Origin of the sequence: Streptomyces sp. NPDC093568, assembly GCF_044764945.1 — a bacterium.
Lineage (GTDB): Bacteria > Actinomycetota > Actinomycetes > Streptomycetales > Streptomycetaceae > Streptomyces.
This window is the reverse complement of sequence record NZ_JBIWJD010000004.1, coordinates 227150-282524: the sequence shown is the minus strand read 5'-3', so window position 1 is coordinate 282524 and position 55375 is coordinate 227150. Positions and strand designations below refer to the sequence as shown.

Annotated in this window: 56 protein-coding genes (2 of these 56 cut by a window edge); 22 read left to right on the top strand and 34 right to left on the bottom strand. The window is 70.4% G+C overall.

Going from position 1 to position 55375, the window contains the following annotated elements:
* Positions 1 to 1138: the 5' portion of a cytochrome P450 gene (locus tag ACIRD7_RS18755; protein WP_403454343.1), read on the bottom strand. 140 nt of this gene lie to the left of the window's left edge; only the first 1138 of its 1278 coding nucleotides appear in the window; it begins with the start codon at positions 1136 to 1138; its stop codon lies off the left edge, out of view.
* 145 nt (positions 1139 to 1283) lie between these two features.
* Here ACIRD7_RS18755 and ACIRD7_RS18750 point away from each other — a divergent pair, with 145 nt between their 5' ends.
* Together ACIRD7_RS18750 and ACIRD7_RS18745 are read left to right on the top strand one after the other, a co-directional pair.
* Positions 1284 to 2915, top strand: a complete 1632-nt coding sequence (locus tag ACIRD7_RS18750) for an FAD-dependent oxidoreductase (protein WP_403454342.1) — start codon at positions 1284 to 1286, stop codon at positions 2913 to 2915.
* A 42-nt stretch (positions 2916 to 2957) separates the two neighbouring features.
* Positions 2958 to 3923 carry an amidohydrolase family protein gene (locus ACIRD7_RS18745; RefSeq protein WP_403454340.1) on the top strand — a complete coding sequence of 322 codons (966 nt, stop codon included), beginning with the start codon at positions 2958 to 2960 and terminating at the stop codon, positions 3921 to 3923.
* A 66-nt stretch (positions 3924 to 3989) separates the two neighbouring features.
* Here ACIRD7_RS18745 and ACIRD7_RS18740 read toward each other — a convergent pair whose 3' ends face one another.
* The 9 genes from ACIRD7_RS18740 to ACIRD7_RS18700 all read right to left on the bottom strand — a co-directional run bounded on the left by ACIRD7_RS18740 (position 3990) and on the right by ACIRD7_RS18700 (position 10094).
* Positions 3990 to 4313, bottom strand: a complete 324-nt coding sequence (locus tag ACIRD7_RS18740; protein WP_403454339.1) for a TcmI family type II polyketide cyclase — start codon at positions 4311 to 4313, stop codon at positions 3990 to 3992.
* Positions 4298 to 4753 (bottom strand): SRPBCC family protein, encoded by a 456-nt coding sequence (locus ACIRD7_RS18735; protein WP_328873888.1) that lies wholly within the window; start codon positions 4751 to 4753, stop codon positions 4298 to 4300. The genes ACIRD7_RS18740 and ACIRD7_RS18735 overlap by 16 nt, the downstream gene beginning before the upstream one ends.
* A 1-nt stretch (position 4754) precedes the next feature.
* Complete coding sequence (locus tag ACIRD7_RS18730) at positions 4755 to 5021, bottom strand: acyl carrier protein (protein WP_403454338.1); 267 nt, start codon at positions 5019 to 5021, stop codon at positions 4755 to 4757.
* Between the two features lie 19 nt (positions 5022 to 5040).
* On the bottom strand, positions 5041 to 6291 hold the full coding sequence (locus ACIRD7_RS18725; RefSeq protein WP_403454336.1) for a beta-ketoacyl synthase N-terminal-like domain-containing protein: 1251 nt from the start codon (positions 6289 to 6291) through the stop codon (positions 5041 to 5043).
* Entirely contained in the window at positions 6288 to 7559 is a 1272-nt protein-coding gene (locus ACIRD7_RS18720) for a beta-ketoacyl-[acyl-carrier-protein] synthase family protein (RefSeq protein WP_403454334.1), read from the bottom strand. Before ACIRD7_RS18720 ends, ACIRD7_RS18725 begins: the two co-directional genes overlap by 4 nt.
* A complete protein-coding gene (locus ACIRD7_RS18715; protein WP_403454333.1) occupies positions 7556 to 8008 on the bottom strand; it encodes a cupin domain-containing protein in 453 nt (150 codons plus the stop codon). The genes ACIRD7_RS18720 and ACIRD7_RS18715 overlap by 4 nt, the downstream gene beginning before the upstream one ends.
* A gap of 43 nt (positions 8009 to 8051) precedes the next feature.
* Positions 8052 to 9161: a SchA/CurD-like domain-containing protein gene (locus ACIRD7_RS18710; protein WP_403454331.1), complete on the bottom strand. Its 1110-nt coding sequence runs from the start codon at positions 9159 to 9161 to the stop codon at positions 8052 to 8054.
* Between the two features lie 298 nt (positions 9162 to 9459).
* Positions 9460 to 9753: an MTH1187 family thiamine-binding protein gene (locus ACIRD7_RS18705; RefSeq protein ID WP_403454330.1), complete on the bottom strand. Its 294-nt coding sequence runs from the start codon at positions 9751 to 9753 to the stop codon at positions 9460 to 9462.
* Positions 9750 to 10094: a DUF3817 domain-containing protein gene (locus tag ACIRD7_RS18700; protein ID WP_403454329.1), complete on the bottom strand. Its 345-nt coding sequence runs from the start codon at positions 10092 to 10094 to the stop codon at positions 9750 to 9752. The genes ACIRD7_RS18705 and ACIRD7_RS18700 overlap by 4 nt, the downstream gene beginning before the upstream one ends.
* A 446-nt stretch (positions 10095 to 10540) precedes the next feature.
* On the opposite strand from ACIRD7_RS18700, the gene ACIRD7_RS18695 reads away from it, so the two are divergent.
* The 4 genes from ACIRD7_RS18695 (at position 10541) to ACIRD7_RS18680 (ending at position 13198) form a co-directional block, all read left to right on the top strand.
* Positions 10541 to 11173 carry an AIM24 family protein gene (locus tag ACIRD7_RS18695; protein ID WP_403455091.1) on the top strand — a complete coding sequence of 211 codons (633 nt, stop codon included), beginning with the start codon at positions 10541 to 10543 and terminating at the stop codon, positions 11171 to 11173.
* A gap of 1 nt (position 11174) precedes the next feature.
* A complete protein-coding gene (locus ACIRD7_RS18690) occupies positions 11175 to 11825 on the top strand; it encodes an AIM24 family protein (protein ID WP_403454328.1) in 651 nt (216 codons plus the stop codon).
* A complete protein-coding gene (locus ACIRD7_RS18685; protein ID WP_403454326.1) occupies positions 11822 to 12619 on the top strand; it encodes an AIM24 family protein in 798 nt (265 codons plus the stop codon). The genes ACIRD7_RS18690 and ACIRD7_RS18685 overlap by 4 nt, the downstream gene beginning before the upstream one ends.
* A 102-nt stretch (positions 12620 to 12721) precedes the next feature.
* Entirely contained in the window at positions 12722 to 13198 is a 477-nt protein-coding gene (locus tag ACIRD7_RS18680; RefSeq protein WP_403454324.1) for a MarR family winged helix-turn-helix transcriptional regulator, read from the top strand.
* A gap of 37 nt (positions 13199 to 13235) precedes the next feature.
* Here ACIRD7_RS18680 and ACIRD7_RS18675 read toward each other — a convergent pair whose 3' ends face one another.
* Positions 13236 to 14663: an ATP-binding protein gene (locus ACIRD7_RS18675; RefSeq protein ID WP_403454323.1), complete on the bottom strand. Its 1428-nt coding sequence runs from the start codon at positions 14661 to 14663 to the stop codon at positions 13236 to 13238.
* Positions 14664 to 14673: 10 nt separating this feature from the next.
* Entirely contained in the window at positions 14674 to 15342 is a 669-nt protein-coding gene (locus ACIRD7_RS18670; RefSeq protein ID WP_403454321.1) for a response regulator transcription factor, read from the bottom strand.
* Between the two features lie 131 nt (positions 15343 to 15473).
* Between ACIRD7_RS18670 and ACIRD7_RS18665 the strand changes: the two genes are divergently transcribed.
* Complete coding sequence (locus ACIRD7_RS18665) at positions 15474 to 16088, top strand: PepSY domain-containing protein (RefSeq protein ID WP_403454319.1); 615 nt, start codon at positions 15474 to 15476, stop codon at positions 16086 to 16088.
* Between the two features lie 9 nt (positions 16089 to 16097).
* On the opposite strand, the gene ACIRD7_RS18660 is transcribed toward ACIRD7_RS18665, so the two are convergent.
* The 3 genes from ACIRD7_RS18660 to ACIRD7_RS18650 all read right to left on the bottom strand — a co-directional run bounded on the left by ACIRD7_RS18660 (position 16098) and on the right by ACIRD7_RS18650 (position 19694).
* Positions 16098 to 17324: an MFS transporter gene (locus ACIRD7_RS18660; RefSeq protein ID WP_403454318.1), complete on the bottom strand. Its 1227-nt coding sequence runs from the start codon at positions 17322 to 17324 to the stop codon at positions 16098 to 16100.
* Between the two features lie 169 nt (positions 17325 to 17493).
* On the bottom strand, positions 17494 to 18450 hold the full coding sequence (gene meaB, locus ACIRD7_RS18655; RefSeq protein WP_403454316.1) for a methylmalonyl Co-A mutase-associated GTPase MeaB: 957 nt from the start codon (positions 18448 to 18450) through the stop codon (positions 17494 to 17496).
* A gap of 41 nt (positions 18451 to 18491) precedes the next feature.
* Entirely contained in the window at positions 18492 to 19694 is a 1203-nt protein-coding gene (locus tag ACIRD7_RS18650; RefSeq protein ID WP_403454315.1) for an acetyl-CoA C-acetyltransferase, read from the bottom strand.
* A 149-nt stretch (positions 19695 to 19843) separates the two neighbouring features.
* Between ACIRD7_RS18650 and mce the strand changes: the two genes are divergently transcribed.
* The 7 genes from mce (at position 19844) to ACIRD7_RS18615 (ending at position 29535) form a co-directional block, all read left to right on the top strand.
* Positions 19844 to 20284 (top strand): methylmalonyl-CoA epimerase, encoded by a 441-nt coding sequence (mce, locus tag ACIRD7_RS18645; protein WP_403454312.1) that lies wholly within the window; start codon positions 19844 to 19846, stop codon positions 20282 to 20284.
* A gap of 210 nt (positions 20285 to 20494) precedes the next feature.
* Positions 20495 to 24343, top strand: a complete 3849-nt coding sequence (scy, locus tag ACIRD7_RS18640; RefSeq protein WP_403454311.1) for a polarized growth protein Scy — start codon at positions 20495 to 20497, stop codon at positions 24341 to 24343.
* A 183-nt stretch (positions 24344 to 24526) separates the two neighbouring features.
* Complete coding sequence (locus ACIRD7_RS18635) at positions 24527 to 25465, top strand: cellulose-binding protein (protein ID WP_403454310.1); 939 nt, start codon at positions 24527 to 24529, stop codon at positions 25463 to 25465.
* Between the two features lie 86 nt (positions 25466 to 25551).
* Positions 25552 to 26514 (top strand): ABC transporter ATP-binding protein, encoded by a 963-nt coding sequence (locus tag ACIRD7_RS18630; RefSeq protein WP_403454308.1) that lies wholly within the window; start codon positions 25552 to 25554, stop codon positions 26512 to 26514.
* Between the two features lie 2 nt (positions 26515 to 26516).
* Positions 26517 to 27287, top strand: a complete 771-nt coding sequence (locus tag ACIRD7_RS18625; RefSeq protein ID WP_403454306.1) for an ABC transporter permease — start codon at positions 26517 to 26519, stop codon at positions 27285 to 27287.
* 110 nt (positions 27288 to 27397) lie between these two features.
* Complete coding sequence (locus ACIRD7_RS18620; RefSeq protein WP_403454304.1) at positions 27398 to 28663, top strand: ABC transporter ATP-binding protein; 1266 nt, start codon at positions 27398 to 27400, stop codon at positions 28661 to 28663.
* Complete coding sequence (locus tag ACIRD7_RS18615) at positions 28660 to 29535, top strand: ABC transporter permease subunit (protein ID WP_403454303.1); 876 nt, start codon at positions 28660 to 28662, stop codon at positions 29533 to 29535. The genes ACIRD7_RS18620 and ACIRD7_RS18615 overlap by 4 nt, the downstream gene beginning before the upstream one ends.
* 52 nt (positions 29536 to 29587) lie before the next feature.
* On the opposite strand, the gene ACIRD7_RS18610 is transcribed toward ACIRD7_RS18615, so the two are convergent.
* Positions 29588 to 29920, bottom strand: coding sequence for an ATP/GTP-binding protein (locus tag ACIRD7_RS18610; protein ID WP_403454301.1), 333 nt, complete (start codon positions 29918 to 29920; stop codon positions 29588 to 29590).
* Between the two features lie 223 nt (positions 29921 to 30143).
* On the opposite strand from ACIRD7_RS18610, the gene ACIRD7_RS18605 reads away from it, so the two are divergent.
* Positions 30144 to 31172, top strand: a complete 1029-nt coding sequence (locus tag ACIRD7_RS18605) for an LLM class flavin-dependent oxidoreductase (RefSeq protein ID WP_403454299.1) — start codon at positions 30144 to 30146, stop codon at positions 31170 to 31172.
* A 102-nt stretch (positions 31173 to 31274) separates the two neighbouring features.
* On the opposite strand, the gene ACIRD7_RS18600 is transcribed toward ACIRD7_RS18605, so the two are convergent.
* Positions 31275 to 31667 carry an SCO5389 family protein gene (locus ACIRD7_RS18600; RefSeq protein ID WP_383414831.1) on the bottom strand — a complete coding sequence of 131 codons (393 nt, stop codon included), beginning with the start codon at positions 31665 to 31667 and terminating at the stop codon, positions 31275 to 31277.
* 265 nt (positions 31668 to 31932) lie between these two features.
* Here ACIRD7_RS18600 and nucS point away from each other — a divergent pair, with 265 nt between their 5' ends.
* Positions 31933 to 32604, top strand: coding sequence for an endonuclease NucS (nucS, locus tag ACIRD7_RS18595; RefSeq protein WP_403454297.1), 672 nt, complete (start codon positions 31933 to 31935; stop codon positions 32602 to 32604).
* A gap of 80 nt (positions 32605 to 32684) precedes the next feature.
* Here nucS and ACIRD7_RS18590 read toward each other — a convergent pair whose 3' ends face one another.
* The 4 genes from ACIRD7_RS18590 to ACIRD7_RS18575 form a co-directional block, all read right to left on the bottom strand.
* Positions 32685 to 35225 (bottom strand): ATP-binding protein, encoded by a 2541-nt coding sequence (locus ACIRD7_RS18590; protein WP_403454295.1) that lies wholly within the window; start codon positions 35223 to 35225, stop codon positions 32685 to 32687.
* A 258-nt stretch (positions 35226 to 35483) separates the two neighbouring features.
* Positions 35484 to 35807 carry an STAS domain-containing protein gene (locus tag ACIRD7_RS18585; RefSeq protein ID WP_019760944.1) on the bottom strand — a complete coding sequence of 108 codons (324 nt, stop codon included), beginning with the start codon at positions 35805 to 35807 and terminating at the stop codon, positions 35484 to 35486.
* Positions 35808 to 36014: 207 nt separating this feature from the next.
* Positions 36015 to 36863 carry a 3-hydroxyacyl-CoA dehydrogenase family protein gene (locus ACIRD7_RS18580; protein ID WP_403454293.1) on the bottom strand — a complete coding sequence of 283 codons (849 nt, stop codon included), beginning with the start codon at positions 36861 to 36863 and terminating at the stop codon, positions 36015 to 36017.
* A gap of 136 nt (positions 36864 to 36999) precedes the next feature.
* Positions 37000 to 37641 carry a TetR/AcrR family transcriptional regulator gene (locus ACIRD7_RS18575; protein ID WP_403454290.1) on the bottom strand — a complete coding sequence of 214 codons (642 nt, stop codon included), beginning with the start codon at positions 37639 to 37641 and terminating at the stop codon, positions 37000 to 37002.
* An 80-nt stretch (positions 37642 to 37721) separates the two neighbouring features.
* On the opposite strand from ACIRD7_RS18575, the gene ACIRD7_RS18570 reads away from it, so the two are divergent.
* From ACIRD7_RS18570 to ACIRD7_RS18560, 3 genes are read left to right on the top strand one after another with little or no spacing between them, the layout of a single operon-like run.
* Positions 37722 to 38504 (top strand): ABC transporter ATP-binding protein, encoded by a 783-nt coding sequence (locus tag ACIRD7_RS18570; RefSeq protein ID WP_403454288.1) that lies wholly within the window; start codon positions 37722 to 37724, stop codon positions 38502 to 38504.
* A 7-nt stretch (positions 38505 to 38511) separates the two neighbouring features.
* Positions 38512 to 39261: an ABC transporter permease gene (locus ACIRD7_RS18565; RefSeq protein ID WP_403454286.1), complete on the top strand. Its 750-nt coding sequence runs from the start codon at positions 38512 to 38514 to the stop codon at positions 39259 to 39261.
* Between the two features lie 13 nt (positions 39262 to 39274).
* Positions 39275 to 39847: a cob(I)yrinic acid a,c-diamide adenosyltransferase gene (locus ACIRD7_RS18560; protein ID WP_403454284.1), complete on the top strand. Its 573-nt coding sequence runs from the start codon at positions 39275 to 39277 to the stop codon at positions 39845 to 39847.
* 4 nt (positions 39848 to 39851) lie between these two features.
* Here the strand turns inward: ACIRD7_RS18560 and ACIRD7_RS18555 are convergent, their stop codons facing one another.
* Complete coding sequence (locus ACIRD7_RS18555; protein ID WP_403454282.1) at positions 39852 to 40442, bottom strand: hypothetical protein; 591 nt, start codon at positions 40440 to 40442, stop codon at positions 39852 to 39854.
* A 152-nt stretch (positions 40443 to 40594) separates the two neighbouring features.
* Here ACIRD7_RS18555 and ACIRD7_RS18550 point away from each other — a divergent pair, with 152 nt between their 5' ends.
* The 3 genes from ACIRD7_RS18550 to ACIRD7_RS18540 all read left to right on the top strand — a co-directional run bounded on the left by ACIRD7_RS18550 (position 40595) and on the right by ACIRD7_RS18540 (position 44367).
* Entirely contained in the window at positions 40595 to 41773 is a 1179-nt protein-coding gene (locus ACIRD7_RS18550) for a sensor histidine kinase (protein WP_403454280.1), read from the top strand.
* Positions 41770 to 42411, top strand: coding sequence for a response regulator (locus tag ACIRD7_RS18545; RefSeq protein ID WP_403454278.1), 642 nt, complete (start codon positions 41770 to 41772; stop codon positions 42409 to 42411). Before ACIRD7_RS18550 ends, ACIRD7_RS18545 begins: the two co-directional genes overlap by 4 nt.
* Before the next feature lie 135 nt (positions 42412 to 42546).
* Positions 42547 to 44367: a glycosyl hydrolase family 18 protein gene (locus ACIRD7_RS18540; protein ID WP_403454275.1), complete on the top strand. Its 1821-nt coding sequence runs from the start codon at positions 42547 to 42549 to the stop codon at positions 44365 to 44367.
* Positions 44368 to 44375: 8 nt separating this feature from the next.
* On the opposite strand, the gene ACIRD7_RS18535 is transcribed toward ACIRD7_RS18540, so the two are convergent.
* The 12 genes from ACIRD7_RS18535 to glyA all read right to left on the bottom strand — a co-directional run.
* Positions 44376 to 44822, bottom strand: coding sequence for a DUF2550 domain-containing protein (locus ACIRD7_RS18535; RefSeq protein ID WP_403454273.1), 447 nt, complete (start codon positions 44820 to 44822; stop codon positions 44376 to 44378).
* A 162-nt stretch (positions 44823 to 44984) separates the two neighbouring features.
* Complete coding sequence (locus tag ACIRD7_RS18530; RefSeq protein ID WP_194040551.1) at positions 44985 to 45359, bottom strand: F0F1 ATP synthase subunit epsilon; 375 nt, start codon at positions 45357 to 45359, stop codon at positions 44985 to 44987.
* Between the two features lie 130 nt (positions 45360 to 45489).
* Positions 45490 to 46926 carry a F0F1 ATP synthase subunit beta gene (gene atpD, locus ACIRD7_RS18525; protein WP_403454271.1) on the bottom strand — a complete coding sequence of 479 codons (1437 nt, stop codon included), beginning with the start codon at positions 46924 to 46926 and terminating at the stop codon, positions 45490 to 45492.
* Entirely contained in the window at positions 46927 to 47844 is a 918-nt protein-coding gene (locus tag ACIRD7_RS18520) for a F0F1 ATP synthase subunit gamma (RefSeq protein WP_403454269.1), read from the bottom strand. It lies immediately after the preceding gene.
* Positions 47845 to 47865: 21 nt separating this feature from the next.
* Positions 47866 to 49473 (bottom strand): F0F1 ATP synthase subunit alpha, encoded by a 1608-nt coding sequence (gene atpA / locus ACIRD7_RS18515; RefSeq protein WP_403454268.1) that lies wholly within the window; start codon positions 49471 to 49473, stop codon positions 47866 to 47868.
* A 132-nt stretch (positions 49474 to 49605) separates the two neighbouring features.
* A complete protein-coding gene (locus ACIRD7_RS18510; protein ID WP_403454266.1) occupies positions 49606 to 50421 on the bottom strand; it encodes a F0F1 ATP synthase subunit delta in 816 nt (271 codons plus the stop codon).
* Entirely contained in the window at positions 50418 to 50960 is a 543-nt protein-coding gene (locus tag ACIRD7_RS18505) for a F0F1 ATP synthase subunit B (RefSeq protein WP_403454264.1), read from the bottom strand. The genes ACIRD7_RS18510 and ACIRD7_RS18505 overlap by 4 nt, the downstream gene beginning before the upstream one ends.
* A gap of 41 nt (positions 50961 to 51001) precedes the next feature.
* Positions 51002 to 51232: an ATP synthase F0 subunit C gene (gene atpE, locus ACIRD7_RS18500; protein WP_009321656.1), complete on the bottom strand. Its 231-nt coding sequence runs from the start codon at positions 51230 to 51232 to the stop codon at positions 51002 to 51004.
* A gap of 78 nt (positions 51233 to 51310) precedes the next feature.
* A complete protein-coding gene (gene atpB, locus ACIRD7_RS18495) occupies positions 51311 to 52138 on the bottom strand; it encodes a F0F1 ATP synthase subunit A (protein ID WP_380844604.1) in 828 nt (275 codons plus the stop codon).
* A gap of 225 nt (positions 52139 to 52363) precedes the next feature.
* A complete protein-coding gene (locus ACIRD7_RS18490) occupies positions 52364 to 52810 on the bottom strand; it encodes a hypothetical protein (protein WP_403454261.1) in 447 nt (148 codons plus the stop codon).
* Positions 52811 to 53127: 317 nt separating this feature from the next.
* Positions 53128 to 54462 (bottom strand): MraY family glycosyltransferase, encoded by a 1335-nt coding sequence (locus ACIRD7_RS18485; RefSeq protein WP_403454258.1) that lies wholly within the window; start codon positions 54460 to 54462, stop codon positions 53128 to 53130.
* A gap of 140 nt (positions 54463 to 54602) precedes the next feature.
* Positions 54603 to 55375, bottom strand: partial view of a serine hydroxymethyltransferase gene (glyA, locus tag ACIRD7_RS18480; RefSeq protein ID WP_403454256.1) — the 3' portion only. 466 nt of this gene lie beyond the right edge of the window; 773 of the gene's 1239 nt are visible here — the last part of the coding sequence; the start codon falls outside the window, past its right edge — the gene reads right to left on this strand; its stop codon occupies positions 54603 to 54605.

Genomic DNA, 55375 nt, shown 5'->3' with positions numbered 1-55375 from the left:
GCATCTCCAGGCGGGCCAGCGGGGCGCCGACGCAGTAGTGCGGTCCGTAGCCGAAGGCGAGATGCGTGGCCTGGACGTTCGGACGCTGGACGTCCATCTCGTTCGGCGCGGTGAACATCTCCGGGTCGCGGTTGGCGCCGGTGATCGAGATCTGGACGAGCGCGCCCTTGGGGATGAGCGTGTCCCGGATGACGATGTCCTCCTTGGCGTGACGGAACGTGGAGTTCTCCACGGAGGTCTCGAACCGGAAGATCTCCTCGATCGCCGCGTTCATCGCGCTCTCGTCCCGCAGGGCCAGCGCCTTCTGCTCCGGCCGGCTGAGCAGGTGGTAGACGGCGTTGCCGATCTGATACGCCGTCGACTTGTGGCCCGCGAAGAGCAGCACCCACGCCGTCGAGACGAGTTCGTGGTCGGTGAGCGAGCCCTCCTGGTCCTGGGCGGTGACGAGCGCGCTGAGCAGACCGGCGTCCGGCTCCCTGCGCTTTCTCGCGCACAGGTCCACCAGATAGTCGCGCAGATTTCCCTCGGCGATCTCCAGCTTCTTTCTCGCCTCCGGTCCGAAACCGGTCTGGGCGACGGTGGCGGACCATTCCTGGGCCTGTTTGCGCTCGTTCTCCGGAACACCCAGGAGTTCACAGATCACATGGAGGGGCAGCGGGAAGCAGAATTCCGGGAGCAGATTCACCGGACCGGTCGTCTGGCACTCGTCGAGCAGTTCGTCGGTGATCTGCTGCACGCGCGTCCGCAGCGATTCCACCCGCTTCGGGGTGAAGGTGTTTCCGACGATCCGGCGGAGCCTGGTGTGCTTCGGCGGGTCCGAGAAGAGCATGTTGTCGTCGAGCGCGATCGAGGAGTCACCGAAGATGCGGTGGTAGGCGTCGATGGCGCCGTACATGTCCTTGCTCAGCCGGGGGTCGGCCAGCGCGGCGCGCGCGTCGTCATACCGCGTGATCAGGTACGTCTCCACGCCGTGGGGCGGCGAGAGCGGGCACACGGGCGCCGACTCGCGCAGCGCGGCGTAGACGGGATGCGGGTTGGCGCGGAACTCCCGGCTGCACGACGAGGCCGCGGCCGCGGCCTCCTCGGGCGACAGTGCCTCGGATTCCGAGGATTCCTCGGATGCGAACGCTTGCGTCATGACTGGTCCCCGGGTCGGCGTGAATTTCCTTGGCTCGAAGCCACCGTTTCCCGGGCCGTGGGGCGCCGCAAACGGCGCTGCGCCATATGGGTCGGCTCGCCGTACGACGTGTGTGTGGCAGTCGGACTTGGTAAACATCGACGACGTGAGCGGACACGAACAGGAATCTGTACCAGTTCTCGTCGTCGGCGGCTCCCTGGTGGGTCTTTCCACTTCGGTTTTCCTGGGGCGCCTCGGAATCGAGCACATGCTCGTGGAGCGTCATGCCGCGACATCGACCCATCCGCGTGGCCGCGGCAACAACGTGCGCACCATGGAGATCTACCGGACCGCCGGGCTGGAGTCACGCATCCGTGACGCGGCCAGCGTGCTGTCCGGGAACGACGGCATTCTCCAGGTGGACACCCTCACCGGGGAGCAGCGCCGCTGGATCATCGGGGACATCTCCGGCGGCATGGACATCACCCGGGTCAGTTCCTCGGACTGGTGTCTGTGCAGCCAGAACGACCTCGAACCGGTGCTGCTGGAGTACGCGCGCGAGCAGGGTGCCGACATCCGCTTCAGCTCGGAGCTGCTCTCCTTCACGGAGCACGCGGACGGCGTGACGGCCCGGGTCAGGAACCGGGACACCGGTGAGGAACGCACCGTGAACGCCGCGTACCTGGTGGCCGCCGACGGACCCCGCAGTCCCATCCGCAGGCACCTGGGGATCGGTCAGTCGGGGCCGGGCGAGCTGTTCCACAACGTCAGCGTGACGTTCCGCAGCCGGACCCTGAAGAACCATGTCGGGGAGAAACGATTCGTCGTCTGCTATGTCACCGACCCCGACGGGGAGGGCGCCCTGCTGCCGGTGGACAACGAGGAGCGCTGGGTGATCCACGTGCCCTGGTATCCCGACCGGGGTGAGGAGTTGGAGGACTTCACCGACGAGCGGCTTGCCGCGCACATCCGCGCCGCCGCCGGAGTGCCCGGCATCGACGTCGAGATCACCGGCAAGGCGCCCTGGCACGCCTCGAAGCGGGTCGCCGACAGCTACGGCGCGGGCCGGGTCTTCCTGGCCGGCGACTCGGCCCACGAGATGCCGCCCACCGGGGCGTTCGGCTCCAACACCGGCATCCAGGACGCCCACAACCTCGCCTGGAAGCTGGCGGCGGTGCTGCGCGGCTGGGCCTGCCCGTCGCTGCTCGACAGCTACGAGCTCGAACGCCGGCCCGTCGCCCTCGCCACCGGCACACGCGCGTGCGTGCAGGCGGCCGACGAACAGCACCCGGGTTTCAGCCCCGCCGCCGGACGCAACAACGACCCGTCGGACCTGATGACCGTCGCCCTGTGCTACGGCTACGCCTCGAACGCCGTGGTGGGCGCCCCACCGGAGCGGCCGGTCGTCCCCGACACCTTCCAGCTGGGCGGCGAGCCGGGCACCCGGGCCCCGCACATGTGGGTCGTGCGAGAGGGCACCAGGATCTCCACGCTCGACCTCTACGAGCGTTCCTTCGTGCTGCTCGCCGGGTCCGGGGGCCAGAAGTGGCGGGCCGCGGTGGAGAAGGCCGCCGGCCACCTGGGCGTCCCCGTCGAGGCCTATCTCGTGGGCACGGGCCCCGACCACGACCTCGTCCCCGACGCGGACGCCGACTGGGCGGAGCTGCACGGCACGGCCGAGGACGGCGCCGTGCTCGTACGCCCCGACGGCTTCGTCGCCTGGCGGGCCGACGCCGCGATGCCGGACGCCGACCGCGTCCTGACGAACGTGCTGCAGAGCGTGCTCTGCCGCGACTGAGCCCCCTCTGTCCCATCCCCACCCGAACGACGAGGACGCCCCATGACCCTTGCCGGACGCATCGACGTCCACCACCACTTCACCGCCCCGGCCTGGCTGGACTGGGCGGAGGAACGAGGTGTCGTCAACCGCGAGAAACTGCCCTGGTGGACCCGCTGGGACCTGACGGCGGCGCTGGAGATCATGGACAAGACGGGGATCGGCACCTCCGTCATGACGGTCGCGATGCTGGGCCGGCTCCGGGAGCGCGCCGAGCGTCAGGAGAGCGCGCGGGTCGCCCTGCGGGCTGCGGCCGACGTCGTGGAGGCCCACCCCGAGCGGTTCGCGTTCTTCACGCCCGTCTTCCTCGACGACCTGGAGCTCTCCTCGTGGAGCGTCCGGTACGGCCTCGACGAGCTCGGTGCCGTCGGGGTGAGCACGCGCACCAGCATGGACGGCGTCTTCCTCGGCGACCCCTCGCACGACCGGCTGCTCCAGGAGCTCAACGAGCGGTCCGCGGTCGTCAGCACGCACCCCATGGACGTACCGGCGGGCAAGGACGGCGCCGCGGGCATGCCGGGGATGCCGCCCTTCGTGTGCGACTTCCTGCTGGACACCACCCGCGCGGCCGTCAACCTCATCCGCAACGGCACCCTGGACCGCTATCCGAACCTCAGCTTCGTCCTGCCGCACGGCGGGGGCTTCCTGCCCTACATGGCCACCCGGCTCGACCTGTTCGGCAGCCGTATCGACCCGCCGATCGAGCCCGGCCGGGTCCGTGACCACCTGCACCGGTTCTACTTCGACACGGCGGGCCCCATGTCGCCGTCGGCCACGCCCACCCTGCTGGCGACGGTGGATCCCGACCGCATCCTGTTCGGCACGGACTGGCCGCCCACGCCCGCGCATGTCCTCATCGACAGTGTGACGCCGGCCCTGGACAGCGACCCCTTCCTCTCGGAGGCCCAGCTCCGGGGCATCAACCGGGAGAACGCGCTGCGCCTGATGCCGGGGCTCGCGCGCCGGTAGCCAAAGGCCGCGAAAGGCCGCCGCCCGCGCTCACGGGAGCGCGGGCGGCGGCCTTTTCGTGTGCGCTCAGTGCTTCTGCCAGTGGTAGAAGCACCGGGCCATCGCGTCCTTCGGACTCCGCCAGGTCTGCGGGTCGTACGGGCTGACGAAGGCTTCGAGCCGCTTGCTGATGCCGACGAACTCGGGGTGCCCCGCCACCTTCGCGATGGCCGGGCCCGGGTCCTGCTCGGCCTCGATGAAGTGCATGTACACATCGCCGAACTGGAACAGGGAGCGCTGGGTCACGCCGACGAGGTGCGGGAGTTCGCCGCGGTCGGAGTCGGCGAAGACGCCCGCGATGTCCTTGGCCGACTGCGGGGCCATCCTGGCGACGATCAGTGCGTGGTGCATGCCGCCTCCACTCGGTCGCGGATCAGGGCCATCTGGATGGGCGAGTTGCGGTTGATGATGTCCGTCATCCCGGCGTCGTCGACGGGGGCGTCGGGCTTCATGGCGAAGTCCTGCGTCCAGTGCATCCGGGTGCCGGCCGGGGTCTCCTCGTACTCCCACACGATGTTCATGTACTCGAAGGGGCCGGTCTCGACCCGGCGGGCGCGCACGACGAGCTTCTCGCGGTCGGCGACCCGCTCCGAGACCCAGCTCCACACCTTGCCGTTCTCGTCGGGATGCATGGTCAGGCGGAAGGTCACCGTGTCGCCCTCGCGGGAGAGCACCTCACAGGAGGCGTACTCGCTGAACAGCTGGGGCCAGCGCTCCAGGTCGTTCGTCATGTCCCAGACGAGGTCGACGGGGGCGGCGATGGTGATCTCGTTCTCGGTGTGTCCGGCCATGTCAGGCTCCCGTCGTGAGTGCGCCGTTGACCAGGTCGAGGAAGGCGCGGGGGCTCTTGCAGCGCTCCGCGTCGGTGGGCAGCGCCCGGCCGTGCCGGTTCTCCAGCTCGCCGACGATGCCGAGCAGACCGAGCGAGTCCAGGCCGAACTCGGCGAAGGGGGCGTCCGCACGGCGTTCGAGCTCGTGCGGGTCGACGGTCACGCCGGCGGCCTGCTTCATCAGTGCCGCCAGATCCGCGACGGTCAGTCGGGTCACTTCGGTGGTCATGAGAGTTCTCCTTGTCTTTCTATGCGACGGATCCGGGGCCCCGGCGCAGGACCAGCGCCGCGTTGGAGCCCATGAGTCCCCGGCTGAGGACCAGGGCCGTGCGCAGCTCGGCGGGGCGGGCGGTGGCGGTCACCAGGTCGATGTCGTGGCAGATGTCGAAGACGCCCGGTGTCGGCGGGATCTGACCGTGCTCCATGGCCTGCACGGCGGCCACGACGTCCAGCAGCGGCGCCCCGCAGTACGACCGTCCGATGCCGGCCTTGGGGGCCGTGACCGGCACGCGGGTGCCGTGCGGGCCGAGGGCGTCGGCGAGGGCGAGCGCCTCGGCGCGGTCGGCCTCGGGGACGCCCAGCGCGTCGGCGAAGACCACGTCGATCTCCTCCGGTGCGCAGCCGGCCTCGTCGAGGGCGCCGCGAATGGCCTGCGCGAGCCCCTCCCGCGAACGGTCCCAGCGCGAGGCGCCGGTGAAGGTGGCCGCGTGTCCGGCCACGGTGGCGCGGACCTCCGTGCCCCGGCGCCGGGCTCGCTCCAGGTCCTCCACGACCAGCACGGCACCGCCCTCGGCGGGCACGAAACCGCAGGCCGCCGAGGTGAAGGGGCGGTAGGCGCGGGCCGGGTCGGCCTCGGTGCTGAGCTCGGGGTAGCCGAGCTGACAGACCCCGGAGTAGGGGGCGAGCGGTGCCTCGGCCGCGCCGACCACGACCACGTCCGTTCCCCGGTGCACGGCCCGGGCGGCGTGCGCGACGGCGTCCAGGCCGCCCGCCTCGTCGCTGGCCACCACCGAGCAGGGGCCCTTGAAGCCCTTGCGGATGGATATCTGGCCGGTGCTGGCGGCGTAGAACCAGGCGATGGACTGGTAGGGGCCGACGAACCGGGAGCCCTGTCCCCACAGCTTCTGCAGCTCGCGCTGGCCGAACTCGCCGCCGCCGGACCCGGCCGCGGTGACGACGCCGACGGAGTACGGCGCCTCGGCCCAGGCGGACTTGCTCAGTCCGGCGTCGGTCAGGGCGGCGTCGGCGGCCGCCAGCGCGAAGTGGGTGAACTTGTCGGTCTGGACGAGGAAGGTCTCCTCGATCAGCGCCGACGGGTCGAAGCCGCGGACCTCGCCGGCGACGCGGAGCGGCAGGTGCTCGCAGCCCTCGCGGGTGACCCGGTCGAGGACGCTCGCGCCCTCCTTGACGTTCTTCCAGTACGTGTCGGCGTGCAGGCCGTTGGGCGCGACCACGCCGAGGCCCGTGACAGCGGTCTGCCGGGCGCGTGGACCACTCATCGTCGTCTCCTCCCGTTCGGCCCCGTCAGGAGCACCGCGGACTGGAACCCGCCGAAGCCGCTGCCCACGGAGAGCACGTTGTCGAGCCGGCGGGAGCGTGCGGTGCGCGGGACGTAGTCCAGGTCGCACTCGGGGTCCGGGGTGTCGTAGTTCGCCGTCGGCGGCACCACCTGCCGGGCGAGGGCGAGCACACAGGCCACGACCTCGATCGCGCCGATGGCGCCCAGCGAGTGGCCCACCATGGACTTGATGGAGCTCATGGGCGTCTCGTAGGCGTGCGAGCCCAGCGACCTCTTCACGGCGGCGGTCTCGTGCCGGTCGTTCTGGCGGGTGCCGGAGCCGTGCGCGTTGACGTAGTCGATCTCCGTGGGGTCGACGCGCGCGTGGTCGAGGGCGTCGTCGATGGCCCGTGCCATCTCCAGGCCCTCACTGGTCAGACCGGTCATGTGGTAGGCGTTGCCGAAGGTGGCGTAGCCGCCGATCTCGCAGTAGACGTGCGCGCCCCGCGCGCGGGCGTGCTCCAGTTCCTCCAGGACGAGGACGGCGGCGCCCTCGCCCATCACGAAGCCGTCGCGATGGGCGTCGAAGGGGCGGGAGGCGTGCTCCGGGTCGTCGTTGTTGGGCGACGTGGCCTTGATGGCGTCGAAGCAGGCCATGGTGATCGGGGAGATCGGGGAGTCCGACGCCCCGGCGATGCAGATGTCGGCGCGGCCCTCCTCGATGGTGTGGAAGGCGTAGCCCACGGCGTCGAGGCCGGAGGTGCAGCCGGTGGACACGGTCTGCACCGGGCCCCGGGCGCCGAACCGTTCGGCGACGTCGGCCGCGAGCGTGCTGGGCGAGAACGCCCGGTGCAGCTGAGGCTCGGCGGCGCGGTGGTCGACGTCCCAGCGGCTGCCGCGTTCGCTGACGAGGACGTAGTCGTGCTCCAGGCGGGTCGTGCCGCCCACCGCGCTGCCCAGGGACACGGCAACGCGCCAGGGGTTCTCGGCGCCGAAGTCGACGCCGCTGTCGGTCACGGCCTCCTGGGCGGCGGCCAGGGCGAACTGTATGTACCGGTCGGCGCGTTCGACGACCTCGGGGTCCAGGCCGTGCGCGAGCGGGTCGAAGTCGCACTCGGCGGCTATCCGCGAGCGCAGCCCCTCGGGGTCGAACAGGGTGATGCCTCGGGTCGCCGTACGGCCGTTGGAGAGGAGTTCCCAGAACGCGGTCACTCCTATCCCGCCGGGGGCGACCACGCCTATGCCGGTGACCGCCACTCGCCGGGTCATGACAGCACCCCTGGGCGTTCCTCCCCCTGGACGAGCGGGTACGCCTGGACGTCGTCGCTGATCTCCGGGGCCTCCGTGTCGACGTGACCGAGGCTCGGCTTGGGCGCGAGGGGGCCGAGATGGAAGACCATCCGGGCCTCCTCGTCACCGACGTTGCGGAAGCGGTGCCGCATGTCGATGGGGATCATGAGGCCCTGGTCGGCACGGAGAGGAAACGTTTCGCCGTCCAGGTCGACCTCCAGCCGGCCCTCGACGACGTAGATGAACTCCTCGGAGTACGGGTGGTAGTGCTCGCTGATGCGTTCGCCGGGCCGCATGATGGCCAGGCCCATGAAGCCGCTCGTGGCGCCCACCGTGACAGGGGTGAGCAGGGTGCGCAGGTCGCCGCCGCGCTTGCGGTTGGGCTCGATCTCGTTGACGTCCACGACGCGCGGGCGCATCTTGTCCATGGTTCTGTCTCCAGGTCGGTCGGTGGGGGTGGTCCCTGCGCGGTCAGGACTGCGCAGCCCTGCGGTCGGTGATCAGCGACATGCCGGCGTGCGCCAGGAGGCGGTGGGCGTCCCGTTCGCCGGTGAGCCGTCCGGTGACGCCGAGCGCCTCGCCGTCGAGCAGCCGGGCCAGCACGGCCGCCTTCCTGGGGCCGTGGATGCCGAGCGCCATGACCGGATCGGTCTCGGGATCGCCCTGTACGTCGATGAGGCGGACGACGATGTCCTCGCGGTTGAAGACGGTGCTGCGGTGCACGGGGGAGGCGGGGTCGGCCGCGGCCGCCTCGTCCTGCCGGGCGAGATGCCGGGCGAGCGCCATCCCGCAGCCCTCCTTGGCCGGGTAGTAGAGGGCGTGCCGCCTGATGCCGTCCGGCTCCGGGCCGCCGCGCGCCACGTGGTGGACGGGCGGCATGGCGGCACGGATGAAGAAGGTCCGCGCGGACTCGGGGTCGGCGAGGTCGCGGTCCTGCTCCAGGTACGGGTTGATGGCCTCCTCGACGGCCCGCACCTCGGGCTGGCGGGAGACATGGCGCAGGGCCGCCATCAGGTCGCCCTCCACCTCGACGGTGCGCACGACGCGGTTGCCGTGCATGAAGAGGGTGGTGCGGCGCAGCCGCGTGGTGTCGTCGACGCGGGCCTCGGGCGGGGCGTAGCCCGCGAGGATCTCGGCGACCTTGGACTCGGAGCCGGGCTTCACGGTGAAGGTCAGGGCGTGGCGGATCACGCCGTCGCCCACCCGCGCGCCCGACTGGAGCGCGCCGGACCGGGGGCGGTCGCCGCCGGTTTCGCGGACGACGCCGTAGCGCATCGAGCGGAGTTCACGGACGCATTCCTGCAGCGGCCGGACCGTCTCGAGATGCTCTTCGCTGTTCACCCAGGCGAGGTAGGGCGGGGCGGTCGCCCATTCGCTGGTGATGACCCACTGGGAGGGGTTCTCCACGGACTGGCACAACTGGTCACCGAGGTGGCCGGGGACCGAGGCGACCCGGTCCCGCATCTGCTCGTACGCGTCCAGGAACTGTTGCTGCGCGCCTTCATGGAGGTCGACGAGCAGGAGGACGCGCATCCTGGAGCCGTCGAACGCCGACTGCGACGTGTAGGGCGAAGCGGTCATCCTTCAGACCCTTCCTTCGCGGGAGCAAGCGGCGGCCGTCCCTGTTCCACCAGCGCGAACGCGGGTTTCGGCCCTTGAGCCTTCATCGTGGGTCAGGGCCCTGACCTCCGCGAGCCACGCGGGCCAATTGAGGGAACTGCCCGCCGGTCAGGCCGGGATGCGTTCGCGCGAGCACAGCCGGAGGAAACGCGGAAGGCGCCCTCGCGAGCGAGAGCGCCTTCGAACTCCCCGTTCGTCACGGGGACTTGAACACGTGTCCGGGACCGGCCGGCGGGGCGGGTCCCAGGCCGGACCCGGCCTAGCCGGCCAGATGCCGCTCCACCGTCTCCACCTTGGAGGTGAGACCGTCCGTCACGCCGGGGCGGATGTCCGCCTTGAGGACCAGGGACACCCGGGGCGCCCGCTCCTCGACGGCGGCGACGGCTCGCCTGACGACGTCCATGACCTCGTCCCAGTCGCCCTCGATCGAGGTGAACATCGCGTCGGTGCGGTGGGGCAGGCCCGACTCGCGGACCACCCGGACGGCGTCGGCGACGTACTCCCCCACGTCCTCGCCGACACCGAGCGGCGTCACGGAAAAGGCGACGATCATGCGCCCACGATTCCTTCCTTGCGGGCGCGGGAGGCGATCACCGCGTCCTCGGCCGCACGCTTGAGCTTGCGCTCGGCGAAGAAGCCGCCGGCCGGCAGGACGGAGAGGACGAAGTAGAGCGCGGCGGTCTTCAGCGGCCACTTGGCACGGTTCCAGGCGTCCGCCCAGAAGATCACGTACAGGATGAAGAGAACGCCGTGGATCATGCCCATCACGGGTACCGCGTTGAAGTCCGTGGTCCGCTTCAGCACCGAGCAGACGAGCAGGAGCAGGAACGACACCGCCTCGGGGGCCGAGACGAGACGGAGGCGGCGGAGGGCGGTGGCGGTCTTGATGTCCACGGGTCACCTTCGGTGGGTTCGGGGGGAAGCGTCGGTCGGCTCGGCTCAGCTTGTGAACGCAAGCACAAACGTTCGTCCATTGTGGCAAACCCAGCGGGGTGCTCCGGGCCCGGGGTCGGGCTCGGCGGCGAGGACGCCCGCCAGCGTGTGCGGTTCTTGCCTGCCGTTCGGATCAGCCCGCTGTGCGGCTCGGTTGCTCTCGGCCGAGCCGAGCGGGGTCTGGTGCGCGCAGATGCAAGGCGGAGGAGGGAGTCGACGCGGAGTGTGGCGAGTGACGACAACGCCTGGGGGGGTCCCCCCTGCTCGAAGAGCTTGGGGACTGCGCGTCAGGGGCCGCGAAGCCGGGACGATCCGCACGACAGGCCCTGAGGGTGGCATCAGGGGTGAAGTCCACCCACGGTATCTGTTGGTGGATGGCGGCGGCGGCTACCTTTCGCTGCGTGGCGATGTTCCGACTTCAGGGCAGCAAGGTGCTCGCCGTCGACATGACCGGGGACGCCGTGAAGGCGAAGAACGGCTCGATGGTCGCGTACGACGGGCAGATGGCCTTCAAGAAGATGAGCGGCGGCGGCGAGGGCATCCGGGGCATGGTGACCCGGCGCCTGACCGGCGAGCAGATGACGATGATGGAGGTGAAGGGGCACGGGACGTGCTGGTTCGCGGACCGCGCCTCCGAGATCAACCTCGTGAACCTCCAGGGCGACAAGCTCTACGTCGAGTCGAGCAACCTGCTCGCGACGGACGCGGGGCTGCGCACCGGCACCTCCTTCACGGGACTGCGCGGCGCCTCCCAGGGCAACGGCCTGTTCACCACCACCGTCGAGGGGCACGGGCAGGCGGCGATCATGTCGGACGGCCCGGCCGTGGTGCTGCGGGTCAGCGCGCAGTACCCGCTGACCGTCGACCCGGGGGCGTACGTGGCGCACCAGGGGAACCTGCGCCAGTCCTTCCAGTCCGGTGTGACGTTCCGCACCTTCATGGGCGAGGGCGGCGGCGAGGCCTTCCAGATCCGGTTCGAGGGGGACGGGCTGGTGTACGTACAGCCGAGCGAGCGGAACACGATCGCGGGGGACGTGTGACATGACCTTCCGCGAGATCAACTCCAAGATGGTCGAGGCGACGGTCATGCCCGGCCAGAAGCTGTTCAGTCAGCGCGGCGCGATGCTCGCCTACAAGGGCGAGGTGTCCTTCACCCCGAACACGGCAGGCGGCCAGGGCGGGATCATGTCGATGATCGGCCGCCGGGTGGCGAACGAGGACACCCCGCTGATGACGGTCGAGGGCAGCGGCACCGTGCTCTTCGGGCACGGCGGCCACCACATCCAGGTGATCAGCCTGGCCGGCGACACCCTCTGCGTCGAGGCCGACCGCCTCCTCGCCTTCGAGGGCACCCTCCAGCAGGGCACGATGTTCCTCGGCTCGCAGGGCGGGGTCATGGGCATGGTCCGCGGCCAGATCAGCGGGCAGGGGCTGTTCACGACCACCCTCAAGGGGCACGGGGCCGTCGCCGTCATGGCCCACGGCGGCGTCTTCGAGATCCCGATCACCCCGCAGCGCCCGGTCCACGTCGACCCGCAGGCCTACGTCGCCCACCACGGCGACGTACGCAACAAGCTGTCCACCGCGCTCGGCTGGCGCGACATGGTGGGCCGCGGCTCCGGCGAGGCCTTCCAGCTGGAGCTCAGCGGCAGCGGTGCGGTCTACGTCCAGGCGTCGGAGGAGAAGCTGTGAATTACTACCCGGGCGCGGGTCCCACCGTGTACGACCCCATGACGCTGCCCTCCGACGACAACGTCAACGCCTACACCTTCTGCGTGGAGCTCAAGGGCAGCCAGTGGTTCCTGCAGAAGGGGAAGATGATCGCCTACTACGGGCAGATGGACTTCAACGGCATCGGGCACGGCCGACTGGACCGACTTGTCCGTACGTCCTTCCATTCGCCTCTGCACGCGAGCGACTGGGTCGTCGCGGAGGGCTCGGGCAAGATGCTGCTGGCAGACCGGGCATTCGACGTGAACTCGTACGACCTGGAAGACGGCAATCTGACCATTCGCTCCGGCAACCTGCTCGCTTTTCAGCCAAGTCTTGCCCTCAAGCAGTCGATCGTGCCGGGTTTTCTGACCCTGATCGGAACCGGAAAGTTCGTGGCCGCATCTAACGGTCCGGTGGTGTTCATGGAACCCCCGATCCGGGTGGACCCTCAGGCGCTCGTCGGCTGGGCCGACTGCCCCTCCCCGTGCCACCACTACGACCATGGCTACATGACCGGCCTGATGGGCGGTCTACGTGCACTGACAGGCCTTGGCGGGGCCTCCGGAGAGGAGCACCAGTTCGAGTTCGTCGGGGCCGGCACCGTCCTGCTCCAGTCGACCGAGACCCTCATGGCGGAGCAGGCCACGGGGACGGTTCCGCCGGATGCCGGAGTGCCTGGTTCCGGGGGGTCGCACACAGGGCCTTCACAACAAGCCGGGGTACCGCGCCTTCCCGGACAGCTGGGGGACCTCCAGCGTCGCTTCGGGCTGTGAGCGGTAGTCTGCGGAGTGTGACATCGAACGTGTGCGCACACGGTGATGCCACAGAAAACCCCTCACTAGTTCGCCTTTCAACTTCTTAGGTAGACTTCATTCATGGAGACCGAGACGGCCACACGCTGGCTGACCGATGCGGAGCAGTGCGCCTGGCGCACCCACTTGGAGGTCAACAGGCTGTTGACGTACCAGCTCGAGAAGGACCTTCAGCCGTTCGGCCTGACGATGAACGACTACGAGATCCTGGTGAACCTCTCCGAGTCGGACGACGTACGGATGCGGATGAGCGACCTCGCGGCCGCCACGCTCCAGTCCAAGAGCCGCCTCTCCCACCAGATCACCCGGATGGAGAACGCGGACCTGGTCCGGCGTGAGAACTGCGAGTCCGACCGCCGCGGACTCTTCGCGGTCCTCACCGACCACGGCATGGAGACGATGAGGAAGGTCGCGCCGCATCATGTGGCGTCCGTGCGCAGACACTTCATCGACCTGCTGTCCCCCGAGGCCCTGAAGGAGCTCGACAAGGCCCTCAAGCCGATCGCGGACCACCTGCGCGGTCAGCGCGGCCGCCCGTGACCGAGGCGCACCCGGCGAACCCGGCGAACCCGGCAGGCTAGCGGGCCTGCGGCAGGCGGAGCTCGAACAGGGCTCCGCCCGCCGGCGCGCGGCCCACGGTGAGCGTGCCGCCGTGCCGTACGGCCACGTCACGGGCGATGGCCAGGCCCAGCCCGGCGCCGCCGTCGTCCCGGCTGCGGGCCTCGTCGAGCCGGACGAACCGCTCGAAGATCCGCTCCCGGTCCGCCTCGGCCACCCCGTCCCCGTCGTCGGCGACGGCCACCACGGCCCAGGCCCCCTCCTCCCGCACGGTCAGGGTGACCGCGGAACGGGCGTGCCGCTGGGCGTTGTCCAGCAGGTTGGTGAGCACCCGCCCGACCTGCCCGCGCGACCCGGCCACCTCGACGCCCCGCCCCCGAACCGTCACGTCCGCCCGCCCCTCGGCCTGCTCGCGGGCCAGTGCGCCGAGGTCGAACCGGCTCTCGCCGGGCCGCTCCCCCGCGTCGAGCCGGGCCAGCAGCAGCAGATCGGACGCCAGGTCCTGAAGCCGTACGGTGTCCTCCACCGCGCCGTCGAGGTCGAGCAGCTCGGGGTGCGCGGTGCCCACCTCCAGCTGGGTGCGCAGGGACGCGATCGGGCTGCGCAGTTCGTGCGAGGCGTCGGCGACGAACCGGCGCTGGCGTTCCACCGAGGTCTGCAGCGCGGCCAGCGTCTCGTTCGTGGTCAGCGCGAGGCGGGCCACCTCGTCGTGGGTGCCCGGCACCGGCACGCGGCGCGCGAGGTCCTCGGAGGCGGTGATCGCGGCCATCTCGGCACGGATGCCCTCGACCGGGCGCAGGGCGCGCCGGGTGACCAGCCAGGTGACGCCGGCGACGACGGCGAGCAGCAGCGGCAGGCCGATCAGCATGACGGTGAGGGCGGAGTTCACCGCGCTCTGCTCGGCGTCCAGCGAGGCTCCGGCGTAGACGGTGAGTTTCCCCCGGTCGCCGGCCTGCACCGGGACGGCGGCGAAGCGGTAGTCGCCCGTGTCGCCGTCGATCGTCGCGGAGCCGTCGGTGAACTCGGTCCCCTCCCCGATCTCACCGGGTTCGTCCTGGTCCTCCTGGGCGGTGTCGTCGTCCGCGTCGTCGTCCGGGACGGCCGAAGCACCCGCGCCGCCCGTGCCGTCCGACTGCGGCCGCACGGCGTCGGTGGCCGTGCCGCTGATCCGCTCCAGGTCCTCGCTCGCCGCGACCAGCGTGCCGCCGGCGTCGACGACCTGGACGGGGCTTTCGTCGTCCAGGTCCAGCCGGCCGTAGGCCTTCCCGGCGGCGAGCTGGGCGACGACGTTCTGCGCGGTGCGTTCCGCGTCGTTGCCCGCCTGGTCGAGCAGGTTGGACCGCAGCGACAGCAGCACCGCAGCCCCCGCCGCGACCAGCGCCACGGCGACGACGAGGGTCGCGCCGAGAGTGGCCCGGGACCGGACCGAGCCGAAGAGCCTTCTCACCGTTGCCTTCTCACTGTTCCTTCTCCAGCCGGTACCCGGCGCCGCGCACCGTCCGGATGAGCCCGGCGCGCAGCTTGCGCCGCAGGGTGCTGACGTACACCTCGACGATGTTGGGGTCGCCCTCGTACGCGAAGTCCCAGACGTGGTCCAGGATCTCGGCCTTGGACACCACCTCGCCGGCCCGCGTCACCAGCTGCTCCAGGACGGCGAACTCCTTGGCGGTGAGCGTCACTTCGTCCTCGCCGAGGAACACCCGGCGGGCGGCGGTGTCGACCTTGAGGTCACCGTGGACGTGCACGGGCGAGGCCCCGGCGCCCTGTCCCCCGCGCCGCAGCAGCGCCTTCACCCGCGCGACGAGGACGACGTAGGAGAACGGCTTGGTGAGGTAGTCGTCGGCGCCGGTGTCCAGCCCCTCCGCCTCGTCGTACTCGCCGTCCTTGGCCGTGAGCATCAGGATCGGTACCTCGTGGCCGGCGGCGCGCAGGGCGGCGCAGACCCGGTAGCCGTTCATGCCGGGCAGCATGATGTCGAGGATCACGAGGTCGTACGTCCCCTCGCTCGCCCGGTACAGCCCCTCCCGGCCGTCATGGACGACGTCCACGGCGTACCCCTCGGCCGTCAGGCCCTTGGCGAGCGACAGGGCCAGCCGCTTCTCGTCCTCCACGATCAACAGGCGCATGCGTAAAGGTTCGCAAAGCCAAGCTGAAGATCTCTTCAGGGTCCTTCAGGTTCCTCTCAGCGTCGGTTCGGCAGATTGATCCGCGTCGCAACGAAAACGACTCGGAACGAAACGACTCTGGAGGAACCGGGATGAAGCGCAACATCGTCATCGCCACCGTCGCCGCAGCGGCCCTGATCGGGGGCGGCACCGTCGCGGCCTACGCGGCAGGTGGCGACGACAGCGCACCCACGCAGCGGCAGTCGAGCGTGAAGGTGGCCGACGACCGGGACGACGACAGCGCGCAGGACGCGGCCGACGACCGGGACGACGACGTCACCGAGGTCCGTTCGGAGGCCGCCGCCGCCAAGGTCACCGCCGCCGACGCCATCGCGGCCGCGCTGAAGCACACGCCGGGCACGGCCGTCTCCGCCGACCTGGACGACGACGGCACGAAGGCCTGGGAGGTGAGCGTCGTCAAGGGCGACGGCAGCGGCCACGACGTCCGGGTCTCCGCGAGCGACGGCAAGGTCCTCGGCGCCCAGCGCGACGACGATGACGACGACGCCCGCGAGGACCTCGCCGCCCTGAAGGGCGCGGGCGTCGACGCCCGCGAGGCCGCAGAGGCCGCGTCGGCGAAGGGCACCGTCACCGACGTGGACCTGGACGACGACGGCCCCGCCGCCTGGAGCGTGGACACCACCAAGGGCGAGTGGAAGGTCGACCTGAAGACGGGCAAGGTCACCCCGGACCGCGACGACGACTGACGCCGGGCGTCACACGAGGGGTACGGGAGATCCCGTACCCCTCTCGCGTCGCACCACGGCCGCCGCCGTCAGCACCATCGCCGCTCCGGTGAGCGCGAAGCACACGCCGGCCGGGAGCCGTCCCACCAGCACACCGGCCGCCGCGGCCCCGGCCGTACCGCCCGCGTTGACGGCCGTGTTGACCCAGGCCCCGGCCCGGACCCGGGCCTCGGGCGCGGCGGTCTCGTCGGCGACGAGGTACGCGGTGGTGATCAGCGGGGACACGAAGAGCCCGACGGCCGCGACCGCCACGGCGAGGGTGCCGAGCCCCTGCGCCAGCCCGGCCCCGCACAGCGCCAGCCCCAGTCCGGCGGCCTGCGCGGACAGCCGGACCCCGGTGGAGGCCTTCCACGCGACGGCCCCGTTGACCAGTCCCCCGACGGCGCTTCCGGCGGACAGCGCGGCCAGCACCCAGGCCGCACCGCCGCTGCCGGGGCCGTGCCCCTCGGCGAAGGCCACCACCAGCAGATCGACCACGCCCAGCGCGAGCCCGACGCCGGCGGCGGCGATCACGGGCCGCCGGATGCCGGACAGGACCCGCCGCCCGCCCGTGCCCCGTTCCTTCTCCCGCCGGGCGGGCGGCACATCGCGCACGGCGGGCGACGAGACGAACCCGGCCGTCCCCAGCACCATGAGCGCCGCCCCGGCCAGCACCCCGGCCGCCGGCGGGGCGAACCCGACGAGCACGCCCACCAGCAACGGCCCCGAGACGAAGAGCAGTTCCTCGGCGACGGCGTCGAGGCTGTACGCCCGCTGCAGCAGCGCCCGCTCCGGCGCCAGCCGCCCCCACACGGCCCGCATGGTGGGCCCGAGCGGCGGAGTACCGGCACCGGCGGCGACGGCCACGGCACCGAGGACGAGCGGCGTGACGGCACCCGGCCGCCAGACGAGCGCCGCCAGCAGGGCCAGCAGTGAGGTGTGGGCGCCGACCATCGGCACGAGCGCCCGGCGCGGCCCGTACCGGTCGATCAGGGCGGCCCGCGCGGGCGACAGGAAGACGCTCGCGCCGGAGAACAGGGCCATGACGACACCCGCCACCGCGTACGACCCGGAGGACCGGGTCACGGCGAGCATCACGGACAGCGGGGCGACCCCGTACGACAGCCGGCCGAGCAGGGCGGCGCCGAAGGTGCGGCGGGCGTGGGGGATCCGGAGAACGGCGGCATACGACGGCCGCACGACAGGCGTGCTGGACAAGGGAGTTCCTCGACTCGAGGCGGAAAAGGGGACGCCGGATCGCCGCGACGGTCACGACCGGGGGTCGTCACCGTGCGCGGGCGAGGCGTGCCCTATGCCAGGAGGAGGTACATGTGGATCAACGTAGCAGCGCTGCCCCGGGGGCGGCCATGGGGCGGGCTTGGGGGCCTCAGCCCTTCGTCAGCCCCGCCACCAGTTCGTCCGCGGCCCGGTAGGGGTCCAGTTCGCCGGCGACGATCTTCTCCGCCAGCGCCCCGAGGCGGCGGTCGCCGTGCAGGTCGGCGATACGTTCGCGCAGGGCCGTGACGGCGATCGTCTCGACCTCGCGGGCCGCGCGGGCGCGACGGCGCTCGGCCAGGACTCCGCGCTCCTCCATCCAGGCCCGGTGCTTCTCCAGGGCCTCCACGACCTCGTCGACCCCCTCGGCGCGGGCCGCGACCGTCTTCACGATCGGGGGGCGCCAGTCGCCGGGGCCGCGGGACTCGCCGAGGCCGAGCATGTGGTTGAGCTCGCGGGCGGTGGCGTCGGCGCCGTCACGGTCGGCCTTGTTGACGACGTAGACATCGCCGATCTCCAGGATTCCGGCCTTCGCCGCCTGGATGCCGTCGCCCATGCCGGGGGCGAGCAGGACGACGGAGGTGTCGGCCTGGGAGGCGATCTCGACCTCCGACTGGCCCACACCCACCGTCTCGACCAGGATCACGTCGCAGCCGGCCGCGTCCAGGACGCGGATCGCCTGCGGGGCGGCCCAGGCGAGGCCGCCCAGATGGCCCCGGGTCGCCATCGAACGGATGTAGACGCCGGGGTCCGAGGCGTGGTCCGACATCCGGACCCGGTCGCCGAGCAGGGCACCGCCCGAGAAGGGCGAGGACGGGTCGACGGCCAGGACGCCGACCCGCTTGCCCTGCTTGCGGTACGCGGTGACCAGGGCGGAGGTGGACGTCGACTTGCCGACGCCCGGGGAGCCGGTCAGGCCCACCACGTAGGCGTTGCCCGTCAGCGGGGCCAGCGCCGCCATGACCTCCCGCAGCTGCGGGGACGCCCCCTCCACCAGGGAGATCAGCCGGGCCACGGCCCGCGGCCGGCCTTCCCTGGCCTGGGCCACCAGGGTGGAGACGTCCTGCATCACAGCTCCGTTCGCGAAAAGCGGTCCTACAGAAGGAGAACTCAGGCCTTGGGTACCCGCACGATCAGCGCGTCACCCTGACCGCCGCCACCGCACAGCGCGGCCGCGCCGACGCCGCCGCCGCGCCGCTTCAGCTCCAGGGCGAGGTGCAGGACGAGGCGCGCACCCGACATGCCGATCGGGTGACCGAGGGCGATGGCTCCGCCGTTGACGTTCACCCTTTCCGTGGACACGCCGAGGTCCTTCATTGACTGCACGGCCACCGCGGCGAAGGCCTCGTTGATCTCGATCAGGTCGAGGTCGGAGACCTCCAGGCCCTCCTTCTTCAGGGCGTGCTGGATGGCGTTGGAGGGCTGGGACTGGAGGCTGTTGTCCGGGCCCGCGACATTGCCGTGCGCGCCGATCTCGGCGATCCAGTCCAGGCCGAGCTCCTGCGCCTTGGCCTTGCTCATGACGACGACCGCGGCGGCGCCGTCGGAGATCTGCGAGGCCGAACCCGCCGTGATCGTGCCGTCCTTCGAGAACGCCGGGCGCAGCTTGCCGAGCGACTCCGCCGTGGTGTCGCCGCGGATGCCCTCGTCCTTGCTGAAGAGGACCGGGTCGCCCTTGCGCTGCGGGATCTCGACCGGGGTGATCTCGGCCTCGAAGAGCCCGTTCTTCTGGGCGGCCGCGGCGCGCTGGTGGGACAGGGCGGCGATCTCGTCCTGCTCGGGGCGCTGGATGCCGAGGCGGGTGTTGTGCTTCTCCGTGGACTCGCCCATGGCGACGCCGTCGAAGGAGTCGGTCAGACCGTCGTAGGCCATCGCGTCGAGCATCTGCACGGCGCCGTACTTGAAGCCCTCGCGGGACTTCGGCAGCAGGTGCGGGGCGTTGGTCATGGACTCCTGGCCGCCCGCGACGACCACGTCGAACTCGCCGGCGCGGATCAACTGGTCCGCGAGGGCGATGGCGTCGAGGCCGGACAGACACACCTTGTTGATGGTGAGCGCCGGGACGTTCATCGGGATGCCGGCCTTGACCGCGGCCTGGCGCGCCGGGATCTGCCCCGCCCCGGCCTGGAGCACCTGGCCCATGATGACGTACTGCACCTGGTCGCCGCCGATCCCCGCACGGTCGAGGGCGGCCTTGATCGCGAAGCCGCCGAGGTCGGCTCCGGAGAAGGACTTCAGCGAGCCGAGCAGCCGCCCCATCGGGGTGCGGGCACCCGCGACGATCACGGACGTCGTGCCGTTTCCAGAAGACATGAGGTGCGATCCCCTTCCAGCTTGGACAGCCGAGGAGTGAACGAGGGTTTACTTCGAATGTACTGAGTGGCACTCCGTGCCGTCACCGGGCCGTCAGTGTGATCGCGCGCACGTTGCGTAACCACCTCGGTAGCGCTGCACTGAACAACATGCTGACGCGAATCGACCACATCGGAATCGCCTGTTTCGATCTCGACCGGACCGTCGAGTTCTATCGGTCCACCTACGGCTTCGAGGTGTTCCACTCCGAGGTCAACGAGGAGCAGGGTGTCCGCGAGGCCATGCTCAAGATCAACGAGACCTCCGACGGCGGCGCCTCCTACCTGCAGCTTCTCGAACCCACGCGCCCGGACTCCACCGTCGCGAAGTGGCTCGACAAGAACGGCGAGGGGGTCCACCACATCGCTTTCGGTACGGCGGATGTGGACGGCGACGCCGCCGACATCAAGGAAAAGGGCGTACGCGTTCTGTACGAAGAGCCGCGACGCGGCTCCATGGGGTCACGCATCACGTTCCTGCACCCAAAGGATTGCCACGGAGTACTGACAGAACTGGTCACTTCGGCGCCTGTTGAGTCACCTGAGCACTGACCCTCGTACATATGGGCCGGTAGGGTTGGGGGCGGTCGCCGCTTCCAGGGGGGTGACCGCACGCCGGGGTCCGGGTTTCGGGGGACGAGCGTCGGGGCAGCAGCCCGGGCTCTGCCGTTGATCTGACACCATTCCCCGGGGGCCCCGTTCGGCGGACGGACGGAGCCCGTTTGGCCAGACTTGCGACCAGGGGACGGATGGGACCGCGCAGTGCGGGGCTACGAACGCCAGGAGCGAGAGCCGGCGGCTGACGTCGACCACCTCTCTCGGTTCGAGGCCGAGATGGATCGGCTGAAGACCGAGCGGGAGAAGGCGATCCAGCACGCCGAGGACCTCGGCTACCAGGTCGAGGTGCTGCGCGCCAAGCTGCACGAGGCGCGGCGGACCATCATGTCCCGGCCCGCCTTCGACGGCGGCGACATCGGCTATCAGGCCGAGCAGTTGCTGCGGAACGCCCAGGTGCAGGCCGACCAGCTGCGCCAGGACGCCGAGCGCGAGCTGAGCCAGGTCCGCGCGCAGACCCAGCGCATCCTCCAGGAGCACGCCGAGCAGGCCGCCCGGCTCCAGGCGGAGCTGCACCAGGAGGCGGTGACCCGCCGCCAGCAGCTCGACCAGGAGCTGGCCGAGCGCCGCCAGACCGTCGAGTCGCACGTCAACGAGAACGTGGCGTGGGCCGAGCAGCTGCGCGCCCGCAGCGAGTCGCAGGCCCGCCGTCTCCTCGACGAGTCGCGGGCCGAAGCCGAGCAGGCCATGGCGGCCGCGCGCGCCGAGGCCGAGCGGCTCACCAGCGAGGCCCGCCAGCGCCTCACGGGCGCGGCCGAGGAGGCCCGGGCGGAGGCCGAGCAGATCCTGCTCCGGGCCCGTACGGACGCCGAGCGGCTGCTGAACGCCGCGTCGACGCAGGCCCAGGAGGCCACCGACCACGCGGAGCAGCTGCGTACCTCCACCGCCTCGGAGTCGGACTCCGCCCGCCGCCAGGCGCAGGAGCTGAGCCGCACCGCCGAGCAGCGCATGGCCGAGGCCGAGGAGGCGCTGCGCAAGGCGCAGGCCGAGGCCGAGAAGCTCGTCGCCGAGGCCACGGCGACCGCCGAGAAGACCCTCGCCAGCGCCGAGTCGGCCAACGAGCAGCGCATGCGCACGGCGAAGGAGCAGGTCGCCCGCCTGGTCAGCGAGGCCACCAAGGAGGCCGAGGCCACCAAGTCGGACGCGGAGCAGGTCGTCGCCGACGCCCGCGCCGAGGCCGAGAAGATCGTCGCCGAGGCCGCCGAGAAGGCCCGCACGATCACCGCCGAGGAGAGCGCGACCCAGCTGTCGAAGGCGGCCAAGACCGCCGAGGACGTCCTCAACAAGGCGCAGGAGGACGCGCAGAACACCACCAAGGCCGCCGCCGAGGAGGCCGAGCGGATCCGCCGCGAGGCGGAGGCCGAGGCGGACCGGCTGCGCGCCGAGGCGCACGACATCGCCGAGCAGCTCAAGGGCTCGGCGAAGGACGACACCAAGGAGTACCGGGCCAAGACGGTCGAGCTGCAGGAGGAGGCCCGCCGGCTGCGCGGCGAGGCCGAGCAGCTGCGCTCCGAGGCGGTCGCCGAGGGCGAGAAGATCCGCGCGGAGGCCCGCAAGGAGGCCGTCCAGCAGATCGAGGAGGCGGCCAAGACCGCCGAGGAACTGCTGGCGAAGACCCGGCAGGACGCCGACGAGCTGCGCCAGAAGGCCACGGCGGACAGCGAGAAGGTCCGCACCGAGGCCATCGAGCGGGCTACGACCCTGCGCCGGCAGGCCGAGGAGACCCTCCAGCGCACCCGCCAGGAGGCCGAACGGCACCGCGACGAGGTCGTCGAGCAGGCCGAGGGCATCAAGGCCGACGCCGAGCGCGCCGCCCAGGAGCTGCGCGAGGAGACCGAGCGCGGCGTCGAGGCCCGCCGGGCGGAGGCCGCCGAGGAGCTGGCGCGGCTGCACGCCGATGCCGAGCAGCGGCTCGCGGCGGCCGAGCAGGCGCTCACCGACGCCCGCGAGGAGGCCGCCCGCATCCGGCGCGAGGCCGCCGAGGAGACCGACCGGCTGCGCACCGAGGCCGCCGAGCGGATCCGTACGCTCCAGCAGCAGGCCGAGGAGGAGGCCGACCGGCTGCGCACCGAGGCCGCGTCGGACGCGTCCGCGTCCCGGGCCGAGGGCGAGGCCATCGCCGTACGCCTCAGGTCGGAGGCCGCGGCCGAGGCCGAGCGGCTGAAGTCGGAGGCGCAGGACACCGCCGACCGGGTGCGTGCCGAGGCGCAGGCCGCCGCCGAGCGGCTCGCCACCGAGGCGTCCGAGACGCTGGCCGCCGCCCAGGAGGAGGCCGCCCGGCGCCGCCGCGAGGCCGAGGAACTCCTCGGTTCCGCCCGCCAGGAGGCCGACCAGGAGCGCGAGCGGGCCCGCGAGCAGAGCGAGGAGCTGCTGGCCTCCGCGCGCAACCGCGTGGAGGAGGCGCAGGCAGAGGCGGTGCGGCTGGTCGAGGAGGCCGACCGGCGCGCCACCGAGATGGTGTCGGCGGCCGAGCAGCACGCCCAGCAGGTCCGCGACTCGGTGTCCGGGCTGCACGAGCAGGCCCAGGAGGAGATCACCGGGCTGCGCAGCGCCGCCGAGCACGCGGCGGACCGTACCCGCCGGGAGGCCGAGGAGGAGGCGGACCGGGTCCGCGCCGACGCCTACGCCGAGCGGGAGCGGGCCAGCGAGGACGCGAGCCGGGTGCGGCGCGAGGCCAACGAGGAGTCGGCCGCCGCCAAGTCCCTCGCCGAGCGCACGGTCGGGGAGGCCATCGCCGAGGCGGAGCGGCTGCGTTCGGACGCCACCGAGCACGCGCAGCGGATCCGTACCGAGGCCTCCGACAAGATCGCCGAGGCCGAGCAGGCCGCGTCCCGCACCCGGGCGGACGCCCGCGAGGACGCCAACCGGATCCGTTCGGACGCGGCGACGCAGGCCGACACCCTCATCACCGAGGCGCGTTCCGAGGCGGAGCGGCTCCAGTCGGAGACGGTCGCGGAGGCCGACCGGGTGCGCACCGACGCCCTCGCCAAGGCCGAGAAGCTGCTCGGGGACGCCTCCTCGGAAGCGGAGCGGCTGCGCGCCGAGGCCGCGGAGACCGTCGGGTCGGCCCAGCAGCACGCCGAGCGCGTGCGCAGCGAGTCCCAGCGCGTCAAGGCCGAGGCGGCGGCGGAGGCCGAGCGACTGGTGACGGCCGCCCGCGAGGAGGCCGAGCGCACCCTCGACGAGGCCCGCAAGGACGCGGCGAAGCGGCGCCAGGACGTCGCCGAGCAGGTCGACACGCTCATCACGGAGACCACGGCCGAGGCCGACAAACTGCTCACCGAGGCACAGCAGCAGGCGCAGAAGACGACCGCGGACGCCGAGGCGCAGGCCGACACCATGGTCGGTGCCGCCCGCAAGGAGGCCGACCGGCTGGTCTCCGAGGCGACCGTCGAGGGCAACTCCCTGGTGGAGAAGTCCCGTGCGGACGCGGACGAGCTGCTCGTCGGCGCCCGCCGGGACGCGACCGCGATCCGGGAGCGCGCCGAGGAGCTGCGCGACCGCATCACGAGCGAGATCGAGAACCTGCACGAGCGGGCCCGCCGCGAGTCCGCCGAGACGATGAAGTCGACCGGCGACCGCTGCGACGCCCTCATCAAGGCCGCCGAGGAGCAGCTGGCCAAGGCGCAGGCGAAGGCCAAGGAGCTGGTCTCGGAGGCCAACTCCGAAGCCGGCAAGGTCCGGATCGCCGCGGTGAAGAAGGCCGAGGGCCTGCTCAAGGAGGCCGAGCAGAAGCGGTCCACGCTCATCAAGGAGGCCGAGGAGCTCAGGGCCGAGGCGATCCGCGAGGCCAAGCGCACGGTCGAGGAGGGCAAGCGGGAGCTGGAGGTCCTGGTGCGGCGGCGCGAGGACATCAACGCCGAGATCTCGCGGGTCCAGGACGTCCTGGAGGCGCTGGAGTCCTTCGAGGCGCCGGGCGCCGGCAAGGATGGCGGGGTCAAGGCGGGTGCGACAGTCGGAGCACCACGATCGGGTGGCAAGTCGTCAGACGGCTAGCGGGTCGCGAGCGTTCCGGTGTCTCCTGGGGCCTTTGACCAAGTTTTTGGCAAGCCGTCCGACGGTTAGCCACTCAAAAGGGGTCTCATTCTCCAGATCAAACACGTATCCGCTCGATGACACACCGCTTCGGCCCCTAGGATTCCACTTATCACCTCACCGGTCTCATTCGACAGGAACCCCATGAGCGACACTTCCCCCTACGGCTTCGAGCTTGTGCGGCGTGGGTACGACCGCGCTCAGGTGGACGAACGCATCTCGAAGCTCGTCTCCGACCGCGACAGCGCTCTGGCTCGCATCACCGCCCTGGAAAAGCGCATCGAGGAGCTCCACCTCGAGACGCAGAACGCCCAGGCGCAGGTCACGGACGCCGAGCCGTCGTACGCCGGACTCGGCGCACGTGTCGAGAAGATCCTTCGCCTCGCCGAGGAAGAGGCCAAGGATCTGCGCGAGGAGGCCCGCCGCGCCGCCGAGCAGCACCGCGAGCTCGCCGAGTCGGCGGCCCAGCAGGTCCGCAACGACGCAGAATCGTTCGCTGCGGAGCGCAAGGCCAAGGCCGAGGACGAAGGCGTCCGCATCGTCGAGAAGGCCAAGAGTGACGCCTCCCAGCTGCGTGCCGAGGCGCAGAAGGACGCGCAGTCCAAGCGCGAGGAGGCCGACGCTCTCTTCGAGGAGACCCGCGCCAAGGCCGCGCAGGCCGCCGCCGACTTCGAGACCAACCTCGCCAAGCGCCGCGAGCAGTCCGAGCGCGACCTGGCCTCCCGTCAGGCCAAGGCCGAGAAGCGCCTCGCGGAGATCGAGCACCGCGCGGAGCAGCTACGCCTGGAGGCCGAGAAGCTGCGCACCGACGCCGAGCGCCGTGCCCGCCAGACGGTGGAGACGGCTCAGCGCCAGGCCGAGGACATCGTGGCCGACGCCAACGCCAAGGCCGACCGTATCCGTTCGGAATCCGAGCGCGAGCTCGCGGCTCTCACCAACCGCCGCGACAGCATCAACGCTCAGCTGACGAACGTCCGCGAGATGCTGGCGACCCTGACCGGTGCCGCGGTCGCCGCGACCGGTGCGCCCGCCGCCGAGGACGAGCCGATCTCCCGTGGGGTGCCCGCTCAGCAGTCCCGGTAACGATCCGGCGCACGGTTGCTGAATTTTCGCAAAGCCCTCTGCCACTGGGGTGGCAGAGGGCTTTGTCCCGTTTTAGCGTGGGCCGCATGATCGAGCTCGAGGGGCTGACGAAGCGGTACGGCGACAAGGTGGCGGTCAACAACCTGACGTTCGCCGTCAGACCGGGCATCGTCACAGGCTTCCTGGGCCCGAACGGCGCCGGCAAGTCGACGACCATGCGGATGATCCTCGGTCTCGACCGGCCCACGGCGGGAGACGTCCGTATCGACGGCAAGCACTACGAACAGCTCAAGGACCCGCTGACGTACATCGGCGCGCTGCTGGAGGCGAAGGCCTGGCATCCGGGGCGCAGCGCCTACAACCATCTGCTGTGCCTGGCGCAGAGCAACGGCATTCCGGACAGCCGGGTGCGGGAGGTGCTGGAGACGGTCGGACTGACCGCGGTCGCGAAGAAGAAGACCAAGGGCTTCTCGATGGGCATGGGCCAGCGGCTCGGCATCGCGGGCGCGCTGCTCGGCGATCCGCGGATCCTGATGTTCGACGAGCCGGTCAACGGCCTCGACCCCGAGGGCATCCACTGGATCCGGAACATGATGAAGTCCCTGGCCGCGCAGGGCCGGACGGTGTTCGTCTCCTCCCATCTGATGAGCGAGATGGCGCTCACCGCCGACCACCTCGTCGTCATCGGCCAGGGGCGGCTGCTCGCCGACACGTCCATGCCCGAGTTCATCGCCCGCAACTCACGGGCGTACGTCCGCATCCGCACCCCGCAGCGCGAGCGGCTGCTCGATCTGCTCCAGCAGGCCGGGATCACCGCCGTGCAGAACGGCAACGGCACCTTGGAGGTGGACGGCGGCAAGTCCGAGCAGATCGGCGAGCTGGCGGCGCGCCACCAGGTCGTGCTGCACGAGCTGAGCCCGCAACAGGCCTCCTTGGAGGAGGCGTTCATGCAGCTGACCGCCGGTTCGGTGGAGTACCACGCGCACGCCGAGGCGCCACTGCCGCAACAACAGCAGCAGCAGTGGGGCGCGGACTGGAGGAGGAGCTGAGCATGGTGGTCACCCAGGTCGTCCGCTCCGAATGGACCAAGATCCGGTCCGTGGCATCCACCGTGTGGACGCTGTCGCTGGCCGTGGTGGTCACCGTCGCGCTCGGCGCACTGATCTCGGGCCTGTCGGCCAACGAGTTCGACAACATGAGCGAACGCGACCGGCTCTCCTTCGATCCGACCTTCATCAGCTTCGCCGGGATGGGCCTCGGCCAGCTCGCGATGATCGTCTTCGGGGTCCTCGTCGTCTCGAACGAGTACAGCACCGGCATGATCCGCACCTCGCTGGCCGCCGTGCCGCAGCGCGGCACCTTCCTGTTCAGCAAGATCGCGGTGGCGACCGGTCTGGCGCTCGCCGTCGGTCTGGCGACGAGCTTCGTCACCTTCTTCCTCGGGCAGGCGATGCTCGGCGAGCACAAGGCACACATCGGCGACCCCGGAGTGCTGCGCGCGGTGTTCGGCGGCGGCCTCTACATGACCCTCATCGCGATGTTCTCGATGGGCGTCGCGGCGATGCTGCGCTCGCCGATGCTGTCGCTGGGCATCCTGATGCCGTTCTTCTTCCTGGTCTCCAACATCCTCGGCAACGTCTCCGCCACCGAGAAGATCGGCCGCTATCTGCCCGACCAGGCCGGCAGCAAGATCATGCAGGTGGTCACCCCGGTCGACGACGACAAGCCGTACGGCCCGTGGGGCGGGCTCGGGATCATGGTGCTGTGGGTGATCGCCGCGCTCGCCGGCGGATACCTCACGCTCAGAAAGCGGGACGCGTGAGCGCGAGGTTTTACATGCTCTTGAGTGGAACCGTCAGCGCCTCGGTATCCTCCTAACCCTTACGGGGGGCGTGTGCCCCGCTGTCCTGAACCTTTCGATGGGTGCGGAGCATGATCGAGGCAGTCGGCCTGACCAAGCGCTACGGCGACAAGACCGCTGTGTACAACCTGTCCTTCCAGGTGCGGCCCGGCGCCGTCACCGGCTTCCTGGGCCCCAACGGCTCGGGCAAGTCGACGACGATGCGGATGATCCTCGGCCTGGACAACCCGAGCGCGGGGCATGTCACGATCGGCGGCTATCCCTACCGCAAGCTGCCCAACGCCCCCCGCCAGGTCGGCGCCCTGCTGGACGCCAAGGCGGTGCACGGCGGCCGCGCGGCCCGCAACCATCTGCTGAGCCTCGCCCAGCTCTCCGGCATCCCCGCCCGCCGGGTGGACGAGGTGCTGGGCGTGGTCGGCCTCCAGGACGTGGCCAGGCGGCGCTCCAAGGGCTTCTCCCTCGGCATGGGCCAGCGCCTCGGCATCGCCGCCGCGCTGCTCGGCGACCCCCAGGTGCTGCTGTTCGACGAGCCGGTCAACGGCCTCGACCCCGAGGGCATCCTCTGGGTGCGGAACCTGATGAAGTCGCTGGCGGCCGAGGGCCGTACCGTCTTCGTCTCCTCGCACCTGATGAGCGAGATGGCGCTGACCGCCGATCACCTGATCGTGATCGGCCGCGGCCAGCTGCTCGCCGACATGAGCGTCAAGGACTTCATCGCGGCGAACTCCGCCGGCTTCGCCCGGGTCCGCACCCCGGACACCGAGCCGCAGCTGCGCGAGAAGCTGGCCGGCGCCCTCACCGAGGCCGGCGGCCATGTGCTGCCCGAGCAGGACGGCGCGCTGCGGGTGACCGGGCTGGCGCTCCCCCGCATCAGTGACATCGCGCACGACACCGACGTACGGCTGTGGGAGCTGTCGCCGCACCAGGCCTCGCTGGAGGAGGCGTACATGCGGATGACGCAGGGCGCGGTCGACTACCGCTCCACCATCGACCAGAAGGAAGGGCTCCAGCAGCCGCTGCCGCCGGGCGCGCAGCCGCCGATGCCCGTCCCGGGTCAGGGCCAGCCGGGCTGGTACGCCCCGCCGCCGCCCCAGCAGGGCGGGCAGCCGTTCACCGCGCAGGGCCAGCCGGGTCCGTACGGCTCCCCGGCGGCGCCCGGTGCGGGGACGCCCAACCCGTACACCCAGGCGGCCCCGCAGGCGCCTCAGCCGGGCCAGGCCCCGGCCCAGCCGCCCGCGCAGCCCGCCCCGCCGGGGCCGCAGACCCCCGCGCAGCCGCCCGCGCCGGCCGCCCCGCCCGCCACCGCCGCCCCGACCGAGCCCAAGGACGCCCGATGAGCACGCCCCAGCCCCCGATGCCGCAGACCGCCGCACCGAACTGGCAGGCGGCGCCCGGCTCCCCGTACCCGACCTACACCTCGCCGATCCCGGTGGTGCGCACGCACCTCGGGCACGCGCTCGCCTCGGAGTGGACGAAGATCCGCTCGGTGCGCTCCACGATGTGGACGCTCGGCGTGTTCGTGCTCCTCGTCGTCGGCATCGGTTTCGCGGCCGCCGCGCTGGTCGCCTCCAACTCCTCGGACGAGGCCCTGGCCGGCGAGAGCCCGCTGTCGCTCGGCTTCTTCGGGCTGCTGCTCGGCAGCATGTGCATCATCACCCTCGGCGTGCTGACGACGGCCTCCGAGTACGGCACCGGGATGATCCGCACCACGATGACCGCGTGCCCGACCCGGGGCCGGGTGCTGACGGCGAAGGCGATCGTGTTCTTCGTGGTCGCGTTCGTGGTGACGCTGGTGTCCGCCGGCCTCGTGGCCCTCATGGACGTGGCCCTGCTGGAGGGCGCGCGCGAGCCCACCGGCTCCGAGTGGCTGAAGGGCACGGTCGGCATCTCGCTCTACATCGCGCTGCTCGGCCTGCTCTCGCTCGTAGTCGGCTCGATCATCCGGCACTCGGCGGGCGCGATCACGGTCATGATCGGCGTCGTGCTGGCCCCGCTGGTCATCGCGCTGTTCATGTTCTCGGAGTCGCTGCAGGACCTCCAGCAGGCCCTGTTCGAGTACTCCATCCCGAACCAGCTCAGCGTCTTCTACGCCCAGTCCCTCACCCAGGACTCCGGCCCCGCCGGCTGGGACCCCCTGTGGATCATGCTCGGCATCACGGCCGCCGCGTTCGCCGGCGCCTACGCGCTGCTGGAGCAGCGGGACGTGTAGTCCGCTCTCAGAAATTCCGCTCTCAGGGATTCCGCCCCCTGGGACTGCGCTCTCAGAACTTCGGCGCGTTACGGGACCGCTGCACCCGCGTGGTGCGGCGGTCCTTCGCGTTCCAGCACGCCTTGTGCCAGTGGCGGCGGTCGTCGACACCCGCGTGGTCCGGCCAGGCGACGACGTGCGGGACGCCGTCCGGGATCATCTGGTCGCAGCCCGGGCAGCGGTACGCCTTGCCCTGCGCGCTCGCGCCCGCCACATGCCGTACGTTCCAGTCCTCGCCCTGCCAGTTCTCCGCGGACTGCCAGCCGCCGTAGCGGCCGGGCCGGTCGGCCTCGCCGCCCTGTCCGGACGAGCTTGAGTCCTTCGGTCGGTTGCGACGCGGGGACACGGAACACCTCACGGGGCTATACAGGATGCACGGGTCATGTCCAGCCTACGCGGCACGGACAGGGGTAGTCGTACGGCACCAACCCCCACAAGTCCCTCGCTTCGACGATCGATTCTCCCGACAATCCGCAAATCTCTTCGTCAAGCCGTGTCCTCGGCACGTGTCAGACGGTTATGCCGGGTGGGGGAGCTCCGCGTCGGAGCCAAGGAAGCAGGAAAAAGCAATGCACGTAGGAAGTTTCGTGTTGGCGGCCCGGTTCCCGGGACAGGGCGACGGGGAGGCGCTGCACCGCGCGGTCCGCTCCGCCGAGGTCGCCGAGGAAGCGGGGCTCGACACGGTCTGGCTGGCCGAGCACCACTTCGTGCCGTACGGCACCTGTCCGTCCGCGATCACCCTGGCCGCTCTACTGCTCGGCCGCACCAGCCGGCTGCGGGTCGGCACGGCGGTCAGCGTACTGCCCACCGCCCACCCGGTGGCCCTGGGCGAGCAGGCCGCGCTGCTGCACATCACCTCGGGCGGACGGTTCTCCCTGGGTGTGGGGCGCGGCGGGCCGTGGGTCGACCTGGAGGTGTTCGGGCAGGGTCTGAAGGCGTACGAGGAGGGGTTCCCGGAATCACTCGATCTGCTGCTGCGCTGGCTGCGCGAGCCGTCGGTCGCGGCCGGCGGGGAGCGGTTCGGCTTCCGCGAAGTCCCCGTCGTACCAAGGCCGTCGGAGTGCCTCACGGACGCCGAGGGGCCCGAGGTCGTCGTCGCCTGCACCTCCCCCCGGAGCGTGCGCCTCGCGGCCGAGCGCGGGCTGCCGATGCTGCTCGGGATGCACGTGGGCGACGAGGAGAAGGCCGAGATGGTCGCCCTGTGGCGGGAGCACGCGCGCGCGGCCGGGCGTCCGGCCGAGGAGATCCTCGACGCGGCCCATGTGTCGGCAGGTGTCTGCCAGATCGCGGACCGGCGCACGGACGCGGTCGAGACGCTCACGAAGGCCATGCCGGGCTGGCTGCGGCAGGGCCTGGAGGCCCATGTGACGGTGGACGGCCGCCATCGCGCGATGCGCGACCCGCTGGCGTACACCGAACTGCTCTGCGGGCTGCACCCGGTGGGCACGCCGCGGCTGTGCGCCGACCGCCTGGCGGCGACCAGCGAACGGACCGGGATCTCCCGCTTCGCCCTGCTCGTCGAGGGCTCGGGCGACCTGGCGGCGACCGAGGAGAACGTACGACGGCTGGGCGCCGAAGTGCTTCCGCAGCTCGGCTGAATCGCCCCGTGCGTACGAACCGCCCGGACCGCCAGGGGGCTTGCCGCCCCAGTACTGATCGCACCTCCCGCGTACGGAGCGGCAAGCAAGCGGCTGACTGCGTCAGCAGTCCCTGAGCTCCGGGGACTGGTTCAGCAGCTGGTTGCGCACCGAGGTGAAGCGAGCCAGCGTCTCGTCGACCGAGGAGTCAAGCGGGAACACCGCCACCCGGTGGCAGTTCTGGAAGGCCAGTCGCACCCCGAAGTGCCGCTGCAGCGCGCCGCGTATCGCGTCACTCGCAAGCGCACGCAGCAGCTGGCCACGTGCCTGCTCGTCCGGCGGGGGCGTCTGGTTGTCGGCGAACGAGCCGCCGTCGACCTTCAGCTGGGCCACCAGGGAGCTGATCATCTCCCATGCGTAGGGCAGGGAGGTCCGGACGCAGTCGACGAAGGCGGCTTCGTCGACCTCGCCTCGCTCGGCCTGTTCGAGTAGGGCCGGTGAGACGTCGAGCGACATGGGTTCTCCTCTCGCACCCCCGAAGCAGCGGGGGTTGCCGGACAGATGCGGGAGTTCGCGATACCGAACACGCTGTGTACACGCCTCGCGACCTCCCGTTTAATACGGTAGGCAACAGACGGTGACGGCACCAGGAGAATGCGTACATGGGCAGGCCTCGTTAGGCCCACAATCGGCCAGAAGTGAACAGGGGCAGTCCGGGGTCTTACGGACTCCCCCGGGGCGAATCGCGTCGACACCGGCCCGTCGAGTAGCGTTGCCGACCATGCGTCTCGTCATTGCCCGATGCTCCGTCGACTACGCGGGCCGGCTCACCGCCCATCTGCCCTCGGCGCCCCGTCTGATCCTGGTCAAGGCGGACGGCAGCGTCTCGATCCACGCGGACGACCGGGCCTACAAACCCCTAAACTGGATGTCGCCGCCCTGCACCCTGAAGGAGGGGGACGGCGAGCAGCAGGACGTCTGGACGGTCACCAACAAAGCGGGCGAGAAGCTGATCATCACGATGGAGGAGATCCTCCATGATTCCTCGCACGAACTGGGTGTGGACCCCGGTCTGATCAAGGACGGCGTGGAAGCGCACCTCCAGGAACTCCTCGCCGACCGCATCGAGACGCTGGGCGAGGGTTACACGCTCATCCGCCGCGAGTACATGACCGCCATCGGGCCCGTCGACATCCTGTGCCGGGACGCGGAGGGTCAGACGGTCGCGGTCGAGATCAAGCGCCGCGGCGAGATCGACGGCGTGGAACAGCTCACGCGCTACCTGGAGTTGCTGAACCGCGACCCCCATCTCGCGCCGGTGCGCGGCATCTTCGCGGCCCAGGAGATCAAGCCCCAGGCACGCGTTCTCGCGACGGACCGGGGCATCGGGTGCCAGGTGCTGGACTATGACGCGATGCGGGGCATCGAGGACGACAAGCTGCGGCTGTTCTGACCGGGGCGGTCGGTTTTTTCTACGACGGTGAGGGCCGGGTCCGCTGGACGGACCCGGCCCTCTTGTCTTGATCAAAGGCGTCACATCACGGCGTCAGAGCCGCTCGGCGAGCCTGCCTCACTCGTCTGCGGCGCGCTGGCGGACGTGCTCGCGGGAGCGCTGGAAGCTGGCCCGCTGGCCGAGTCGGACGACGACGGTGACGTGGGCGGCGGCTCGCTGGTCGGCGGCTCGGACGTCGGCGGTTCACTGGTGGGCGGTTCGGACGTCGGAGGCTCGGACGTCGGCGGTTCGGACGTCGGAGGCCTCGAAGTCGGCGGCCTCGTCGAAGTCGGCGGCTTCGTCGGCGGGTTCGTGGTGCCGCCCGGCCCCTTCGTCCCGCTCGGGTCGTCCGACGGGTCCGTAGGGTCGTCCGACGGGGTCGGGTCGTCCGATGTGCCGAGGGTGCCGTCGGGGCCGGGGTCCGTCGGCCGGCTGGTCGCCGTACCGGTGTCGCCGGAGGTCTCGCCGTCGTCGCCCTCCACCTTGTCCGCGCCCAGGCTGTCGTCGCCGGGGCCCTGACTGGCGGACGGGTTGACGCCGACCTGGTTGGCCGGGGCGCCCGGGTCGTTGTCGGAGGTGGCCCCGAGCGTCACGACCGTGCCGAGCACCGCCACGAGCAGCGCGCCCGCGCCGGCCGCGACGAGGTTGCGGCGCGCGAAGTTTCGGACGCCGCCGCGGCCCTTGTGCGACACCCCGGAGGGCGCCGACGCCTGATGGGTGACCAGTGTCGTCGCGTCCCCGGCAGGCGGGAACACGGCGGGCACCCCGCCCGGCGGCGACTGCGACTCCTCGTACCGCGCGTCCGGCACCTCCTCCCCCGCCGTGGCGGCGAAGGCGGCCAGTCCCGGTGTCGTACCGGCCCGGTCCGAGACCAGCGCGAGGGCCCGGCGGCCGGCGACGGTACCGCGCTTGTCGGCGAGGGCGCCGCGCAGCCCGATCGAGGTCTCCAACTCGGCGCGGGCCCGGTCGAGCTGGCCGACGCAGAGCGCGAGGACGCCCAACTCGTGGTGGAAATAGGCCTGTTCGGATACGTCACCGGCGAGGCGCGCGGCCTCGGCGCCCGCTCGCAGCGCCCGCTCCCAGGCCCCCCAGTGCAGCCCCGCCGCGAACGCGGGCGCCGCCGTGCGGGCCAGCTCCACGGTCGGGCTCGTCTCGTCCTCGGCGGACGGTGTCGTACCCGGCACCAGCACGCTCAGCGCGGCCAGCACGGCGTCGGCCTCGGCGGACACGCGCTCCGGTGTGACGGAGGGGTGCCCGGCCCACCAGGCGTAGTGCCGGGCGGCGGTGAGGGCGTTCTCCTCGGCCTCCTCGGCGTATCCGGCCGCCTCCAGCTGGACCTGCACCCCGGCGGCGAGCCGGTAGCGGGAGCCGACCGGCGAGACCAGCCCGCAGTCGGCCAGCTCGCCCAGCGCGGCGTCCGCGTGGGTGTCTCCGACCAGCGCGGGCAGATGTGCCTGGTGCGGCACCTCGCCGCCGAGCGCGACGGCGAACCTCAGCGTGGCGCGCGCGGAGGCGCTGAGCCGTGAGGCGAGCAGCCGCGCCGGTGCGGCCGCCTCACCGAGCGACGGCAGGGGCGTCTCCACGCCGCCGTCCTCGGGGCCGTACGACGCGTCGAGGGGCGCGTCGGACGGCGGGGCGTCCTCGAAGACGCCGTACTCGTCGACGGCGTCCGCTCCGGCCCGCAGCCGGTCCCGCTGCCGCAGCAGCGCCCCGGCCTGGACGAACCTGAGCGGCAGGCCCTCCGACTCGAACCACAGGTCGCCCGCCCAGTTCGCCTCGTCCTCGGTGAGGACCCGGCCGATCCCGCGTTCCAGGAGGTCGGTGCTCGCGGCGCGGTCGAGGCCGCCGAGGGCGACGTCCTCGACGCCGGACTCGGCGGACGGCGCGGGCACCTCGGGCGTGGCACCGAGCAGGAAGGCGCACTCGGGTGTCGCGTCCAGCAGCTCGTCGAGCGCGGCGCCGCCGAACTCGATGTCGTCCAGGACGACGACCGCGCCGATCTCACGCACGCAGGAGAGCAGCTCGTCCTGGTCCGGGCGGTACAGGGGCGCGCTGTAGACGGACCGGAAAAGTTCGTACAGCAGATCCGCGGGAGTGCGGCGGAAGCCGGTGAGGCGCACGACGCCGTCGGGCGCGAGGTCCCCGCAGTCGTCGGCGACGAGGTCGAGCAGGCTGGTGCGGCCGGCACCCCGGGGGCCGACCAGGCGCACGGAACGGCCGCGGGCGAGCATCCGTACCAGCTGTTCGCGCTCCTCCTGGCGGGCCAGGAGCGGCTCCGCGGGCCGGGTCGGCCCGGGCGGGACCGGCGGCTTGGCGGCGCGGTCGATCTCCGCGCGTTCGGCCGGGGTCAGCTTCTCGGGACGTGCGGGCCGCTCCGCGGGCGGGCAGACCTCGATCTCGCTGCCGTCCACGGGGTTGACGGTGAGCAGGAAGTCGCCCGAGACCAGTTGCACCGTGCGGGCGAGTGCGGGCGCGTGCTGTCCGAAGTCGGGTGTGAGGGGATCCCTGGGCGGGCGCTGGCGCGACGACTGGGCGTCAGCGTCAAGGCCGTACTCCTCGGGTCCCCGGTTGTTCGGGTCCATAGGTCAAGCCCCCCAAAAGCGTCGTGTGCTGTTTGCGGCCCCTCCCGGCCTTTGCACACCGCGCTGTCGCTTCTGGTCCGGGCCCGCTCGAAGGGGTTTGTCTAGGCAGCGGGCAGCCGAACCCTAAACCTTCGCACAGTATCTACGACAGGTCGGGGTACCGCGCCGCCCGAGACATCACAGTCTCGTGAGGATTGTGCGTGACGTGCGCTTCGCAGCCGGAACGCCCGGCTGTCACGCCCCACCCGTTCCCGGGTGTCACACCCGCGGCAGTGACTCCACCCCGATGCCGCCCTCGATCGCCAGGATCCGGTGCAGCCGGGTGGCCACCAGCAGCCGCTGCATCTGCGGCGGCACGCCGCGCAGCACCAGGCGCCGGCCGCAGCGGCCGGCCCGCCGATGGGCCCCCATGATCACCCCGAGTCCGGTGGCGTCCCAGAACTCCAGCTCGGACAGGTCCAGCACCAGGTCGCCGACGCCGTCGTCGACGGCCGAGTGCAGGACCGTACGGGCGTCCGCCGCGCTGCGCACGTCGAGGCGGCCCCCGACGACCAGCTCGGCGTGGTCGCCCCTGATGTGCATATGCGCTCCCCAAGCGTGCGTTCGTGCTCCGCGGTGTGTTGTCTGCGTATGGGCCTGTGTCTGTGTTGGCTATGAGTCTTCGCTGTGGCCGGTGATGCAACCTCTGACTGCGTTGAGCGGTCAGAGGTTGCCGTCTGTAAGCGAACCGATACCGAATTCACCCCATCGCGTGACACCTGGAGGGGCTGTGCGGTGGTCTACGAAACCTCAGTAGCTGTAAAAGCCTTGCCCGCTCTTGCGACCGATGTCACCCGCGTCCACCATCCGGCGCATCAGCTCCGGCGGGGCGAACTTCTCGTCCTGGGACTCGGTGTAGATGTTGCCCGTGGCGTGCAGCAGGATGTCGACGCCGGTGAGGTCCGCCGTGGCGAGCGGGCCCATGGCGTGACCGAAGCCCAGCTTGCAGGCGAGGTCGATGTCCTCGGCCGTGGCGACGCCCGACTCGTAGAGCTTGGTGGCCTCGACGACCAGCGCCGAGATGAGGCGGGTGGTGACGAAGCCGGCCACGTCCCGGTTGACGACGATGCAGGTCTTGCCGACGGACTCGGCGAACTCCCGCGCGGTGGCGAGGGTTTCGTCGCTCGTCTTGTAGCCGCGGACCAGCTCGACGAGCTGCATCATCGGCACCGGCGAGAAGAAGTGCACGCCGACGACCCGCTCCGGGTGCTCGGTGGCCGCCGCGATCTTGGTGATCGGGATGGCGGAGGTGTTGGAGGCGAGCACCGCCTCCGGGCGCACGATCTTGTCGAGCGCACGGAAGATCTCGTGCTTGACCTCGAGCTTCTCGAAGACGGCCTCGACCACGACGTCCGCGTCGGCGGCGGCGTCCAGGTCGGTGGTCGCGGTGATCCGGGCGAGGGCGGCGTCGGCGTCGTGCGCCTCCAGCTTGCCCTTGCTGACGAACTTGTCGTACGACGCCTTGATGCCGTCGGTGCCACGCGTGAGCGCCTCGTCGGTGACGTCCCGCAGGACGACGTCCCAGCCCGCCTGAGCGGAGACCTGGGCGATCCCGGAACCCATCAAGCCGGCGCCGATGACGGCAAGCTTCCGTGCCACTGTTGCGACTCCCCTTTGAAACGCCTTACACCCTGTTTACGTTGCTCTTCGGCGGACCTTAGCGGGAGTGAGGCACTGTGTGACCGGTTAGTAACGCGAGTCACGTCTCATCTGACGGACATCACACCGGCACGGGTCATTGCGCGGCTCGGACGGCGTAGTTGAGCACCTTCTCGCTCAACAGCTCCTCGATGTCGTCGAGAAGCACCAGCACCTCACGTGACACTTTGCCCGGATTTCGCCCGGCGACCATCTCGCGCCCGATGTGGACGAACACCGTCTGGTGGATCCAGGTGATCTGACCGGCGATCAGCCCCGGCAGTGGGTCGGCGGCTCTCGCGCCGGCCTCCTCGCGCAGGGTCGCCTCCAGGTGGTCGTGGATCTCCTGCTGCAGGCTCCACAGCCGCGAGCGCAGCGGCGGCGCCTCGTGGATGCAGCGCATGAAGCGGTCGTAGCCCTCCATCAGCCCGAGCCGGGGGGAGACCGCCTCGACCTCGGCGCGCAGCTCGCGCAGCACGGCACGGGCGGCCGACTCCCCCTTCTCCCGGCCGCGCACCCAGCGGGAGAGCTGTTCGACGACGCCGGCGGAGCGGTCGAAGAAGAGGTCCTCCTTCGCCGGGAAGTAGTTGTAGACGGTGTTCACGGAGACGTCGGCGGCCTCCGCGACCTCCGCGATGGTCACCGTGACGAAGCCGTGCTCCAGGAACAGCCCGGTGGCGATGTCCGAGATCCGCTGCCTCGTCTCGCGCTTCTTCCGCTCCCTGAGCCCTTCCGCCATGGTCCTCATCCTAACTTCAGTGGGCTCCCTTAAATTTTGGGGTCATTGCAAAATTTAAGAGACTCTGTTTTTCTGTGGTCATGCCCATCATCAGTACGGCCGGACTGGCCCGTACCTTCCAGACCAAGCTCGGCCCTGTGGAGGCCGTGCGCGCTGTCGACCTGACCGTCCACGAGGGCGAGATCCTCGGCTTCCTGGGCCCCAACGGGGCCGGCAAGACGACGACCCTGCGCATGCTGACGACCCTGCTGTCGCCCACCGGAGGCGCGGCCACCGTGGCGGGCCACGATCTCGCGACCGACCCCGCGGGGGTGCGCCGGGCGTGCGGATACGTGGCGCAGTCGGGCGGGATCGACCCGCAGATCACCGTTCGGGAGGAGCTGGTCACCCAGGGCCGCCTGTACCGCCTGACGAAGGCGCAGGCGACCGCCCGCGCCGGGGAGTTGGCCCGCGAGCTGGGCCTGACCGACCTCCTCGACCGCAAGGCCGGCGCCCTGTCCGGCGGACAGCGGCGCAGGCTCGACATCGCGATGGCGCTCACGCACCGCCCGAAGGTGCTGTTCCTCGACGAGCCGACGACGGGACTCGACCCCGGCAGCCGGGCCGACCTGTGGGACCTGATCCGGCGCCTGCGCGACGAGCACGGCACGACGGTCTTCCTCACCACGCACTACCTGGACGAGGCCGACGCCCTCGCCGACCGCCTGGTGGTCGTCGACAAGGGCGTGGTCGTCGCGGAGGGCACCCCGAGCGCCCTGAAGCTGCGGTACGGCGGCTCGATCGACGCGAGCCTCCAGGACACGTTCCTCGCCATCACCGGCCGCGGCCCCGTCCCGGCCGACGCCGCCCCCCTCGTCGTATAGGAAACCCATGCTTCTGAAGGACACGGCCCTCGTCTACGGCCGTTACGCCCGCCAGTCCCTGCGCTCGCGCTTCGCCCTGCTCTTCGGCGTGCTGATGCCGCTGCTGTATCTGCTGTTCTTCGGCCCGCTGCTGACGGATCTGCCGCTGGGCGGAAGGGGCAGCTCCTGGCAGGTGCTCGTCCCCGGGCTGCTGCTTCAACTCGGCTTGTTCGGGGCGTCGTTCGCGGGCTTCTCGATCATCATCGAGCAGGGTCAGGGGGTGGTGGAGCGGATGCGGGTGACGCCGGTCAGCCGGCTCGCCCTGCTGCTGGGCCGGGTGCTGCGCGACGCCACGCTGTTCGTCTTCCAGGCGGTGCTGCTGGTGCTGGCGGCGCTGGTGATGGGGCTCCGGGCGCCGCTGCCCGGCGTGCTGATCGGCTTCGCGTTCGTCGCGCTGCTGACGGTGTCGCTGGCCTCGCTCTCGTACGCCCTCGCGATGAAGGTGCGCACCCCGCAGGAGTTCGGCCCGGCGGTGAACGCCATGACGATGCCGATGATGCTGCTGTCGGGCCTGATGCTCCCGATGACACTGGGACCGGCGTGGCTGGACGTGCTGTCCCACTTCGTCCCGTTCCGCTATCTGGTGGACGCGGTGCGGGACGCGTACGTCGGCTCGTACACGACCGCGCACATGCTGTACGGCGGCCTGGTGGCCGTCGCCTTCGCGACACTGGCCGTGACGGTCGGCACACGCGTGTTCCGAACCGCCGGAGCGTAACTACGCTGGCGACATGGTCAATCTGACGCGCATCTACACCAGGACCGGCGACCAGGGCACGACCGCCCTCGGCGACATGAGCCGGGTCGCCAAGACCGATCTGCGGATCTCGGCGTACGCCGACGCCAACGAGGCGAACGCGGTGATCGGCACGGCGATCGCGCTGGGCGGGCTTGAGGAGGAGGTCGTCAAGGTCCTCACCCGGGTGCAGAACGACCTGTTCGACGTGGGTGCGGACCTGTCGACGCCGGTGGTGGAGAACCCGGAGTTCCCGCCGCTGCGCGTCGAGCAGTTCTACATCGACAAGCTGGAGGCGGACTGCGACCGCTTCAACGAACAGCTGGAGAAGCTGCGCTCCTTCATCCTGCCCGGCGGCACCACCGGCGCGGCCCTCCTCCACCAGGCCTGCACGGTCGTACGCCGGGCGGAGCGCTCGACCTGGTCGGCGCTGGAAGCCCACGGCGAGACGATGAACCCCCTGACGGCGACCTACCTCAACCGCCTGTCCGACCTCCTGTTCATCCTGGCGAGGATCGCGAACAAGGAGGTCGGGGACGTGCTGTGGGTGCCGGGCGGAGAGCGCTAGCAGCTCAACGACGGGCCTGTTCCTTCGACGCGGGCGCGGCGAAGCGGTCGGCGGGCTCGGGCTCGCCCTTCGGCCGCTTCGGCCAGATGAAGTACGCCAGCGCGACCAGGCCGTGGATGCCCGCGGCGCGCAGCGCCACCCACTGGAACGACCGCAGGGACGAGGTGTCGCCGTCCCCGACGTACCAGACGGCGCCCTGGAGAAGCGCACAGGCCACGGCTGCCGCGAGCACCGTACGAAGCCACAGGCCTCCCTCGTGCCGGGCCCGTGCCATGCCGTACTGCGGCGGCTTGGGCGGGCGCGGGGCGCCGCCCAGGCGGTGCGCGGCGTGGCCGTCCAGCCAGCGGATCGTGTAGTGGCCGTACGCCACGGTGTAGCCGATGTAGACCGCGGCCAGGCCGTGCTCCCAGCCGGGCTCGGCGCCGTTCTTCAGGTCCACCGCCGTCGCCACGAAGAGCACCAGCTCCAGCAGCGGCTCGCACAGCAGCAGCACCACGCTCGTACGGCGCCACTTCAGCAGATAGCGGACGGCCAGGCCCAGCGCCAGCAGCACCCAGAAGCCGACCTCGCAGGCGATGATGAGGGCGACGATCACAACATGCTCCCTTCGGTCACCCTTCCAGGCTCCCGGCGGGACCGGCCGCTTTCGTCGTCGGCGCTGACGAACTGGCGGTACATCGAAAGATGCAGTCCAGGACCGTTCCCCGGAAGCACGCCCGCGCGGCGCACACCGTGTTGGATGGGCTCATGGTCCTTCCCCGCCCGCACCGCTTCGACGTGTACATCGCCGTCGGCGGGCTGCTCGGCGGCCTGCTGCTGGTGGGCATCGGTCTGGCCACGCGGCCCTCCCGCGACCCCATCACACTCTTCGACGGCCCCTGGCCGATCCTGCTGCCGCTCGTCGTGATGGCCGGCTGCGAGCTGATGCGCCGGGCGGCCCCGCGCACGGCCCTGCTGATCGGCACGGTCGCGATCTGCGCGGACGTCTTCACCCAGGGCAACCTGGCCACGGTCCTGATGTTCACCGACATCGTCTACGCGGCCGTGCTGTACGGCCCGCTCCCCTCGGCCCGCCGCATCCAGTGGATCACCGGCCTGCTCACGGTGGCCGCGACCCTGGTGCCGTTCGCGGTGTGGCGGGTCCCGGAGGCGCTGCTGATCGGCGTGGTCGTCGGCGTCGTGGCGTACGGGCCCGCGGGCACCGGCTGGATCGTGCGCAACCACCGGGACGCCGCCGAGGCCGCCCGGCTGCGGGCCGAACAGACCGCGCTGCTGGCCGAGATGGACCGTTCCCAGGCCGTCGCCGCGGAGCGCGCCCGCATGGCACGCGAGCTGCACGACATGGTCGCCAACCATCTCTCCGCGATCGCCATCCACTCCACGGCCGCGCTCTCCATCAACGATCCGAAGACCTCCCAGGAGGCCCTGTCGGTCATCCGCGAGAACAGCGTCGAGGGGCTCGCCGAGATGCGCCGGCTCATCGGCATCCTGCGGGACGCCGGCGGCGACTCCGAGCCGGTCGCCGCCCCGACGCTCGACGGCCTCGACGCCCTGGCCGAGGGCGCCCGCACCAACGGCCTCGACGTGCACCTCGATGCGGAGCCCGGCAGCGTCCCCGCCCCCGTCGAGCTCGCCGCCTACCGCATCGTCCAGGAGTCCCTGACCAACGCCCTCAAGCACGCCTCCCCCGGCCGGGTCACGGTCGCCCTCGCGCAGCGCGACGGCTGTCTGTCCGTCACCGTGACCAGCCCGTTCGGTGACCGCGACGGGCCACGCGCGCCCGGCTCCGGTGCCGGTCTGGTCGGGATGCGGGAGCGGGTCGCGCTGCTGGGCGGCGAGTTCGAGGCCGGACCCGAGGACTCCGCCGACGGCAAGATGTGGGTGGTACGCGCCGGCCTTCCGCTGACCGAAGGAGACCCCGCATGATCCGTGTGCTCGTCGCCGAGGACCAGTCCGCCGTGCGCGCCGGGCTCGTCCTCATCCTGCGCAGCGCGCCCGACATCGAGGTGGTCGGCGAGGCGGCGGACGGGGAGCAGGCGGTGCGGCTGGCCCGGGAGCTGCGGCCGGACCTCGTCCTGATGGACGTGCAGATGCCGCGGCTGGACGGGGTGTCGGCCACCCGCGAGGTCGTCGGGGAGCGGCTGGCGGACGTGCTCGTGCTGACCACCTTCGACCTCGACGAGTACGTCTTCGGGGCACTGCGGGCCGGCGCGTCCGGGTTCCTGCTGAAGAACACCGAGGCCAAGGACCTCCTGGCGGCGGTCCGTACGGTGGCGCGCGGCGAGGGCCTCATCGCCCCGGCGGTCACCCGGCGGCTGATCGCCGAGTTCGCCGCGAAGCCGGTGCGGGAGCCGGTGGGCGACCCGTCCGTCCTGGACGGCCTCACCCGGCGCGAGCGCGAGGTGCTGTCGTGTCTCGGCGAGGGCCTGTCCAACGCCGACATCGCGGCCCGGCTGAGCATGGCCGAGGCGACCGTGAAGACTCACGTCAGCCGGTTGCTGGGGAAGCTTGAGCTGCGCAGCCGGGTTCAAGCGGCCGTACTGGCGCAGGAGTTGGGGATCTAGCGGGGCGCATCCGGGGCGAAAGGTCAACTGGTCCAGACCTATTGACCTGTGGTCCAGACCTTTCTATTCTCACCGCACCATGAGTGGGCGTGAGGCTCAGTCATGCCCCCTGACTCCCCAACAAGGAGGCGCAGCATGCGCTTCAGACACAGAGCCGTGGCGGGGTTCGCGACCCTGCTGCTTCCGCTGGCGGGCCTGGTCGGCCTCGCGAGCCCGGCCGAAGCCGCGACATCCGCCACCGCCACCTACGCCAAGACCCAGGACTGGGGCTCCGGCTTCGAGGGCAAGTGGACGGTGAAGAACACCGGCACCACCTCCCTGAGCTCCTGGACCGTGGAGTGGGACTTCCCCTCGGGCACCTCCGTCACCTCCGCCTGGGACGCCGATGTCACCTCATCCGGCACCCACTGGACCGCCAAGAACAAGTCCTGGAACGGCACCCTCGCCCCCGGCGCCTCCGTCTCCTTCGGCTTCAACGGCAGCGGCTCCGGCTCCCCCAGCAACTGCAAGCTCAACGGCGGCAGTTGTGACGGCGGAACCGTCCCGGGAGACGCGGCTCCCTCCGCCCCCGGCACCCCCAGCGCCTCCGACATCACCAACACCTCGGTGAAGCTGTCCTGGAGCGCCGCCACCGACGACAAGGGCATCAAGAACTACGACGTCCTGCGCGACGGCGCCAAGGTCGCCACCGTCACGACGACGTCGTACTCGGACACCGGCCTGACCGCCGGCACCGACTACTCCTACACCGTCCAGGCCCGCGACACCGCCGACCAGACGGGCCCGGTCAGCGGCGCCCGCGCGGTGCGCACCACCGGCGGCACCACGGAGCCGCCCACGGGTGACAAGGTCAAGCTCGGCTACTTCACCGAGTGGGGCGTCTACGGCCGCAACTACCACGTCAAGAACCTGGTGACGTCGGGCTCCGCCTCGAAGATCACCCACATCAACTACGCGTTCGGCAACGTCAAGAACGGTCAGTGCACCGTCGACGACACCTACGCCGCCTACGACAAGGCCTACATCGCCGACCAGTCCGTCAGCGGCACCGCCGACACCTGGGACCAGCCGCTGCGCGGCAACTTCAACCAGCTGCGTCAGCTGAAGGCCAAGTACCCGCACATCAAGGTGCTGTACTCCTTCGGCGGCTGGACCTACTCCGGCGGCTTCGGCCAGGCGGCGCAGAACGCGGCCGCGTTCGCCAAGTCCTGCAAGTCCGTGGTCGAGGACCCGCGCTGGGCCGACGTCTTCGACGGCATCGACATCGACTGGGAGTACCCCAACGCCTGCGGCCTGACCTGCGACACCTCCGGCCCCGCGGCCTTCAAGAACCTGATGTCCGCGCTGCGCACGGAGTTCGGCCCGAACTACCTGGTCACCGCGGCCATCACCGCCGACGGCTCCTCCGGCGGCAAGATCGACGCGGCCGACTACGGCGGCGCCTCGCAGTACCTCGACTGGTACAACGTGATGACGTACGACTACTTCGGCGCCTTCAACGCACAGGGCCCGACCGCGCCGCACTCGCCGCTCACCTCGTACGCCGGTATCCCGCAGGCGGGCTTCAACTCCGCCGACGCCATCGCCAAGCTGAAGTCCAAGGGCGTGGCGTCCAAGAAGCTGCTGCTCGGCATCGGCTTCTACGGCCGCGGCTGGACCGGCGTCACCCAGGCCGCCCCCGGCGGCACGGCGACCGGCGCTGCTCCCGGCACCTACGAGGCCGGCATCGAGGACTACAAGGTCCTGAAGAACTCCTGCCCGGCGAACGGCACCATCGCCGGAACGGCCTACGCCTACTGCGGCAACAACTGGTGGTCCTACGACACCCCGTCGACGATCGCCGGGAAGATGTCCTGGGCCAAGAACCAGGGCCTGGGCGGCGCGTTCTTCTGGGAGTTCAGCGGCGACACCACCGGCGGTGAGCTGGTGACCGCCATCAACAACGGCCTGAACTAGCAGGCAAGTTACGCGACATTGACGCGCTGACCGGGCGGGGCTGCCTCAAGCCACGCGAGGAAACCGGTCAGCGCGTCTTCGCTCATGGCGAGTTCGAGGCGCGTGCCCCGGTGCAGACAGGTGAGGATCACGGCGTCGGAGAGCAGCGCCAGTTCCTCCTCGCCGTCGGGCAGCCGGCGGCCGGCCACCTCGATCGCGGAGCGCTCCAGGATGCGGCGCGGGCGGTAGGCGTAGGAGAAGACGCGGTACCACTCGATCCGGTCGCCGTTGTAGCGGGCGACGCCATAGCTCCAGCCCTTGCCGCTGGTGTCGGATTTCTCCGGCACGTCCCAGCGCAGGGAACAGTCGAAAGTGCCACCGGAGCGCTGGATGAGCCTGCGGCGCAGACCGAAGACGAACAGCCCCAGTACCACCAGGGCCACGACGATTCCGCACACAGTCAGAGCGAGGACCATCGACACCGACCTCCTCGTCTCCTAGGTAACGGAACGGAAAAAACTTCCATATCTGCCACAGCCGCGACCGGCACCGGATTGCTCCGGTCCCAGCCGCGGCTGAGTGACGTCATCGCGTGCGCTCCCCCAGAGCCTAGACGGCCCGGAGGGTGACCCCGGGGGTCAGCGCGCCGTCGCCGCCCGCAGGCGGACCTCCGCGCGGCGCTCGGCGGAGGCGTCGTCGTCCGACTTCGCGCGCTCCAGCGCCCGCTCGGCGCGCTGGACATCGATCTCGTCCGACAGCTCGGCGATCTCGGCCAGCAGCGACAGCTTGTCGTCCGCGAACGAGATGAATCCGCCGTGCACCGCGGCGATCACGGTCCCGCCGTCACTCGTACGGATGGTCACCGGGCCCGACTCCAGCACACCGAGCAGCGGCTGGTGACCGGGCATGACGCCGATGTCGCCGGACGTGGTGCGCGCGACGACCAGGGTGGCCTGGCCCGACCAGACCTCACGGTCGGCGGCGACCAGCGCGACGTGCAGCTCAGCAGCCAAGGTTGGCTCCTCGGGTCACCACCCGGCGGTTGTGCCGGGTGTTGGTTACAAGTCTAGTAGGCATGGAAGAGGGGGCGGGACGTGCCCCGCCCCCTCATCAAGAGCTCAATGGCTCACGAAGACCGGTGCGTCAGGAGACGCCCAGCTCCTTCGCGTTCTTCTTGAGGTCCTCGAGACCACCGCACATGAAGAACGCCTGCTCCGGGAAGTGGTCGAACTCACCGTCGCAGATCGCGTTGAACGCGGTGATCGACTCGTCCAGCGGCACGTCGGAGCCGTCCACACCGGTGAACTGCTTGGCGACGTGGGTGTTCTGGGACAGGAAGCGCTCGACGCGGCGGGCACGCTGGACGACCAGCTTGTCCTCCTCGCTGAGCTCGTCGATACCGAGGATCGCGATGATGTCCTGGAGGTCCTTGTACTTCTGGAGGATCCCCTTGACGCGCATGGCGGTGTTGTAGTGGTCCTGCGCGATGTAGCGCGGGTCCAGGATCCGGGACGTGGAGTCCAGCGGGTCCACGGCCGGGTAGATGCCCTTCTCGGAGATCGGACGGGACAGAACCGTCGTCGCGTCGAGGTGGGCGAAGGTGGTGGCCGGGGCCGGGTCGGTCAGGTCGTCCGCGGGGACGTAGATCGCCTGCATCGAGGTGATCGAGTGACCACGGGTCGAGGTGATGCGCTCCTGGAGGAGACCCATCTCGTCGGCCAGGTTCGGCTGGTAGCCCACCGCGGAGGGCATACGGCCGAGCAGGGTCGACACCTCGGAACCGGCCTGCGTGAAGCGGAAGATGTTGTCGATGAAGAACAGCACGTCCTGCTTCTGCACATCGCGGAAGTACTCCGCCATGGTCAGACCGGCGAGGGCCACGCGCAGACGGGTGCCCGGGGGCTCGTCCATCTGACCGAAGACCAGCGCGGTCTTGTCGATGACGCCCGACTCGCTCATCTCGTCGATGAGGTCGTTGCCCTCACGGGTGCGCTCACCGACACCGGCGAACACCGACACACCGTCGTGGTTGTTGGCCACGCGGTAGATCATTTCCTGGATCAGAACGGTCTTGCCGACACCGGCACCACCGAACAGACCGATCTTTCCACCCTTGACGTACGGGGTGAGAAGGTCGATGACCTTGACGCCGGTCTCGAACATCTCGGTCTTCGACTCGAGCTCGTCGAAGTTCGGGGCCTTGCGGTGGATGGACCAGCGCTCGCCGTCGTACTTCTCGTCGACGTTCAGCACCTCACCGAGGGTGTTGAACACCTTGCCCTTGGTGAAGTCGCCGACCGGGACGGTGATGCCGTCGCCGGTGTCGGTCACCGGGGCCTGGCGGACCAGACCGTCGGTGGGCTGCATGGAGATGGTGCGGACCAGGCCGTCACCCAGGTGCTGGGCGACCTCCAGGGTCAGCGTCTTCTTCTCGCCGGCGTTGGCCGGGTCGGCCACCTCGACGTGAAGGGCGTTGTAGATGTCCGGCATCGCGTCGACGGGGAACTCCACGTCGACGACCGGGCCGATGACCCGGGCGACGCGGCCCGTAGCCGTCGCGGTCTCAACAGTGGTGGTCATTTATCGGTCACTCCCCGCGGTCGCGTCGGCCAGGGCGCTGGCGCCACCGACGATCTCGCTGATTTCCTGGGTGATTTCGGCCTGGCGGGCCGCGTTGGCAAGACGGGAGAGCGTGTTGATCAGCTCGCCCGCGTTGTCGGTGGCCGACTTCATCGCGCGCCGCGTGGCGGCGTGCTTGGAGGCGGCCGACTGGAGCAGCGCGTTGTAGATACGGCTCTCGACGTACCGCGGCAGCAGGGCGTCGAGGACGTCCTCCGCCGAGGGCTCGAAGTCGAACAGCGGCAGGATCTCGCCCTTGGTGGCGGTCTCCTCCACGACCTCTTCGAGGCGCAGCGGCAGAAGCTGGGCGTCCAGCGCCTGCTGCGTCATCATCGAGACGAACTCGGTGTAGACGATGTGGAGCTCGTCCACGCCGCCCTCGGCCGTCTCCGTCTCGATCGCCTCGATCAGCGGGGCAGCGACCTTCTTGGCGTCCGCGTACGTGGGCTCGTCGGTGAAACCGCTCCACGACTCCGCGATCTTGCGCTCACGGAAGTTGTAGTGCGCCACACCGCGGCGGCCGACGATGTAGATGTCGACCTCCTTGCCCTCGCGCTCCAGACGCTCGGTCAGCTGCTCCGCCGCCTTGATGGCGTTGGAGTTGAACGCGCCGGCGAGGCCGCGGTCGCTCGTCAGGAGCAGCACCGCGGACCGCGTGACCGTCTCGGCCTGCGTGGTCAGCGGGTGCTTGGTGTTCGAACCGGTGCCGACCGCCGTGACCGCGCGGGTGAGCTCGGTCGCGTAGGGCGTGGAGGCCGCCACCTTGCGCTGCGCCTTGACGACGCGCGAGGCGGCGATCATCTCCATCGCCTTCGTGATCTTCTTGGTCGCGGTGACGGATCGGATGCGACGCTTGTAGACCCGGAGCTGGGCTCCCATGAGTCAGGTCCCTTCCTTACGTCACTTGGAGGCGCTGGTCGCCTTCGGAGCGGCCGGAGCGTCCTCCCCGAGCAGCTTGCCGTCCGCGGTCTCGAACTGCTTCTTGAACTCCGCGATGGCGTCGGCGACGGCGGTGAGGGTGTCGTCCGACATCTTGCCGCCCTCCTTGATGGAGGTCATGAGGCCCTGCTCCTTGCGGTGCAGGTACTCCAGGAGCTCCTTCTCGAAGCGGCGGATGTCGCCGACCGGAACGTCGTCCATCTTGCCGGTGGTGCCGGCCCACACGGAGACGACCTGGTCCTCGGTGGACATCGGCTCGTACTGCGCCTGCTTCAGCAGCTCGACCATGCGCTGACCGCGCTCCAGCTGCGCCTTCGACGCGGCGTCCAGGTCGGAACCGAAGGCGGCGAACGCCTCCAGCTCACGGAACTGGGCGAGGTCGACGCGCAGACGGCCGGAAACCTGCTTCATCGCCTTGTGCTGCGCGGAACCACCGACTCGGGAGACGGAGATACCGACGTTCAGCGCGGGGCGCTGACCGGCGTTGAAGAGGTCCGACTCCAGGAAGCACTGGCCGTCGGTGATGGAGATGACGTTGGTCGGGATGAACGCCGAGACGTCGTTGGCCTTGGTCTCGACGATCGGCAGACCGGTCATCGAGCCCTTGCCCATGTCGTCGGAGAGCTTCGCGCAGCGCTCCAGCAGACGGGAGTGCAGGTAGAAGACGTCACCCGGGTAGGCCTCGCGGCCCGGCGGGCGGCGCAGCAGCAGGGACACGGCGCGGTAGGCGTCGGCCTGCTTCGAGAGGTCGTCGAAGATGATGAGGACGTGCTTGCCCTCGTACATCCACTGCTGGCCGATGGCCGAACCGGTGTACGGCGCCAGGTACTTGAAGCCGGCCGGGTCGGACGCCGGGGCGGCGACGATGGTCGTGTACTCCAGCGCGCCGTTCTCCTCCAGCGCGCGGCGGACCGACGCGATCGTCGAGCCCTTCTGGCCGATGGCGACGTAGATGCAGCGGACCTGCTTGTTCGGGTCGCCCGTGCGCCAGTTGTCGCGCTGGTTGATGATCGTGTCGACGGCCAGGGCGGTCTTGCCGGTCTGGCGGTCGCCGATGATCAGCTGACGCTGACCACGGCCGATCGGGGTCATCGCGTCGACGGCCTTGTAGCCGGTCTCCATCGGCTCGTGCACCGACTTGCGCTGCATGACCGTGGGGGCCTGCAGCTCGAGGGCGCGGCGGCCGGACGTCTCGATCTCGCCGAGGCCGTCGATCGGGTTGCCGAGCGGGTCGACGACGCGGCCGAGGTAGCCCTCGCCGACAGCCACGGAGAGAACCTCACCGGTACGGGAGACCGGCTGACCCTCCTCGATGCCGCTGAACTCACCGAGGACGATGGCACCGATCTCGCGCTCCTCGAGGTTGAGGGCGAGGCCGAGGGTGCCGTCCTCGAACTTCAGCAGTTCGTTGGCCATGGCCGAGGGAAGACCCTCGACCTTCGCGATGCCGTCGCCGGCAAGGGTGACCGTACCGACCTCCTCGCGCGAGGCCGCGTCCGGCTTGTACGACTGGACAAAGTTCTCCAGCGCGTCCCGGATCTCCTCCGGCCGGATCGTGAGCTCCGCCATCTGGGTTCCCTGCTCTCCTTGTTGGGCCCGAAGTTTCACTTGGGGGGATGGGGACTCCCCCCATGAACGAGGTGAATCCTCTGCACGGCCCAACATGGGCCGTCGTAAGTACGTACTGCTATGAAGTTGCTGCTAGCTCGCCAGTCGGCGGCCGGCGTCCTCGATGCGGTCCGCGAGGGAGCCGTTGATGACCTCGTCGCCGACCTGCACCCGGATGCCACCGACAACCTCGGGGTCCACGTCCAGGTTCAGGTGCATCTGGCGGCCGTAGAGCTTGGCGAGGGCCGCGCCCAGGCGCTGCCTCTGGCCGTCGCTCAGCGGCACCGCCGAGGTGACCACTGCCACCATGCGGTCCCGGCGCTCGGCGGCGAGCTTGGACAGGGACTCCAGTCCCGACTCCAGGCTACGTCCACGCGGCGCCGTCACAAGACGCGTCACCAGACGCTCGGTGGTCGCCTTCGCCCGGCCGCCGAGCAGGCTGCGCAGCAGCTCGCCCTTGGCCGAGGCGGTGGCGGCGCGGTTGGTCAGCGCGGCCCGCAGCTCGGTGCTCGAGGAGACGATCCGGCCGAACCGGAACAGCTCGTCCTCGACCTCGTCGAGCGTGCCCGCCTTCTGCGCGGCGGTGAGGTCGGCGGTGTTCGCCAGCTCCTCCAGCGCGTCCACCAGGTCGCGGGACTGCGACCAGCGGGAGCGCACCATGCCGGCCAGCAGGTCAGCGGTCTCGCCGCCGACCTGGCCACCGAGCAGGCGCTGGGCCAGCTCGGCCTTGGCCTCGCCGGCCTGCGCCGGGTCGGTCAGGACCCGACGCAGCGACACCTCGCGGTCGAGCAGCGCGGTGACGGCGGCCAGCTCATCAGCGAGCCGTCCGGCGTCGACGGACGTGTTGTCCGTCAGCGCGTCGAGTCGCTCGCGTGCGGCTGCCAGGGCCTCGCGGCTCGCTCCGTTCATCGTCCGGCCTCGGCCTTCTCCTCGAGCTCGTCGAGGAAGCGGTCGATGACGCGGCTCTGCCGGGCGTGGTCCTCGAGGGACTCGCCGACGAGCTTGCCGGCCAGGTCGGTGGCGAGCTTGCCGACGTCCTGACGCAGCGTGGACGCGGCGGCCTTGCGGTCGGCCTCGATCTGGGCGTGACCGGCGGCGACGATCTCCTCACGCTGCCGCTGGCCTTCCGCACGCATCTCGGCGATGAGCGCGGCGCCCTGCTCCTGCGCCTCCTGGCGCAGACGCGCGGCCTCGTGCCGGGCTTCGGCGAGCTGGGCCTTGTACTGCTCCAGAACGCTCTGGGCCTCGGTCTGGGCGGCCTCGGCCTTCTCGATACCGCCCTCGATGGCCTCGCGGCGCTCTTCCAGAACCTTGTTGATGTTCGGGAGGAGCTTCTTGGCGAGGAAGCCGAAGACGATGACGAAGGCGAGCAGGCCGATGACAAGCTCAGGGATCGGCGGGACGAGAGGGTTCTCCCCCTCGCTCGCCGCGATGAGCAGCTGGCTCATGTGTGTGCCTTTCGTCTAGTCGGCTGGTCTGGTTCGACTGATCAGTAGCCGTAGACGAACGGCATGACCAGACCGATGAGGGCGAGCGCCTCACAGAAGGCGAAGCCGAGGATCTGGTTGGCACGGATCAGGCCGGCGGCCTCGGGCTGACGGGCCAGGGCCTGGGTGCCGTTACCGAAGATGATGCCGACGCCGACGCCGGGGCCGATCGCGGCGAGGCCGTAACCGATGGAGCCGAGGGAGCCTTCGACAGCAGCAAGGGTCTGGGACATGCCAGTTCTTCCTTTTCTTTACGGACCGGTGGGGGTTGGCCACCGGACGAATTGTGGTGGTGCAGAGAGAGCGGTGGCTCAGTGGTGCTCGGCGAGAGCGCCCTGGATGTAGGTGCACGTCAGCAGGACGAACACGTACGCCTGCAGGGCCTGGATGAACAGCTCGAAGGCGGTCATCACGATGACCATCACGAACGAGACACCCGCGTAGGCGATGCCGAAGCCGTTCAGCATGTACCAGCTGGCGATCGTGAAGAGCAGCAGCAGGGTGTGACCGGCGAACATGTTCGCGAACAGTCGCACGGCGTGGGTGAACGGCCGGATCAGCAGGTTGGAGAAGAGCTCGATCAGCATGGCCAGCGGGAGCACCGCGCCGAGCGACTTGTCGTAGCCCGTGACGTTCTTCCAGAAGCCGACGAAGCCGTGCCGCTTGAACGTCAGGGACACCCACAGGATGTAGACGATCAGGGCCAGGACCAGCGGATACGAGATGATCGAGGTGACCGGGAACTGGGCGATCGGGATGATCGACCAGAGGTTCAGCATCCAGACGAAGAAGAAGAGCGAGACGACGAGCGGTACGTACTTCTCGCCTTCCTTCTTGCCGATGGTCTCGTAGACGACACCGCGCCGGATGAAGTCGTAGCCCGCCTCGGCGACCATCTGGAGCTTGCCCGGGACCACCTGCGGCCGGCGGAACGCTGCCCAGAAGAAGCCCACGATGATGATCGAGCCGAGCAGCGCCAGCAGCATCGTCTTGTTGAAGTACAGGTTGCTGTCGCCGTCACCCCACAGGGGCTGGAACATGAACGAGTGCAGGCCCGGCGAGACCTCGGCGAAGCCACACCCGTCGAAAAGGTGGCAGTCGGTCTCGAAGGCGAGCACCTGCGTCGGGTCAGCACTCACCGCGGGCTCCTTCAGCGTGGCGCATAGGTACGGCAACCTCGTTGTGTCGGCGCGGCGCGCAGCCGCGGTTCGGCACGGGACTGGTGTTTCGGATATGGGGGCGGCTGGGGGGCATCTCGCCTCGCGATTGAGCAGGCGTCAGCTCAGATGCCCGCGCCCGCGATGCCGCAGTTGGCACCGGACGATAGCAGGACTTCTCAAGCGCCTTTATCCCGCCCCTACCTCTCACGACGAGTGGCCCGTCTTTTCGGACTTGCCGTCCTTCGAGGAGGCGTCCGAATCGGGTTCGACGTAGAGGATCTTGGCCTTCATGTGGGCACGCGTCTGCATGGCGATCCACACGAGCGTGGTGCCGAGGAGCGTGAACGCGAAGGCCCGCGGATTGAACAGCGTCGTGTTCTTGAACGCGGCCATAAAGATGAACAGCAGCAGGATCTGCGCGGCGTACAGCATCAGACCCATTGCCTGGAACAGATGCGGAAGCGATTTGGCAGTGCGCTGAAGAACGTAGAGACCGAGCCCCATGAACAGGATCACGACCAGCGTCGCAACGACCGCCCCGATCGCTCCCTTGCCACCGGCGACCACTCCACTGACGACGGCGGCGACAGCGCCGGCGACGGCTGTGGGCACAGCGGCCTGGAGCAGGGTCCGGACGTCATTGGACGGCATGGCGGCAACTCCGCTTTCACGGTGGGGGCAGGGTGTCGTCATGGACGAGCGTAGTCCCGGGCAGCGAGAGAACCTCACGCCGGTGGACCGTCGCACTACGGTCCTACGGCTCTATCCCCGGGTTCTCGTGAACCGTATCACAAACTATTTGATGAGGTCTTTACCTGGGAGATGTGCTCGCTGTCACACATGAGAGTGAAGGCGCGCGTCTGTGCAGAATCACTGCCGACTTGTCTGGTATTGGGGTGCTTCGCTCCCCCATGACTTGGCAATGCTCTAGTCAGATTCTTACCTTGCGAGTTCTCTTACCTTGACCGTCAGCGCGACGTTCCGGCCTTACGCCTGTCCAGGGGCCGCGAACGAGCGCCGATCGCGGTCGCCCCGTTGACGCGGGAGACCCCTGCGGCGACCGGAGTGCGCGGCTGGGCCTCGGGCTCGGCGGACGCGGCCTGCGGAGTCGTGGCCGCCGGTTCCGCCACCGCACCGCGGCGCCGGTAGCGCGGCGGCACGAAGTGCTCCGCCCAGCGCGGGGTGCGGGGCGTGAAGCGCGGCAGCAGAAGCAGGCCCAGGCCGATGGCGCTGAGGAAGACCACGCTCAGGACGATCCACATGGACGCCGAGTTCACCGAGTAGGCGAGGGCGCCGAAGGCGATCAGCGCCGACCAGAAGTACATGATCAGCACCGCGCGGCTGTGGGAGTGGCCGATCTCCAGCAGGCGGTGGTGGAGGTGGCCGCGGTCGGCGGCGAACGGGGACTGGCCGCGCCAGGTGCGGCGCACGATCGCCAGCACCAGGTCGGCGGCCGGGATCGCGATGATCGTCAGGGGCAGCAGGAGCGGGATGTAGACCGGGACCGTCTGGTGCACGGCCTCCTTCTCGGAGCCCGCGAACAGCTTCAGCGCGTCCGGGTCGACCTGTCCTGTGATGGAGATCGCGCCCGCGGCGAGCACCAGGCCGATCAGCATCGAGCCGGAGTCGCCCATGAAGATCCGCGCCGGGTGCATGTTGTGCGGCAGGAAGCCCAGGCACATGCCCATCAGGATCGCGGAGAACAAGGTGGCGGGGGCGGCCGCCTCGATGCCGTACGACACCCAGACGCGGTAGGCGTAGAGGAAGAACGCGGCCGACGCGATGCAGACCATGCCCGCCGCCAGGCCGTCCAGGCCGTCGACGAAGTTGACCGCGTTGATGGTGATGACGACCAGGGCGACGGTGAGCAGGGTGCCCTGCCACTGGGTCAGCGCGACGTTGCCGACGGTGGGGATCGGCAGCCACAGGATCGTCAGACCCTGCATGACCATGACGCCGGCGGCGATCATCTGGCCGCCCAGCTTGATCAGGGCGTCGATCTCGAACTTGTCGTCCAGGACCCCGATCAGCCAGATGAGCGCCGCTCCGGAGAGCAGCGCCCGCGGTTCGTTGGACTTCTCGAAGACCGTACTGAGGTTGGTCAGGTGGTCGGCGACCAGCAGGCCCGCGCACAGGCCGAAGAACATCGCGATACCGCCGAGCCGCGGAGTGGGTTCCCGGTGCACGTCACGTGCCCGGATCTCCGGCATCGCTCCGGCCACGATCGCGAACTTACGCACCGGCCCTGTCAGCAGATACGTCACCGCGGCCGTGATGCAGAGCGTCAGCAGGTATTCACGCACAGGCTTCCCCACAAGTCTCGCTGGCCATCTCAGCCCCACACCCTAGCGACGTACGGATACACGACGCATATGTGCGGGGACTTCCGGGTAGCGACGATGGTTGCACGAGTGGCTGTGTGCGCAGGTGCGGGTACCCCGCCTCAGCCGGGATACGGCGGAAATCTACCGGTCAGCTCCCGCACTTCTTCACGGGTCTTCTGACTTTCGGTCTCACTGCGCAGCACGGCCGCCAGCGAAGCGGCCAGCCACTCCATCTCCTCCTCCCCCATGCCCTGGGTGGTCACGGCCGCCGTACCGAGGCGCAGGCCGCGGGCGTCGCCGTGCGGGAGGGCGCAGCAGTCCAGCACGATCCCGGCCGCCGCGAGCCGGCCCCGGGCATCACGGCCGTCGACGCCGAGCGGCGCCGGGTCGGCGGTGATCAGGTGGGTGTCGGTGCCGCCGGTGGTGACGACGAGCCCCTGCTCCGCGAGGGCGTCCGCGAGAGTCCGCGCGTTGGCGACCACCTGATGGGCGTACATGGCGAACGCCGGCGTCGACGCCTCCCCGAAGGCGACGGCCTTCGCGGCGATGGTGTGCATCTGCGCCCCGCCCTGGGTGAAGGGGAACACCGCGCGATCGACGCGCTCGGCGAGGTCGGAGCCGCACAGGATCATGCCACCGCGCGGGCCGCGCAGCACCTTGTGGGTGGTGGCGCAGACCACATCGGCGTACGGCACCGGACTGGGCGCCGCTCCGCCGGCGACGAGCCCCATCGGGTGCGCGGCGTCGGCGATGAGATAGGCGCCCACCTCGTCGGCGATCTCGCGGAAGGCTGCGTAGTCGATGTGGCGCGGGTAGGCGATGGACCCGCACACCAGGGCCTTGGGCCGGTGGTTGCGGGCGAGGGTGCGCACCTGGTCGTAGTCGATGAGCC

Coding starts and splice junctions, on each gene's coding strand:
- ACIRD7_RS18745 (WP_403454340.1), top strand. CDS start 2,958: ATGACCCTTGCCGGACGCATCGACGTCCACCACCACTTCACCGCCCCG.
- ACIRD7_RS18740 (WP_403454339.1), bottom strand. CDS start 4,313: ATGCACCACGCACTGATCGTCGCCAGGATGGCCCCGCAGTCGGCCAAG.
- ACIRD7_RS18735 (WP_328873888.1), bottom strand. CDS start 4,753: ATGGCCGGACACACCGAGAACGAGATCACCATCGCCGCCCCCGTCGAC.
- ACIRD7_RS18730 (WP_403454338.1), bottom strand. CDS start 5,021: ATGACCACCGAAGTGACCCGACTGACCGTCGCGGATCTGGCGGCACTG.
- ACIRD7_RS18725 (WP_403454336.1), bottom strand. CDS start 6,291: ATGAGTGGTCCACGCGCCCGGCAGACCGCTGTCACGGGCCTCGGCGTG.
- ACIRD7_RS18720 (WP_403454334.1), bottom strand. CDS start 7,559: ATGACCCGGCGAGTGGCGGTCACCGGCATAGGCGTGGTCGCCCCCGGC.
- ACIRD7_RS18715 (WP_403454333.1), bottom strand. CDS start 8,008: ATGGACAAGATGCGCCCGCGCGTCGTGGACGTCAACGAGATCGAGCCC.
- ACIRD7_RS18710 (WP_403454331.1), bottom strand. CDS start 9,161: ATGACCGCTTCGCCCTACACGTCGCAGTCGGCGTTCGACGGCTCCAGG.
- ACIRD7_RS18705 (WP_403454330.1), bottom strand. CDS start 9,753: ATGATCGTCGCCTTTTCCGTGACGCCGCTCGGTGTCGGCGAGGACGTG.
- ACIRD7_RS18695 (WP_403455091.1), top strand. CDS start 10,541: ATGTTCCGACTTCAGGGCAGCAAGGTGCTCGCCGTCGACATGACCGGG.
- ACIRD7_RS18690 (WP_403454328.1), top strand. CDS start 11,175: ATGACCTTCCGCGAGATCAACTCCAAGATGGTCGAGGCGACGGTCATG.
- ACIRD7_RS18680 (WP_403454324.1), top strand. CDS start 12,722: ATGGAGACCGAGACGGCCACACGCTGGCTGACCGATGCGGAGCAGTGC.
- ACIRD7_RS18670 (WP_403454321.1), bottom strand. CDS start 15,342: ATGCGCCTGTTGATCGTGGAGGACGAGAAGCGGCTGGCCCTGTCGCTC.
- ACIRD7_RS18665 (WP_403454319.1), top strand. CDS start 15,474: ATGAAGCGCAACATCGTCATCGCCACCGTCGCCGCAGCGGCCCTGATC.
- meaB (WP_403454316.1), bottom strand. CDS start 18,450: ATGCAGGACGTCTCCACCCTGGTGGCCCAGGCCAGGGAAGGCCGGCCG.
- ACIRD7_RS18650 (WP_403454315.1), bottom strand. CDS start 19,694: ATGTCTTCTGGAAACGGCACGACGTCCGTGATCGTCGCGGGTGCCCGC.
- mce (WP_403454312.1), top strand. CDS start 19,844: ATGCTGACGCGAATCGACCACATCGGAATCGCCTGTTTCGATCTCGAC.
- ACIRD7_RS18635 (WP_403454310.1), top strand. CDS start 24,527: ATGAGCGACACTTCCCCCTACGGCTTCGAGCTTGTGCGGCGTGGGTAC.
- ACIRD7_RS18630 (WP_403454308.1), top strand. CDS start 25,552: ATGATCGAGCTCGAGGGGCTGACGAAGCGGTACGGCGACAAGGTGGCG.
- ACIRD7_RS18625 (WP_403454306.1), top strand. CDS start 26,517: ATGGTGGTCACCCAGGTCGTCCGCTCCGAATGGACCAAGATCCGGTCC.
- ACIRD7_RS18620 (WP_403454304.1), top strand. CDS start 27,398: ATGATCGAGGCAGTCGGCCTGACCAAGCGCTACGGCGACAAGACCGCT.
- ACIRD7_RS18615 (WP_403454303.1), top strand. CDS start 28,660: ATGAGCACGCCCCAGCCCCCGATGCCGCAGACCGCCGCACCGAACTGG.
- ACIRD7_RS18605 (WP_403454299.1), top strand. CDS start 30,144: ATGCACGTAGGAAGTTTCGTGTTGGCGGCCCGGTTCCCGGGACAGGGC.
- ACIRD7_RS18600 (WP_383414831.1), bottom strand. CDS start 31,667: ATGTCGCTCGACGTCTCACCGGCCCTACTCGAACAGGCCGAGCGAGGC.
- nucS (WP_403454297.1), top strand. CDS start 31,933: ATGCGTCTCGTCATTGCCCGATGCTCCGTCGACTACGCGGGCCGGCTC.
- ACIRD7_RS18590 (WP_403454295.1), bottom strand. CDS start 35,225: ATGGACCCGAACAACCGGGGACCCGAGGAGTACGGCCTTGACGCTGAC.
- ACIRD7_RS18585 (WP_019760944.1), bottom strand. CDS start 35,807: ATGCACATCAGGGGCGACCACGCCGAGCTGGTCGTCGGGGGCCGCCTC.
- ACIRD7_RS18575 (WP_403454290.1), bottom strand. CDS start 37,641: ATGGCGGAAGGGCTCAGGGAGCGGAAGAAGCGCGAGACGAGGCAGCGG.
- ACIRD7_RS18570 (WP_403454288.1), top strand. CDS start 37,722: ATGCCCATCATCAGTACGGCCGGACTGGCCCGTACCTTCCAGACCAAG.
- ACIRD7_RS18565 (WP_403454286.1), top strand. CDS start 38,512: ATGCTTCTGAAGGACACGGCCCTCGTCTACGGCCGTTACGCCCGCCAG.
- ACIRD7_RS18560 (WP_403454284.1), top strand. CDS start 39,275: ATGGTCAATCTGACGCGCATCTACACCAGGACCGGCGACCAGGGCACG.
- ACIRD7_RS18550 (WP_403454280.1), top strand. CDS start 40,595: ATGGTCCTTCCCCGCCCGCACCGCTTCGACGTGTACATCGCCGTCGGC.
- ACIRD7_RS18545 (WP_403454278.1), top strand. CDS start 41,770: ATGATCCGTGTGCTCGTCGCCGAGGACCAGTCCGCCGTGCGCGCCGGG.
- ACIRD7_RS18540 (WP_403454275.1), top strand. CDS start 42,547: ATGCGCTTCAGACACAGAGCCGTGGCGGGGTTCGCGACCCTGCTGCTT.
- ACIRD7_RS18535 (WP_403454273.1), bottom strand. CDS start 44,822: ATGGTCCTCGCTCTGACTGTGTGCGGAATCGTCGTGGCCCTGGTGGTA.
- atpD (WP_403454271.1), bottom strand. CDS start 46,926: ATGACCACCACTGTTGAGACCGCGACGGCTACGGGCCGCGTCGCCCGG.
- ACIRD7_RS18520 (WP_403454269.1), bottom strand. CDS start 47,844: ATGGGAGCCCAGCTCCGGGTCTACAAGCGTCGCATCCGATCCGTCACC.
- atpA (WP_403454268.1), bottom strand. CDS start 49,473: ATGGCGGAGCTCACGATCCGGCCGGAGGAGATCCGGGACGCGCTGGAG.
- ACIRD7_RS18510 (WP_403454266.1), bottom strand. CDS start 50,421: ATGAACGGAGCGAGCCGCGAGGCCCTGGCAGCCGCACGCGAGCGACTC.
- ACIRD7_RS18505 (WP_403454264.1), bottom strand. CDS start 50,960: ATGAGCCAGCTGCTCATCGCGGCGAGCGAGGGGGAGAACCCTCTCGTC.
- atpE (WP_009321656.1), bottom strand. CDS start 51,232: ATGTCCCAGACCCTTGCTGCTGTCGAAGGCTCCCTCGGCTCCATCGGT.
- ACIRD7_RS18490 (WP_403454261.1), bottom strand. CDS start 52,810: ATGCCGTCCAATGACGTCCGGACCCTGCTCCAGGCCGCTGTGCCCACA.